At 65.8% G+C, this 57671-nt stretch carries 48 protein-coding genes (1 of these 48 running past the window's edge); 22 read left to right on the top strand and 26 right to left on the bottom strand.

The window, feature by feature from the left end; genetic code table 11:
- On the top strand, nt 1–195 hold the 3' portion of the coding sequence (locus HG262_RS12945; protein ID WP_050448114.1) for a hypothetical protein. The gene continues 81 nt to the left of window position 1, outside the view; the window shows 195 of its 276 coding nt (coding positions 82–276); its start codon lies beyond the left edge, outside the window; it ends in the stop codon at nt 193–195.
- Nucleotides 196–452: 257 nt separating this feature from the next.
- The gene (gene metG / locus HG262_RS12940) at nt 453–2519 is read left to right on the top strand and encodes a methionine--tRNA ligase (RefSeq protein WP_169271416.1); all 2067 of its coding nucleotides are present in this window, start codon (nt 453–455) and stop codon (nt 2517–2519) included.
- A gap of 323 nt (nt 2520–2842) precedes the next feature.
- Here metG and HG262_RS12935 read toward each other — a convergent pair whose 3' ends face one another.
- The 3 genes from HG262_RS12935 to HG262_RS12925 form a co-directional block, all read right to left on the bottom strand.
- Nucleotides 2843–3577: a sulfurtransferase gene (locus HG262_RS12935; protein ID WP_169271415.1), complete on the bottom strand. Its 735-nt coding sequence runs from the start codon at nt 3575–3577 to the stop codon at nt 2843–2845.
- Nucleotides 3578–3662: 85 nt separating this feature from the next.
- Nucleotides 3663–4460 carry an META and DUF4377 domain-containing protein gene (locus tag HG262_RS12930; protein ID WP_169271414.1) on the bottom strand — a complete coding sequence of 266 codons (798 nt, stop codon included), beginning with the start codon at nt 4458–4460 and terminating at the stop codon, nt 3663–3665.
- 139 nt (nt 4461–4599) lie between these two features.
- A complete protein-coding gene (locus HG262_RS12925) occupies nt 4600–5130 on the bottom strand; it encodes an META domain-containing protein (RefSeq protein WP_169271413.1) in 531 nt (176 codons plus the stop codon).
- A gap of 302 nt (nt 5131–5432) precedes the next feature.
- Between HG262_RS12925 and HG262_RS12920 the strand changes: the two genes are divergently transcribed.
- The gene (locus HG262_RS12920; RefSeq protein WP_169271412.1) at nt 5433–6581 is read left to right on the top strand and encodes an acyltransferase; all 1149 of its coding nucleotides are present in this window, start codon (nt 5433–5435) and stop codon (nt 6579–6581) included.
- On the opposite strand, the gene HG262_RS12915 is transcribed toward HG262_RS12920, so the two are convergent.
- Complete coding sequence (locus HG262_RS12915; protein WP_169271411.1) at nt 6562–6957, bottom strand: helix-turn-helix domain-containing protein; 396 nt, start codon at nt 6955–6957, stop codon at nt 6562–6564. The two genes, HG262_RS12920 and HG262_RS12915, sit on opposite strands and share 20 nt — an antisense overlap.
- A gap of 725 nt (nt 6958–7682) precedes the next feature.
- On the opposite strand from HG262_RS12915, the gene HG262_RS12910 reads away from it, so the two are divergent.
- Entirely contained in the window at nt 7683–8495 is an 813-nt protein-coding gene (locus HG262_RS12910) for a winged helix-turn-helix domain-containing protein (protein ID WP_169271410.1), read from the top strand.
- 461 nt (nt 8496–8956) lie between these two features.
- Nucleotides 8957–10168, top strand: a complete 1212-nt coding sequence (gene kch, locus HG262_RS12905; protein WP_169271409.1) for a voltage-gated potassium channel protein — start codon at nt 8957–8959, stop codon at nt 10166–10168.
- A 5-nt stretch (nt 10169–10173) separates the two neighbouring features.
- On the opposite strand, the gene HG262_RS12900 is transcribed toward kch, so the two are convergent.
- Nucleotides 10174–11742: a cyclic diguanylate phosphodiesterase gene (locus tag HG262_RS12900; RefSeq protein ID WP_169271408.1), complete on the bottom strand. Its 1569-nt coding sequence runs from the start codon at nt 11740–11742 to the stop codon at nt 10174–10176.
- Between the two features lie 160 nt (nt 11743–11902).
- Nucleotides 11903–12523 carry a TetR/AcrR family transcriptional regulator gene (locus HG262_RS12895; protein ID WP_169271407.1) on the bottom strand — a complete coding sequence of 207 codons (621 nt, stop codon included), beginning with the start codon at nt 12521–12523 and terminating at the stop codon, nt 11903–11905.
- 191 nt (nt 12524–12714) lie between these two features.
- On the opposite strand from HG262_RS12895, the gene HG262_RS12890 reads away from it, so the two are divergent.
- Genes HG262_RS12890 through phbB form a run of 6 tightly spaced genes read left to right on the top strand, consistent with a single transcriptional unit; the run spans nt 12715 to nt 20364 of the window.
- Nucleotides 12715–14172 (top strand): efflux transporter outer membrane subunit, encoded by a 1458-nt coding sequence (locus tag HG262_RS12890; RefSeq protein ID WP_169271406.1) that lies wholly within the window; start codon nt 12715–12717, stop codon nt 14170–14172.
- 17 nt (nt 14173–14189) lie between these two features.
- Complete coding sequence (locus HG262_RS12885; RefSeq protein WP_169271405.1) at nt 14190–15257, top strand: HlyD family efflux transporter periplasmic adaptor subunit; 1068 nt, start codon at nt 14190–14192, stop codon at nt 15255–15257.
- Complete coding sequence (rbbA, locus tag HG262_RS12880; protein WP_169271404.1) at nt 15257–17995, top strand: ribosome-associated ATPase/putative transporter RbbA; 2739 nt, start codon at nt 15257–15259, stop codon at nt 17993–17995. Before HG262_RS12885 ends, rbbA begins: the two co-directional genes overlap by 1 nt.
- Nucleotides 17996–19120 carry an ABC transporter permease gene (locus HG262_RS12875; protein ID WP_169271403.1) on the top strand — a complete coding sequence of 375 codons (1125 nt, stop codon included), beginning with the start codon at nt 17996–17998 and terminating at the stop codon, nt 19118–19120. It begins immediately after the preceding gene.
- A gap of 43 nt (nt 19121–19163) precedes the next feature.
- Entirely contained in the window at nt 19164–19631 is a 468-nt protein-coding gene (locus tag HG262_RS12870; protein WP_348984387.1) for a hypothetical protein, read from the top strand.
- Nucleotides 19621–20364 (top strand): acetoacetyl-CoA reductase, encoded by a 744-nt coding sequence (gene phbB / locus HG262_RS12865; RefSeq protein WP_169271401.1) that lies wholly within the window; start codon nt 19621–19623, stop codon nt 20362–20364. The genes HG262_RS12870 and phbB overlap by 11 nt, the downstream gene beginning before the upstream one ends.
- A gap of 47 nt (nt 20365–20411) precedes the next feature.
- On the opposite strand, the gene HG262_RS12860 is transcribed toward phbB, so the two are convergent.
- On the bottom strand, nt 20412–21086 hold the full coding sequence (locus HG262_RS12860) for a GntR family transcriptional regulator (RefSeq protein WP_169271400.1): 675 nt from the start codon (nt 21084–21086) through the stop codon (nt 20412–20414).
- Between the two features lie 426 nt (nt 21087–21512).
- On the opposite strand from HG262_RS12860, the gene HG262_RS12855 reads away from it, so the two are divergent.
- The 6 genes from HG262_RS12855 to HG262_RS12830 all read left to right on the top strand — a co-directional run bounded on the left by HG262_RS12855 (nt 21513) and on the right by HG262_RS12830 (nt 27147).
- Nucleotides 21513–22949 carry a cytochrome ubiquinol oxidase subunit I gene (locus tag HG262_RS12855; RefSeq protein WP_169271399.1) on the top strand — a complete coding sequence of 479 codons (1437 nt, stop codon included), beginning with the start codon at nt 21513–21515 and terminating at the stop codon, nt 22947–22949.
- Between the two features lie 4 nt (nt 22950–22953).
- Nucleotides 22954–23961: a cytochrome d ubiquinol oxidase subunit II gene (gene cydB, locus HG262_RS12850; protein WP_169271398.1), complete on the top strand. Its 1008-nt coding sequence runs from the start codon at nt 22954–22956 to the stop codon at nt 23959–23961.
- A gap of 8 nt (nt 23962–23969) precedes the next feature.
- Entirely contained in the window at nt 23970–24113 is a 144-nt protein-coding gene (locus HG262_RS12845) for a DUF2474 domain-containing protein (protein WP_248293348.1), read from the top strand.
- Nucleotides 24114–24339: 226 nt separating this feature from the next.
- A complete protein-coding gene (locus tag HG262_RS12840; RefSeq protein ID WP_169271396.1) occupies nt 24340–25752 on the top strand; it encodes a PLP-dependent aminotransferase family protein in 1413 nt (470 codons plus the stop codon).
- 134 nt (nt 25753–25886) lie between these two features.
- A complete protein-coding gene (locus HG262_RS12835) occupies nt 25887–26609 on the top strand; it encodes a hypothetical protein (RefSeq protein WP_169271395.1) in 723 nt (240 codons plus the stop codon).
- A 61-nt stretch (nt 26610–26670) separates the two neighbouring features.
- The gene (locus HG262_RS12830) at nt 26671–27147 is read left to right on the top strand and encodes a hypothetical protein (RefSeq protein WP_169271394.1); all 477 of its coding nucleotides are present in this window, start codon (nt 26671–26673) and stop codon (nt 27145–27147) included.
- A 64-nt stretch (nt 27148–27211) separates the two neighbouring features.
- On the opposite strand, the gene HG262_RS12825 is transcribed toward HG262_RS12830, so the two are convergent.
- The 7 genes from HG262_RS12825 to HG262_RS12795 all read right to left on the bottom strand — a co-directional run bounded on the left by HG262_RS12825 (nt 27212) and on the right by HG262_RS12795 (nt 33863).
- Complete coding sequence (locus tag HG262_RS12825; RefSeq protein WP_169271393.1) at nt 27212–27805, bottom strand: hypothetical protein; 594 nt, start codon at nt 27803–27805, stop codon at nt 27212–27214.
- Nucleotides 27806–27885: 80 nt separating this feature from the next.
- Nucleotides 27886–28863 (bottom strand): tripartite tricarboxylate transporter substrate binding protein, encoded by a 978-nt coding sequence (locus tag HG262_RS12820; protein ID WP_169271392.1) that lies wholly within the window; start codon nt 28861–28863, stop codon nt 27886–27888.
- A 73-nt stretch (nt 28864–28936) separates the two neighbouring features.
- Entirely contained in the window at nt 28937–30166 is a 1230-nt protein-coding gene (gene tcuB, locus HG262_RS12815; protein WP_169271391.1) for a tricarballylate utilization 4Fe-4S protein TcuB, read from the bottom strand.
- Nucleotides 30163–31569 carry an FAD-dependent tricarballylate dehydrogenase TcuA gene (tcuA, locus tag HG262_RS12810; protein ID WP_169271390.1) on the bottom strand — a complete coding sequence of 469 codons (1407 nt, stop codon included), beginning with the start codon at nt 31567–31569 and terminating at the stop codon, nt 30163–30165. Before tcuA ends, tcuB begins: the two co-directional genes overlap by 4 nt.
- Nucleotides 31570–31646: 77 nt before the next feature.
- Nucleotides 31647–32573 (bottom strand): LysR family transcriptional regulator, encoded by a 927-nt coding sequence (locus HG262_RS12805; protein WP_169271389.1) that lies wholly within the window; start codon nt 32571–32573, stop codon nt 31647–31649.
- A 21-nt stretch (nt 32574–32594) separates the two neighbouring features.
- The gene (locus HG262_RS12800) at nt 32595–33296 is read right to left on the bottom strand and encodes a glutathione S-transferase N-terminal domain-containing protein (RefSeq protein ID WP_169271388.1); all 702 of its coding nucleotides are present in this window, start codon (nt 33294–33296) and stop codon (nt 32595–32597) included.
- A gap of 123 nt (nt 33297–33419) precedes the next feature.
- A complete protein-coding gene (locus HG262_RS12795) occupies nt 33420–33863 on the bottom strand; it encodes a hypothetical protein (protein WP_169271387.1) in 444 nt (147 codons plus the stop codon).
- Nucleotides 33864–33996: 133 nt separating this feature from the next.
- Between HG262_RS12795 and HG262_RS12790 the strand changes: the two genes are divergently transcribed.
- A complete protein-coding gene (locus HG262_RS12790; protein WP_169271386.1) occupies nt 33997–34824 on the top strand; it encodes an alpha/beta hydrolase in 828 nt (275 codons plus the stop codon).
- 20 nt (nt 34825–34844) lie between these two features.
- Here HG262_RS12790 and HG262_RS12785 read toward each other — a convergent pair whose 3' ends face one another.
- The 12 genes from HG262_RS12785 to HG262_RS12730 all read right to left on the bottom strand — a co-directional run bounded on the left by HG262_RS12785 (nt 34845) and on the right by HG262_RS12730 (nt 51434).
- The gene (locus HG262_RS12785; RefSeq protein ID WP_169271385.1) at nt 34845–35774 is read right to left on the bottom strand and encodes a DUF6708 domain-containing protein; all 930 of its coding nucleotides are present in this window, start codon (nt 35772–35774) and stop codon (nt 34845–34847) included.
- Entirely contained in the window at nt 35774–38398 is a 2625-nt protein-coding gene (locus tag HG262_RS12780) for a T6SS effector BTH_I2691 family protein (protein WP_169271384.1), read from the bottom strand. Before HG262_RS12780 ends, HG262_RS12785 begins: the two co-directional genes overlap by 1 nt.
- On the bottom strand, nt 38388–39230 hold the full coding sequence (locus HG262_RS12775; RefSeq protein WP_169271383.1) for a DUF4123 domain-containing protein: 843 nt from the start codon (nt 39228–39230) through the stop codon (nt 38388–38390). Before HG262_RS12775 ends, HG262_RS12780 begins: the two co-directional genes overlap by 11 nt.
- A gap of 7 nt (nt 39231–39237) precedes the next feature.
- Complete coding sequence (locus tag HG262_RS12770) at nt 39238–41925, bottom strand: type VI secretion system Vgr family protein (RefSeq protein WP_169271382.1); 2688 nt, start codon at nt 41923–41925, stop codon at nt 39238–39240.
- 16 nt (nt 41926–41941) lie between these two features.
- Nucleotides 41942–44632 carry a type VI secretion system ATPase TssH gene (tssH, locus tag HG262_RS12765; protein ID WP_169271381.1) on the bottom strand — a complete coding sequence of 897 codons (2691 nt, stop codon included), beginning with the start codon at nt 44630–44632 and terminating at the stop codon, nt 41942–41944.
- A gap of 19 nt (nt 44633–44651) precedes the next feature.
- Nucleotides 44652–45746, bottom strand: a complete 1095-nt coding sequence (tssG, locus tag HG262_RS12760) for a type VI secretion system baseplate subunit TssG (protein WP_348984386.1) — start codon at nt 45744–45746, stop codon at nt 44652–44654.
- Complete coding sequence (tssF, locus tag HG262_RS12755) at nt 45710–47548, bottom strand: type VI secretion system baseplate subunit TssF (RefSeq protein WP_169271379.1); 1839 nt, start codon at nt 47546–47548, stop codon at nt 45710–45712. Before tssF ends, tssG begins: the two co-directional genes overlap by 37 nt.
- 54 nt (nt 47549–47602) lie before the next feature.
- Nucleotides 47603–48088, bottom strand: a complete 486-nt coding sequence (gene tssE / locus HG262_RS12750) for a type VI secretion system baseplate subunit TssE (RefSeq protein WP_169271378.1) — start codon at nt 48086–48088, stop codon at nt 47603–47605.
- Nucleotides 48089–48159: 71 nt separating this feature from the next.
- Complete coding sequence (locus HG262_RS12745) at nt 48160–48663, bottom strand: type VI secretion system tube protein Hcp (RefSeq protein ID WP_006395404.1); 504 nt, start codon at nt 48661–48663, stop codon at nt 48160–48162.
- 41 nt (nt 48664–48704) lie between these two features.
- Nucleotides 48705–50198 (bottom strand): type VI secretion system contractile sheath large subunit, encoded by a 1494-nt coding sequence (gene tssC, locus HG262_RS12740; protein ID WP_169271377.1) that lies wholly within the window; start codon nt 50196–50198, stop codon nt 48705–48707.
- Nucleotides 50191–50715, bottom strand: coding sequence for a type VI secretion system contractile sheath small subunit (tssB, locus tag HG262_RS12735; RefSeq protein WP_105557015.1), 525 nt, complete (start codon nt 50713–50715; stop codon nt 50191–50193). The genes tssC and tssB overlap by 8 nt, the downstream gene beginning before the upstream one ends.
- A 68-nt stretch (nt 50716–50783) precedes the next feature.
- On the bottom strand, nt 50784–51434 hold the full coding sequence (locus HG262_RS12730; protein ID WP_211187249.1) for a hypothetical protein: 651 nt from the start codon (nt 51432–51434) through the stop codon (nt 50784–50786).
- 199 nt (nt 51435–51633) lie between these two features.
- On the opposite strand from HG262_RS12730, the gene tssJ reads away from it, so the two are divergent.
- The 4 genes from tssJ to HG262_RS12710 form a co-directional block, all read left to right on the top strand.
- Complete coding sequence (gene tssJ, locus HG262_RS12725) at nt 51634–52251, top strand: type VI secretion system lipoprotein TssJ (RefSeq protein WP_169271375.1); 618 nt, start codon at nt 51634–51636, stop codon at nt 52249–52251.
- A gap of 65 nt (nt 52252–52316) precedes the next feature.
- The gene (gene tssK, locus HG262_RS12720) at nt 52317–53663 is read left to right on the top strand and encodes a type VI secretion system baseplate subunit TssK (protein ID WP_169271374.1); all 1347 of its coding nucleotides are present in this window, start codon (nt 52317–52319) and stop codon (nt 53661–53663) included.
- Nucleotides 53664–53712: 49 nt separating this feature from the next.
- Entirely contained in the window at nt 53713–54468 is a 756-nt protein-coding gene (gene icmH / locus HG262_RS12715; protein ID WP_248293347.1) for a type IVB secretion system protein IcmH/DotU, read from the top strand.
- Nucleotides 54469–54494: 26 nt separating this feature from the next.
- A partial coding sequence (locus HG262_RS12710) for a type VI secretion system Vgr family protein (protein WP_169271372.1) occupies nt 54495–57671 on the top strand: 3177 nt, incomplete at its 3' end.

The following is a 57671-nucleotide window of genomic DNA, read 5'->3' as shown; positions in this document are numbered from 1 at the left end:
TTCATGCTGTCCACGGCGCTTGCCGTGGCGATCCTGTACGTGGTCGCCAAGGTGCGCGGCAAACCTTTCGGCGTTCGCGCTTATTGGAGCCAACGCCAAGGCGCCCGACCGGGACCATTCCAGTCCGCCACCGCCCCGTTCGCCACGCAACCGCGCGGCGACGTGATCGACGTCGAAGCCCGCGAAATCCGCTGACGGCGGCTTTTTCGTAAGCGCTTGCGCCGCCCTGCGGTGCAAGCGGGCCAGTGTGCGGCCAGCCCCCCGGGCGCCAGCGCCCAGACGGCCGGTATCCGGCCTGTGGCCGCATTCCTTCAACCCGCCTCCTTCGCCGTGTTGCGATAGGCGGGTTGCGTCGTTTTCGGGCTGCGGCGCGCCCCGCCCGGGCAAGTCTTCGCCGTTGCCCTAAAATGGCCGGCCAACTCCCCTTTTCCCCTCAACCTCTACCGACAACCATGTCTCGCACCCTATTTGTCACCACTGCGCTGCCTTACGCCAACGGATCTTTCCACATCGGCCACATCATGGAGTACATCCAGGCCGATATCTGGGTTCGTTCGATGCGAATGGCGGGCCACACGGTGCATTTCGTAGGGGCGGATGACGCGCACGGCGCGCCCATCATGTTGAAGGCCGAAAAGGAAGGCATCACGCCGCAGGCGCTGGTCGCCCGCTACGCGGCCGAACGTCCGCAATACCTGAACGGCTTCCACATCCGTTTCGACCACTGGCATTCCACGGACTCCGCCGAGAACGTCGCGCTGTCGCATGACATCTATCGCGCCTTGAAGGCACAAGGCCTGATTGAAACGCGCTCGATCGAACAGTTCTACGATCCGGTCAAGGGTATGTTCCTGGCTGACCGCTACATCAAGGGCGAATGCCCCAAGTGCCACGCCAAGGACCAATACGGCGATTCCTGCGAGGTCTGTGGCGCCGTCTACGCCCCCACCGAACTGATCAACCCGTACTCGGCACTGACCGGTGCCACGCCCGTGCTGAAGTCGTCGGACCACTTCTTCTTCAAGCTGTCCGACCCCCGCTGCGTGGAATTCCTGCAGCAGTGGACCACGGGCTCGAACGCCAATGGCGGCAAGCACCTGCAACCGGAAATGCTGGCCAAGACCCGCGAATGGCTGGGCGCCGAAGACGGCGAAGCCAAACTGGGCGACTGGGACATTTCGCGCGACGCGCCCTACTTCGGCATCGAAATCCCCGATGCGCCGGGCAAGTACTTCTACGTGTGGCTGGACGCGCCGGTGGGTTACCTGGCGTCGCTGAAATCGTATTGCGAAGTCAAGGGCCTGGATTTCGACGCCCTGCTCGACCCCAACGGCACCACTGAACAAGTCCACTTCATCGGCAAGGACATCGTGTACTTCCACGCGCTGTTCTGGCCCGCGATGCTGAAGTTCGCCGGTCGCAAGACGCCGGACGCGGTGAACGTGCACGGCTTCATCACCGTCAGCGGCGAAAAGATGTCCAAGAGCCGCGGCACCGGCATCTCGCCGCTGCGCTACCTGGAAATCGGCATGAACGCCGAATGGATGCGCTATTACATCGCCGCCAAGCTGAACGCCCGGGTCGAAGACATGGACTTCAACCCCGAAGACTTCATCGCCCGCGTCAACAGCGATCTGGTCGGCAAGTACGTGAACATCGCCAGCCGCGCCGCCAGCTTCATCACCAAGCACTTTGACGGCGCGCTGGGCTATTCGGGCGACACCGCCGCGTTGTCCGCGGAATACGCCCAGCAGGCGGAATCCATCCGCGCCGCGTTCGAAGCGCGCGAATACAACCGCGCCATCCGCGAAATCATGGCCTACGCCGACGGCATCAACCAGGCGTTCGACACGGCCCAGCCGTGGGTGCTGGCCAAGGGCATCGCCACCGCCGACGACGCGCAAAAAGCCGCGCTGCAAGACATCTGCTCGCGTTCGCTGGCAGGCTTCAAGGCCCTGTCCGTGATGCTGGCCCCCGTGCTGCCGTCGCTGGCCGAGCGCGTGGCGCTGGAACTCTTCGGCGCCCAGGCGCCGTTCACCTGGGCCGATGCTGCCGTGCTGCCGCAGCGCGTCGCGCCGTTCAAGCACCTGATGCAGCGCGTCGAGCCGCAAATGCTGGAAGACCTGTTCGAGCCGCCCGCCGCCCCGGTGGTGGTGCCTGGCGGCGAGCCGCTGGCTGAGACGATCTCGATCGACGACTTCGCCCGCGTCGACCTGCGCATCGCGCAGATCGTCAATTGCGAACACGTCGAAGGCTCGACCAAGCTGCTGCGCCTGACGCTCGACGTGGGCGAAGGCCGCCACCGCAACGTGTTCTCGGGCATCAAGTCGGCCTACAAGCCCGAAGACCTGATCGGCAAGCTGACCGTCATGGTGGCCAACCTGGCCCCGCGCAAGATGAAGTTCGGCGTATCCGAAGGCATGGTGCTTGCCGCCAGCCACGCGGACGAGGCCGTGGACGCCGGCATCTACGTGCTGGAACCGTTCCCCGGCGCCAAGCCTGGCATGCGCGTGCGCTGATCGAGCAGCGCCCATCAGGCCAAGCGGCCAACTCGCGCAAGATCAGCGAGTTGGCCGCTTTTTCATCTGCTGACCGGAAGCGAAACCGCCGCATTGCCATGGTTTTAGCAACCACGACCTAAGTACCGCCCCTTGCGACGGGTCGCCTGCGCCGTTCCGGGAGTTCGAGTTCGATGTCGGCAGCGCCTGGCCTCGCAAGCAGGTCCACGATACTCCGGCGTTGTCCCATGCCGAAGCGTTGCGCCGCCGCGTATGCCAACGTTCGCACCTGCGCGGCGCCGTCCCTCGTGACAGAGGATGCCTTGGACGAAATGAGGAAAGCCCTACTGGCTAGGCGCCAACCCCGGATCCAGCGAATGCCGCTCGTCGAACACGAAGCATTTGCCTTCGTAGCCCGGGCCGCCAGTCTCTTCGAAGTACTTGAGGATGCCGCCGTCCAGCTGGTACACGTTCTGGATACCGGCCTCGTTCATGTAGATGGCGGCCTTCTCGCAGCGGATGCCGCCCGTGCAGAAGCTGACGACGGTCTTGCCTTCGAGTTCGGCGCGGTGCGCCTTTACAGCGGCGGGAAATTGCGTGAAGCGGTCGATGCGCCAGTCGATGGCGTCCTTGAACGTGCCTTCGTCCACTTCGAACGCGTTGCGGGTGTCCAGCATCACGACGGGGCGGCCGGCATCGTCCATGCCCTGGGCCAGCCAACGGGCCAGCGTCTGCGCGTCCACGCCCGGCGCGCGGCCGGCCTCGGGGCGGATCGTGGGGTGATCCATGCGGATGATCTCGCGCTTGATCTTTACCAGCAGCTTGCGGAACGGCACGCCTTTACTGTGGCTGAACTTGACTTCCAGGTCGGCAAAACGGGCGTCCGCGCGCAGCGTCTGCAGGAAGGCGTCGATGCCTTCGGCGGAGCCGGCCAGGAACAGGTTGATGCCCTCTTCGGCCAGCAGGATGGTGCCCTTGAGCGCCGCGTCGCTGGCCCGGGCCAGCAGATGGGCGCGCAGGTCGGGCAGGGCATCCAGCGAAACGAATTTATAGGCAGCGATATTGACGACGGAAGTCATGGCAAAGCGAAGGAAAACGGACGGCGAAGCCCGTAATAGTAATCGCTGGGCGGGTTGCCCCGCCTCCCGCCCACCTTGATACGGCTCAACGATTGACGATTTCCTGCTCGACCACGGCGTCCAGCACCCAGCGCATGGACGAGCCGTCAGCCGGCGGGTTCGGGTCGGGAACTTCCACCACGCGCAGGCGGTAGCGGATGCCCGGCTGGAAATTGAAGCCGGTGATCTCCCCATACCAGAACTGCCAAGGTTGGGATGCGCTATCGCGCACCTGATAGCACAGGGTACGGCCCGCGCCGGCGTTGCAGGGCACGCGCTCGGCATTCACGTAGACCAGCTTGGTCGGCCCCGCCTGGCCGCCCGCCACCGGGTCGATGCGTCGGCCGAAGTCCAGCGTGTCCCCCGTGCTCAACACCCACGTCATGCGCTGCGGGTTGTTGGTGTTGTCCAGCGACGTGGCGGTGATGCGGGTCAGGCCCGCAAGGAAGGCCTGCTCCAGCGCCATGTTCTGCGGGGCGCAGGCCATCATCGTCGCCACCGGGTTCGCCTGCACGATCAGTTGGCCGTTGGCCACGGTGTAGGGCGCGTTGTATTGGTTGCAGCCCGAAAAACCGGACATGCGGGGCGAGCCTCGGTCATGGATGAAAGTGACCGTCAGGGGCCGGGAATTCGAGGACGGATGCGGGATGGTACGCAAGCCGCCGCCCGGCTGGGTCCACCGCGCCAGATCCCAACTGGTCTGCGCCAGGATGTCCGACGCCGAGGCCGGCTGGTAACGGGGATCCTGCCCGTCTGCGGCCCGTTGGGGGGACGACGCGCAAGCGGCAAGGCCGACGGACAGGATGCACGGCGCCAACCAGCGCAAGGAAGCGGTAAAGGACATGTGGGGGTCTCCCGGAATCGGCAAGGAACGCCCGGACCCCGCGCGAGGCTGCCAGGATCGGGCTGCGCCATTGTAGGCGTGCCCCGACCCTGTTTTCAGCGCGAAAACATCCTGAAACGGATATCCGCTGCGCCGGGCGTTACGGCGTGGGAGGGTCCTGGCGCCGTTCGAACTCCAGGACGTCGCCGCCGCGCAGATTGAACGTCAGATGGCGCGGTGCGCCGCCGTTGTCCAGCGTGAAGGTATCGATGGCCGTCAGGCCGCGCAGATAGTCCGCTTCCAGCTTGGCGCGTTCAGGCGCCGGGCAAGCCATGCGGGTGGACGCAGGCGCGTTGATGAAGAGCTTGCCGCGTTCCAGCTTGTACGAACCCATATAGCGATTGCAGCCCGAAAAGCCGTTCACCTGGTATTGCTTGCCTTGCGCCAGGAACGTCAGGCGCACAGGTTCGCCGTTGTCGCCATGCGGAATGTCGCGCAACGCGCCGCCCGCTTGCGTCCAGCGCACCAGTTCCCAACTGGTCTGGGCCAGCGAATCCGCGCTGCTGGCGGCATTGGCCGCCGCGGCGCCTTGCGGGCGCGCGCCCCCGGTGGACCCCGCGCAACCCGCCAATGCCACGGTCAGAAGGCTGAGGCATACCGCCCGGCCACGCGAAGACAATTGGGTAAGCATGGATGCGACTCCTAGAAAATTCACACCCCCGACTGTAACCGGCACGGGGCCGTGGCGTCTTTTCCTCCCCCCTACAGCCGTATCCAAAAGCAGCAAGCGCCGGCCCGGCGCTCACGCCGATGATGAGGCGGGCTGCATCGAATGCCGCATGGCGGCGCTTTCGGGCGACGCGCAGAATCATTGCAGACCATCTTTCCGGCCCGCCTTGCTAGCACGGGGAAACGCCGCCGGTCACACACGTATCGCAGACGCAGGTGTCCGGCCCAAGGGGCCAACAATAAGACAACCGGGGAGACACGGCGATGGGCTTTTTAAGAACCTTACTGGCGCTGTCAGTGGTGCTGGACCATCTGGGCGGCGGCTATGCCGACCACTTGGTCGGCGGCCGGCTGGCGGTGCAGCTGTTTTATGTGATTTCCGGCTTTTTGATTTCCTATGTGCTGACCGCGACGGACAACTACCAGGGCGCCACCGGCAAGTTCTACGCCAACCGCTTCCTGCGGCTGTTCCCCATCTACCTGGCGGTGGCCGGCCTGACGCTGATGGCGCACGTGCTGAGCGGCGGCGCGTTCTTCCGCATCTACGACGCCCTGCCCTTTTCCGCTGAACTGTTCCTGGTGATGGCGAACCTGCTCATCCTGGGCCAGGACTGGCTGATGTTCTTCGGCATCGAACACGGCGCCCTGGCTTTCACCGGCAGCTTCGCCCATAGCGACGTGCCCTTGTACCAAGGGCTGCTGGTGCCGCAGGCGTGGACGCTGGGCGTGGAGATGAGCTTCTACCTGGTGGCGCCCTTCGTGCTGCATTCCCCGCGCCGGCTGATGGCACTGCTGGTCGCGTCCCTGGCGTTGCGCGCCGTGCTTGTGGCGACCGGCATCGGAATGGCCGACCCCTGGACCTACCGCTTCTTCCCGACGGAACTGGCGCTGTTCCTCGTCGGGTCGCTGTCCCACCAGGTGCTGCTGCCGCGCTGCAAGGCGTGGACCCGCCGGTTCCATCGGCTGCCGGAACTGGGCGCCGCCGTGCTGTTCGTCTATTGCCTGCTGCACTTTTCGATCGGCCTGAACCACAACGTGCGCGATGCGCTGGCGGTGCTGCTGTTTGCCACCCTGCTGCCGTTGGCATTCCTGTTCCAGTCGCGCCACCGGCTGGACAAGGCGATCGGGGAATTGAGCTACCCCATCTATATCTGCCATTCGCTGGTGATCATGTTCTTCAGCTGGCTGCTCAACGACGTCGAGACGCACCAACCCATGCTCTTCGCGGCGCTGGTGATCACGGGCTGTATCGGGTTTTCGGCACTGCTTAACGGCTTGATCGCGGATCCCGTGGAGCGCCTGCGCAGCCGGTTGCGCAGCGAACCGCCGGGCCGCGAAAAGACGCCGGCGACGGACGCGCGGCGGCCCGCACAACCGGGACAGGCGTTGGGCTCTATTCGCCGCGCGCCTTGATGTAGGCGGCAAGCACCAGTTCGATCTGCCGCTTTTCCTGCAAGCTCAAGCGCGAATAGGTCGCGTACGACACCGATTCGAACGGCCAGGCGGGCGGCTGGGCGACATCGCCGACATTGACCGGCGGGTCGGCGTAACCGGAATTCAGCATCGGCCCCTCTCCAGTGCTGAGCCACATCGGGCTGACCCGCAGCGCGCGGGTCAACTTGATGAGGGCATCGCTGGAGGGCTGCAGGCGTTGCCCGCTTTCGTAGTTGCCGATGGCGCTTTGCGACAGGTTGCTTGCGACCGCCAAGTCCTTTTGAGTCCATCCCTGAAGCATTCTGGCGTTGCGCAGACGATGGCTAAACGTGTCCAATCGATCAACCTGAGACATTAATATGAATTTATTTATTTGATTAAAACATCTCAATACTGGCGCCAAATAAACGGATTGCACCCCAATTCCCGGGCTAATCCATAAATCGCAACATTCGCCTGCTTGCCCGGCCTGCCCGTGGACCCTCGCTGGCAAAGCGTCTTTGGCGGGATCCAGAAAAATCCATATCCGCCATTGACTTACAGCGTCTCTCCAGAGTGCCCCAGGCGCCCGCAAGCTTCAAGCATGGCAGACGCCAGCCCGCTCAAAAGCCGCACAAGTTTATGGGCTTTCCGGCGTCAAAAATAGAAAATAATGTATCGGTAATACTTAATAATCTATTGTCAAAAAGACCGAAACGAACAGCGTTTCAAGCGCTTCCCCGGGGTTTTATCCGCAGACACCGTTACCATCAGAAACTACAGAAACGTATCTTCACAAAGAAACACGCCCGTGTTTAAATGAAACACGGGCGTGACTTCCATGCAGGATCGGGTCATCGGCGGCTGGCGGCTACAACGCTGCGGCACGCGCCAGACAGGATCCCGGGGCCAGACTGGCCGCTAGCGCATAGAACTTGGGCAATAGTCCAGACCTCTCGCCCCCATTCAAACAACACCGCCAGACGGTCCCGTCATGGCGCGTCGCTTACTTAGAGAGGGGGGTATGCCAGGACTGCCGAGGCCCACGCCCTTCCCCTTCAAGCGCCGCCCCCATGCCGCGCCACCTCATTGGAAGCATCAATGAACAACACGCTGGATGTCATTTTCCTTGGGCAGGACGATGCCAGGCACGCCATGCTAGTGGACGCCCTGTCCCACCTGGGCTTCAGCGTCCGCCGCTGCTACGACCTGGTGGATGTCTATGACCGCTACTCCCGCCGGCCCAGCCCGCTGGTGGTGCTGGAGGCGCCGCTGCCCGACATCCATAACGCCGCGGTAAGGCTGCGCGCCGTGGACCGCGGGCTGGGCATCGTGGCGATCGCCACCTTCACGGATACCGAAAGCCGCATCCGCACGCTGCTCTGCGGCGCGGACGCGTGCCTGCCGCCCGAAGTCAGCGGGCTGGAACTCGCTGCGGTGCTGCAGGCGCTGGTACGCCGCGCGGTGGGGCTGGACGGCATGGACGCGGCGCCCGACGCGCACGCCGAAGAGCCCGCCCAGGAAACCTGGCGGCTGGCGAACAAAGGCTGGACGCTCGTCAACCCCGGGGGCCGCATATTGGGCCTGACGACGGGCGAGCGCGACTTCCTGTCGCGCCTGGTGACTGCGCCCGACCGCAAGGTCAGCCGCGACGCCTTCTACGCCGACGGCGCGGAAGATGCCGACAGCGGCATCACCCGCCGCCGCTTCGTGGACGTGATGATCAGCCGCCTGCGGCGCAAAGCGGCCGCCAATCAGATGACGTTGCCGATCCGCGCCGTGCATGGCTGGGGCTACATGTTCGCCGCGGACATCACGCTGGACCTGGACTATCGGGATGTTGGGGATGACAGCCGCGCGGACGGGCAGGAAGACTGGCGCCGCGAAACGGCGGACGCAAGCGCGTCAACGTGAATGTGAAGGCCGCCGGGCCGCGATGGCCGGGCTGGCGTGCCGGGCGCGCAATGCGACAGACAAAAAAACGCGGCGCTGCCCCCGAGAGGTAAGACGCCGCGCTAAAACAACACGTGAACCCGGAGTCATCAGCCGGCACTGATGCCTTCTACCTGGATCACGCGATTCCAACATTCGTGCCTCATACTACTCACGCACGGTCCGACCGTGAACCTGAGCGGGGTCTCTAGTCCCCGCACAAGCTGCAACGTGATCAACGCCCGGGGTCTGGGTCCGCCCTGACAACTGGCGGGCTTATCGCCCGTATCAACGGATTTCCTCTTGGATAGCCGCGTGATGGAGGAAGTTTAGGACTTCGGGCCTGAATCCAGTAATTCTTTGTTGATAGCCTTCTATACCTATTAGATATAGCAGAGCGTCGCGCCCGCCCCCCTAAAATGGCGGAAAAGGACACGCCCCCCATGCCTCTCATCCACCCATCCCTGCGGCAGCGTTTCAGAAAAGTGCTGGCCTTCTTTCCGCCCAACTGGTGCCTGGCCATCCTGGTGGCGCTGGACGGATATGCCTTCATGCATCCCGTGCTGCGCGAAGTGCGCGCCCGCGAATATTCCTTCTGGCTGGCGCTGGACAACTGGCATGAAGTGATGCGCGTAGTGGGCCTGCTCGAGATTCCCCGGCTGGTGCTGGGCGTCGGCTTGCAGGTGATTGCGCTGGGCCTGATCTTGAAGGCCCGCATCGCATGGGCGTTCTCGCTGGTGCTGCTGATCGGCATCGGCACCTTCGGCATCCTGGGCCAAGGCGGGCGCGCGGGACTGGGCATCTACACGTTGGTGCTGGTGATCGCGCTGATCGCCTATTGGCGGCGCTTCGACCGCGCCAGCGTCACCGCGGGTTCCCTGTTCGCGCTGGTCAGCGTGCTCTCGCTGCTGATCTACGCGGTGTTCGGCACGCTGTACCTGGGCAACGAATTCAATCCGCCCATCCTCGATGCGGGCACCGCGTTCTATTTCTCGATCGTCTCCATGTCCACGGTGGGCTATGGCGACATTACGCCCCACACCATCACCGCCAGGCTGTTCACCGCGTCGATTATCATTCTTGGCATCACCGTCTTCGCCACTTCCATCAGCGCGATCGCCGGCCCGGTGATCGGCGGAAATCTGAAGCGGCTGGTCAAAGGCAGGTTCTCCACGGCCATGCGTAAAAATCACATAATCATTGCAGGCGAGACACCGCTGGCGCTGAGCGTCTATGACGGCCTGCGCCGCCGCGGCGAAGAAGTCACGGTCATCGTGCCCACGGGATCGCCCCAGGAATATCCCGCCGCGGCGGACCTGATCGAAGGCGATCCCTCAAGCGTGGAGGTATTGCGCGCCGCGGGCGTCACGCGCGCGCGCTACGTGCTGGCGCTGCGCGCCGACGACGCCGAGAACGCGTTCATCGTGCTGGCGGCCAAAGAAGCCACCGGCGACAGCGGCGCCAAGACGGTCGCGCTGGTCAACACCAGCAAGCACCTGGAGAAGATCCGGCGCGTGCAACCGGACATGGTGTTCTCGGTGCAGTTGCTGGGTGCCGAACTGCTGACGCGCGCCATCAACGGCGAGCCCATGGACAGCCAGGCCATCACGGACCTGTTCTTCGCCAAAGCCGCGACGCCGGCCAAGCCTGCCTGAACGATTCAGGCGGGCTGGGAGCCGGGCGGCGAATGCCCCGCATACCAGGGCACGAATTCCGCCGAGGGCATGGGGCGCGCGAACAGGTAGCCTTGGATGAACGCCACCCCGCGAGAGGTCAGGTAGTCAAACTGCACCTGCGTTTCCACGCCCTCGGCCACAACCGCCAGGTTCAACCGGTGCGACAGCGTGATGATCACGTCCAGCACCGGCGCCTCTTCGCCCGTGGGCTGGATGGCATGCACGAAGCCTTTGTCGATCTTCAGGTAATCCACGGGAAACTTTTGCAGGTACGACAGCGAGCAGTGGCCGGTGCCGAAATCGTCGATGGCCACCCGCACTCCCTCTGCACGCAACGCATCGATATTGCGGCGGGCCTGCCCGTTATCCGAGATCAGGCTGCGTTCGGTGATCTCCAGCACGATCAACGGACGACGCGCTGCGACGTTCGCCCGGAAGGTCTGGATTTCGGGCACGAGCCCAGGGCTGGACAGGTGCTCGGGCGCGATGTTCACGCCGATGTGGAAGTCCGGCGGCGTCTGCCAGGTTTGCAGGTCGCGTTCGATCAAGCGCAGCAGGTGTTGCGTCAGCGGAATGATCATGTCTTCGGCCTCGGCCGCAGCGATGAAAATGTCCGGCCGCACGAAGCCCACCCCGGGCCGGTTCCAACGCATCAGCGCCTCGACGCCTTCACATTGCCCCGTCAACTGGCCATACACCGGCTGGTAGTACACCTGGAATTCATCGGCCTGCATGGCGCGGCGCAATTGTTCTTTGAACGACAGCCGGTTCACCTGAAGGCGGTAGGCTGCGAACGCCAGCCCGGCGCCGATCAGCATGGCCACCGGCAAATAACTCAGCATCAGTTGCTGCCAGGCGCTCACCACGCTTTCCGACGGCGCCATGACCTTGATGGACAGCGCCACACGGCCATTGTCGCGCGTGACCTCCTCGTACACGAGTTCAGCGGGGCCCTGTCGCGCGTTCCAGGAGTCGCTGCGGATAGGCGCCCCTTTGCCCACCGTGAGCTCGAACCGGTAATCGCCCAGCGTCGCCACGGCGTTCAGCAAGTCCAGCACGTAACGGCCGTCCACCGCCACCGCGCCGCTATACCCCGGCGCGCCCGGCTTGCCCAGCAGGATCGCGGGACGTTCTGGCGCCAACGGTGTACCCGCCACCGAAAACAGCCAGCGCTCGGGCGGGATGCCGTCAAGCCAAGGGCGGAAATTGCCAAGGGTGAAGTCCACGTCCCCCACGACAGACGAACAGTAGATATGTTCGTTGTTCGCCAGGATCAGTGACCGGAAATACGGATTCAGGGAGCTCCAGCGCTGCAACGAGGACAGCACGTCGGCGCAGGGCTTGGGCGTCAGTTCCGCCACCCGGTCCAGCAGGCTCCAGGCCTGGGAGAGCATGTTGTCGACCTGGACGCGGACGATCTTCGCTGCGGCTTCGGCTGCGCTGCGCTGCTCGTTCTTGGCGTGCAGCCAAGTCCAGCCCACGCACAGCAGGACGGGAACGACCAGGGCGAACGCCACCGGCAAATAGCGCCAAGATGGCACACGAACCGTCATCCCTGATGTCGACAAAAGTGCCTCGCTGGAAATTCCGCCAAGGTGCAATGACCCCCGTGAATGGATAGGACACCAAGCGGCACTCAGCGTCAAGAAACTTGGGGTGGGTACGCCACTACGCGTCCGCCGGGCGCAATTCTGCCCGAAGGCCGGCTGCGCGTCAGGCCGCGGCTTCCGGCTCCAGCAGCCGCCGGATCAGCGCCACGTGCCCCCGCCGTCGCGCCGCCAGGTTCACGCGTTCTTGCGGCCCCATCAGCGCCGACATCACGATCGTGTGGATGACCGGCGCCAACAGCAGCCAAGGGTGCTCCAGCGCCAGGCAATCGCCACACAACCCGCGCGCCCGGGCGCGCTGCAACACCCGGCCGATATCCGCCTGGCGCGCGCCGGCGGTCTCTCGGCGCCAGCGCACGGCCAGATGCGGCACGCGGCCGCTTTCGGCCAGCAGCAGCCGCATCATGCTGACCGTGGCCGGGTCGGTGAGGCTCGCATAGAGATGGTTCACGATGCGTTCGGCCAGATCGCGCGGCGACGCGGCGCCGTCGACCACGGCATCCACATCGAGTGGGGCCGGGTTCAGATGGCGCGCCAGCAAGGCTTCGAACACGGCTTCCTTGCTGGAGAAATGGGCGTAGAGGCCGCCTTTGGACAAGCCGGCCCGCAGCGCGATGTCGTCCATCCTCGTGCCCGCATAGCCGGCTTGCGAGAAGGCCTGCAATGCCGCGTCCAGAATCTGCCCGACGCGCACGGCAGGAGGTAAACGGCGGCGTTGCACGCTCATGGCGGATCCCTCGAAGAATTTCCCTCATTAAAAACCGACTGGTCAGTCGCTAACTTGACGCGCGTCAAGGAGTGCGCGCCGCATCCCCGGCACAATGGTTGCATGACCTGGGTGGCGGGTCCGTCCAGGCGCCGGGCCACAAGCCTGTCGGCCACGGACGCGTCCGCCCCCCCTGCGCTGGAGACCCATGCATGACCCGTTGCCCGCTTCCAGTCAAAACCGCCCTGCGCATCGCCCCCGCCATGCTGGCCCTGCTGATGGCGGCCGGATGCGTTTCCATGGCGCCGCCCTACAACCGGCCCGCCCTGCCCGTGCCCGCCGCCTACGACGCGCCGGCGGCCGGCCCCGCCGAGCTGGCCGCGTCGCACATCAGTTGGCGGACGTACTTCTCCGATCCCGCGCTGCAGGCATTGATCGATACCGCGCTGGCCAACAACCGCGATCTACGCACGGCGTTGGCGCGTGTGCAGGAAGCGCGCGCCCTGTACGGCATCCAGCGCGCCGATCAATTTCCCACCGTGGGCGTGCAGGCCGACGGCAGCCGTGCCCGCGTGCCGCACGACCTGAACCTGACGGGCCAGCCGCAAATCAGCAGCCAGTATCAGGTCGGCTTGGGGCTGGCCAGTTGGGAGCTGGACTTCTGGGGCCGCGTGCGCAGCCTGAAGGACGCTGCGCTGCAGAACTACCTGGCTACTGACGCCGCGGCGCAGGCCACCACGCTTAGCCTCATCACACAAGTGGCCGACAGTTACCTGACGCTGCGCGAACTGGACGAACGGCTGGAACTGACCCGCGAGACCATCGCCTCGCGCGCCGAATCGCTGCGCATCTTCCGCCGCCGGTTCGAAGTGGGCGCGATATCCAAACTGGACCTGACCCAGGTGGAAACGTTGTGGCAGCAAGCGCGCGCATTGGGTGCGGACCTGGAGCGCATCCGTGCCGAACAGGCCCATGCGCTGGCGCTGCTGGTCGGCGCCCCGCTGACCTTGCCCGTGCAAGCCGCGCCTCTGGACGATACGGCCGTCATGCGTGAACTGCCGGCCGGGCTGCCTTCGGACCTGCTTGTCAACCGCCCCGACATCGTGGCGGCGGAGCACCAGTTGCAAGCGGCCAACGCCAACATCGGCGCGGCCCGCGCGGCCTTCCTGCCCAGCATCACCCTGACGGGCGCGTTCGGCACGGCCAGCGCCGAACTCGACGGACTGTTCTCGGGCGCAAGCCGCGCCTGGAACTTCGCACCCAGCATCAGCCTGCCGATCTTCGACGCCGGCCGCCGCCAGTCCGCGCTGGACCTGGCCGAGGCAAGGCGCGACCAGGCCGTGGCCGGCTACGAGAAAACCATCCAGACCGCTTTCCGCGACGTGTCCGACGCGTTGTCGGCGCAACACTGGCTGGCCGAGCAAGTGGAGGTATTGCACGCAACAGTCGCCGCCCAGGCCGAACGCGCCCGCCTGGCGCAACTGCGCTATGACCACGGCGCGTCGCCCTATCTGGAAGTGCTGGATGCCCAGCGCGACCTCCTGGCCGCGCAACAAACGCTGGTGCAGACGCGCCGCGCCCTGCTGTCCAGCCGGGTCGGCCTGTACGCCGCGCTGGGCGGCGGCACGCAAGCGTCGGCCGCGGCCTCGGCCGACGCTGCCCTCCAATAATCCAAGGAATCGACACCATGCGCCTGCCTTCCCGAAAACTGATTCCCGTCCTGATCGTTCTGGCGGTGGCCGCCGCGGGTTACGCCGGCTGGCGTCTGCTGGCCGACACCGGACCGGGCGACGGTTTCATCAGCGGCAACGGCCGCGTCGAGGCCACCGAGATCGACGTGGCCACCAAGCTGGCCGGTCGCGTGCAGGAGGTGCTGGCCATTGAAGGCGATTTCGTCGCGGCGGGACAGCCTTTGGCGCGCATGCAGATCGATACGCTGAATGCGCAGCGCGAAGAGGCCCGCGCGCAGCATCAGCAGGCCATCAACAGCGCTGCCAGCGCCGCCGCGCAAGTGGCCCAGCGCGAAAGCGACAAGCTGGCCGCCGAGGCCGTGGTGGCGCAACGCGAAAGCGAAGCGGACGCCGCGCGTCGCCGGCTGGCGCGTTCCGAAACCCTGTCCAAGGAAGGCGCGTCGTCGATCCAGGAACTGGATGACGACCGTGCGCGCGTGCGCAGCGCGCAAGCCGCCGTGAACGCCGCGCGCGCGCAGGTGACGGCTGCCGCGGCCGCCATTGACGCGGCGCGCGCCGCACAAGTGGGCGCCCAGTCGGCCGTCACCGCGGCACAGGCCACCATCGCCCGCATCGACGCCGATATCGCCGACAGCGAACTGCGCGCCCCGCGCGACGGCCGCGTGCAGTACCGCGTGGCGCAACCGGGCGAAGTGCTGGGCGCTGGCGGAAAAGTGCTGAACATGGTGGACCTGTCCGACGTCTACATGACCTTCTTCCTGCCCGAGCAGGCGGCCGGCCGCGTAGCGCTGGGCCAGGACGTGCGCATCATCCTGGACGCCGCTCCGCAATACGTCATTCCGGCCAAGGTGTCGTTCGTGGCCAGCACCGCGCAGTTCACGCCAAAAACGGTAGAGACCGCCAGCGAACGCCAAAAGCTGATGTTCCGCGTCAAGGCGCAGATCAGCCCGGAGTTGCTCGCGCAGCATCTGAAGCAGGTCAAGACCGGCCTGCCGGGCGTGGCCTGGCTGAAGCTGGATGCCGACGCGGCATGGCCCGCCAACCTTGAAGTCCGCCTGCCCTGATGGACACGTCCGCCCCTCCCGTCGTCACGCTGGCAGGTGTCAGCCTGCGCTACGGCAAGACCGTTGCGCTGGACGGCATCACGCTGGACATCCCGGCCGGGCGCATGGTGGGCCTGATCGGCCCCGACGGCGTGGGCAAGTCCAGCCTGCTGGCGCTGGTGGCGGGCGCCCGCGCCGTGCAGGAAGGGCGCATCGGCGTGCTGGGCGGCGACATGGCCAGCAGCCGCCACCGCGACGCGGTCTGCCCGCGTATCGCCTACATGCCGCAGGGGCTGGGCAAGAACCTGTACCCCACCCTTTCGGTGGAAGAGAACCTGCAATTCTTCGGCCGCCTCTTCGGCCACGATGAGACCGAGCGTCGGCGTCGCATCGACAGCCTGACGCGCAGCACCGGCATGTCCGCATTCCTGTCGCGCCCCGCAGGCAAGCTGTCGGGGGGCATGAAGCAGAAGCTGGGCCTGTGCTGCGCCCTGATCCATGACCCTGACCTGCTGATCCTGGACGAGCCGACGACCGGCGTGGATCCGCTGGCGCGCGCGCAATTCTGGGACCTGATCAACGAGATACGGGGCCAACGCCCGGGCATGAGCGTGATCGTCGCCACGGCCTACATGGACGAGGCGCAGCGCTTCGACTGGCTGATCGCCATGGACGAGGGCCGGGTGCTGGCCACCGGCACCCCGCTAGCGCTGACACAGCGCACCGGCGCAGACGGCTTGGAAGCCGCCTTCATCGCGCTGCTGCCCGAGGCCAAGCGCCGCGGCCACAAGCCGGTGGAAATCGTGCCGCTGGCCGTCGACGAGCAGGCTGAAATCGCCATCGAGGCCCGCGACTTGACCATGCGCTTCGGTGACTTCGTGGCCGTGGACCACGTCAACTTTCGCATCCGTCGCGGCGAGATCTTCGGCTTCCTGGGGTCGAACGGCTGCGGCAAATCCACGACGATGAAGATGCTGACAGGCCTGTTGCCCGCCAGCGAAGGCCAGGCGTGGCTGTTCGGCCAGGAAGTCGACCCGAAGAACATCGACACACGCCGGCGCGTCGGCTACATGTCGCAGGCCTTCTCGCTGTATGGCGAATTGACGGTGCGGCAAAACCTGGTGCTGCACGCGCGCCTGTTCCATGTGCCGGAAGCCGAGATTCCCGGACGCGTGGACGAGATGGTGGCGCGCTTTGACCTCGCCGACGCGCTGGACAGCTTGCCCGAGAGCCTGCCGATGGGCGTGCGCCAGCGTCTGTCGCTGGCGGTCGCCATGGTGCATAAACCCGAACTGCTGATCCTGGACGAACCAACCTCGGGCGTGGACCCGGTTGCGCGCGACAACTTCTGGCGCTTGCTGATTGCGCTGGCCAGGCAGGACCAGGTCACCATCTTCATCTCGACGCACTTCATGAACGAGGCGCAGCGCTGCGACCGGATGTCACTGATGCATGCGGGCAAGGTGCTGGTTAGCGCATCGCCTGCCGAGATCACGCGGTTGCGCGGCGCGAAGACGCTGGAAGAGGCGTTCATCGCGTATCTGATCGACGCCGGCGCCGGCACGCCTCCCGAAGACGGCGTCGAAGCGGCCGATGCCGCGGCCGCCGACGCGCCCGCTCCGGCGCCGCATCGCGGCTTCAGCTTCCAGCGCGCGCTCAGCTACATGTGGCGCGAATCGCTGGAGCTGCGGCGCGATCCGGTGCGCGCCACGCTGGCCCTGGTCGGGTCCCTGCTGCTGATGTTCGTGATGGGGTATGGCATCAGCCTGGACGTCGAAGACCTGCGCTACGCCGTCATGGACCGCGACCAGACCACGCTTAGCCAGAACTACAGCCTGAACCTGTCCGGATCCCGCTACTTCATCGAACAGCCCCCCATCAAGGACTACCAGGACATGGATGCGCGCATGCGCAGCGGCGAGCTGTCGCTGGCGATCGAGATCCCGCAGGGTTTCGCCCGAGATGTGGCGCGCGGCAAGCAGGCGCAGATCGGCGTCTGGATTGACGGCGCCATGCCGCAGCGCGCCGAAACCATCCGTGGTTATGTGCTGGGCATGCATCAGGGGTGGTTGATGCAGCAGGCGCGCGAACGGCTGGGAGCCAACGCCACGCAACCGGTCAGCATCGAAACGCGATTCCGCTACAACCCCGACGTGCGCAGCCTGCCGGCGATGGTGCCGGCGGTGATTCCGCTGCTGCTGCTCATGATGCCCGCGATGCTGACGGCCCTGGCCGTCGTGCGCGAAAAGGAACTGGGATCCATCATCAACCTGTACGTCACGCCGGTCACCCGCCTGGAATTCCTGCTGGGCAAGCAGGCGCCCTACGTGGCGCTGGCGATGCTGAATTTCCTGCTGATGACCTTGCTGGCGGTCACCCTGTTCGGCGTGCCCATCACCGGCAGCTTTGCGACGTTGCTGGCGGCCGCGCTGATCTACAACGTAGTAGCCACCGCCATCGGCCTGTTGGCTTCAACGTTTACGCGTAGCCAGATCGCGGCGCTGTTCTTCACCATGATCGGCACGCTGGTGCCCGCCGTGCAGTTCGCCGGCCTGCTCAATCCGGTGTCGTCGCTGGAAGGCGGCGGGCGCTTGATCGGCCAAATCTATCCGGCCACGTACATGCTGACGATCAGCCGCGGCGTGTTCAGCAAAGCGCTGGATTTCACGGCGTTGCAGGGGTCGTTCTGGCCGCTGTTGGCCGCCATCCCGATCATCCTGGGCGCCTCGGTGCTCCTGCTGAAGAAACAGGAGGCATGAATGAGGCACCTGGCCAATATCTTCCGCCTGGGCGTCAAGGAACTGTGGAGCCTGGCGCGCGATCCGATGATGCTGATCCTGATCGCCGTATCGTTCACGCTGATGATCTATACGGCCGCCACGGCGATGCCCGAAACCCTGCACAAGGCGCCCATTGCCGTGGTGGACGAGGATGCCTCCCCGTTATCCGCGCGCATCGCGTCGGCCTTCTATCCGCCGCACTTCACGCCCCCCGCATTCATCACTGCGGCGCAGGCCGATGCCGGCATGGATGCGGGCAAGTACACGTTCTCGGTAAACATCCCGCCGAACTTCCAGCGCGACGTGCTGGCAGGCCGCCCGACAGAGATCCAGCTGAACGTAGACGCCACCCGCATGAGCCAGGCGTTCACCGGCAGCAGCTACATCCAGCAGATCGTCACCGACGAGATCAACGAATTCGTCAAACGCTACCGCGCGCCCACCGAACTGCCGGTGGAGCTGGCCGTGCGCATGCGGTTTAACCCCAACCTGACGCAGGCGTGGTTCGGCGCGATGATGGAAATCATCAACAACGTCACCATGCTGTCCATCATCCTCACCGGCGCCGCGCTCATCCGCGAACGCGAGCACGGCACCATCGAGCACCTGCTGGTGATGCCAGTCACCCCCACCGAAATCATGGTGGCGAAAGTCTGGTCGATGGGGCTGGTCGTACTGGCCTCCGCTGGGCTATCGTTGACGTTCATCGTGCGCGGCCTGTTACACGTGCCGATCGAAGGGTCCGTGGCGCTGTTCCTGGCCGGAGCGGCGCTGCACCTCTTCGCGACCACCTCCATGGGCATCTTCATGGCCACGCTGGCGCGCAGCATGCCGCAATTCGGCATGCTGCTGGTACTGGTCCTGTTGCCGCTTCAAATGCTGTCCGGCGGCACCACGCCGCGTGAAAGCATGCCGGACTTTGTGCAGCACATCATGCTGGCCGCCCCCACCACGCACTTCGTGGAACTCGGCCAGGCAATCCTCTACCGCGGCGCGGGCTTAAGCGTCGTGTGGCAGCCGTTCCTGGCGCTGGCGCTGATCGGCACAATCCTGTTCGCGTTTTCTCTGGCGCGTTTTCGCAAGACCTTGAGCCAGATGGCTTGAGGCTGATTCGTTACCCCTTACCACTCTCTTAAAAGGACGGATGATGAAGAAGACTACTGCCCCCACGACCCAAGGCATCGCCGACGCCAATGTCGCCTACTGCCAACGGCTGGCCCAGCTTGCGCAAGAAAGCCAGCAACGCTGGATGGAACTTGGCCGCCGACTGGCCGACGACAACGCCGCCCGGTACCTGGACACTCTCGGCCCGCTGAAGCATGGCGGAGATTGGCAACAGATCGCCCCCGCCCTGGGCGAGATCACGCGCAAGCAATGGCAATGCCAGCTGGAAGCCAGCCAGGCCATCACCCACGCCGCGCTGGAAGAGCAGGCGGCGCTGGCGGCAGGACTGGGCGAGGCCATGACCGGCTGGTTCAAGAGCGCCACCGGCGCCGGCATGGCCGCCGGCACGTCGCCCATGACGCAGATGTGGTCCACGATGTCGAACCAGATGGCCGCGGCGTGCTCGGCCATGCGCGACGCCAGCCAGCCGGGTGGGCGCCATGACGACTAAGCGCACGGCGCTGGTCACCGGCGGCGGCGGGCTGGGGCGGGCCATCGCCCTGGCGCTTTCCGAGGCCGGCCATGACGTCATCGTCACCTACCACGCCAGTGAAGACGCCACGCGCGCCTGGGCCGACGAAGAAGCGGCCAAGGGACGGCGCTTTGCCATCTATCAGGTGGACGTGGGCGACTATGCCTCGTGCCAGGCGCTGATGCGGCGGCTGGAACACGACGGCCGCCAGATCGACATCCTGGTCAACAACGCCGGCATCACCCGCGACGCGCGGCTGCGCAAAATGAGCTTCGAAAACTGGTCCGAAGTGATGCACAGCAACCTGGATTCGATGTTCAACATGACGCAGCCATTGTGCGGCGGCATGGCGGACCGCGGATGGGGCCGCATCGTGAACATCTCGTCCGTGAACGGCAGCAAAGGCGCGTTCGGACAGACCAACTACGCCGCGTCGAAAGCCGGGATACACGGCTTCACCAAATCGCTGGCGCTGGAGCTGGCCAGCAAGGGCGTCACGGTCAACACCGTGTCGCCCGGTTACCTGGACACCCGCATGGTGCAGGCGGTGCCCGAGGAGGTATTGAAGGAAAAGATATTGCCGCAGATCCCCGTGGGCCGATTAGGCCAGCCCGAAGAGATCGCGGCGCTGGTCGCGTTCATCTGCAGCGACCTGGCGGGCTTCATGACCGGTAGCAATGTGGCCATGAACGGCGGCCAGCATATGTATTGACGCCTGGCGGGCGCGCGGCAGACGCGTTGACCGGCAGCGCGTGCCCGTCAACCTTCTTGCCGCATGCGGTGCATGGCGACGAGGTTCTTCTTCGTCTCAAGAATGTGCGCTTGAACCAGGCTTGCCGCCAACTCGCCGTCCTGCTTGCGGCAGGCCTCCAGGATGCGGTGGTGATCCGCCTGCGGGCTGTCCATGCCCGCCGCCTGCGACATCACCTCGTAGGTGTAGCGGGCGGTGTTCAGGCCGTACTCCGCGATCAGCCGGCGCAGGCGCGTGTTGTTCGCCGGGGCGCACAGGGCCAGGTGGAAACGGCGTATCGCATCGACCCGATCCGGCACGGAATCCGCTTCATCGCAGGCGCGTAACAGGGCTTCCAAGGCTTCCAGGTCGGCCCGCGCCATGTTCGGCACGGCAGCGCGCACCGCATAGCCTTCCAGCGCGATCCGGATGTCCAGCAACTCGCAGATCTGATCCACGTCCATGCGGATGACGACCGCGCCGCGGTTCAGGGGATACGCCACCAGGCCTTCCGTTTCCAGTTGGCGCAGCGCCTCGCGCACCGGGATGCGGCTGGCCTGGAAACGGGCGGCCAGTTCATCTTGCTTGAGCGGCGTGCCCGCAGGCAAGGCGCCGGTCAAGATATCGAAACGCAACTGATCGCGGATCCGGTGCGGCAAGGCCTGGGCGGGATGGGACGCGCCCTGCTTCTGGGTAATGCTCATGACGATCGGGTGTCTCTGCGGCGAAGGACGACGGCCTGCGCCAAATGTGGGGGGTGGCTCCGACGGGCGGGCCCCCATCGTAGCCCAGCGGGCAAGGATGATCGCCCGCGAAAACCAGACGCAGATGACCGCCGGATGCAAGGCTTGCCTTCCCTGTCCGACCGGATCAGGGGACGCACCCCGCTATCTGTACTGTCTTTTTTGTAACGTCGACGAATCTAAAAAATCTGAACTGCTGGCCTTTCCCCTATGAGGGATCGAGCTATCGGTTGATTTTGCTAAATCTGATCCGCTTTTTTTTGCATATTCTGAATCTGTACCAATCAGCGCGCATATCCTAACTTCGTGGTGCAGGTTCAACACCCGCCCGCGCATGCCGTCTTGTGACGGAACCCTCGCGCCGGCGACGAAGTCAGGAAGACCGCTATGGATAGCGACGCGCTATTGCTTGCCCGAATACAGTTCGGCTTCACCATTTCTTTTCACATCGTTTTCCCCGCGATCACCATCGGGCTGGCCAGCTATCTGGCCGTGCTGGAAGGCTTGTGGCTGAAAACGCAAAAAACCGTCTACCGCGACCTCTACCATTTCTGGACCAAGATCTTCGCCGTCAACTTTGGCATGGGCGTCGTGTCCGGCCTGGTGATGGCGTATCAGTTCGGCACCAACTGGAGCTTCTTCTCCGATTTCGCCGGCAGTGTCACTGGGCCCCTCTTGGCCTATGAAGTGCTGACGGCCTTCTTCCTGGAAGCCGGATTCCTGGGCGTGATGTTGTTCGGGTGGTCGCGCGTGGGCCCGGGCCTGCACTTTTTCTCGACCATCATGGTGGCGCTGGGCACGCTGGTGTCGGCCACCTGGATCCTGGCGTCCAACAGCTGGATGCAGACGCCCGCCGGTTACGAGATCCTGGACGGCCGCGTGGTGCCCACTGATTGGCTGGCGGTGATCTTCAACCCGTCGTTCCCCTACCGCCTGGCGCACATGGGCATCGCCGCCTTCCTGGCCACCGCGCTGATGGTGGGCGCGTCCGGCGCTTGGCACCTGCTGCGCGGCGACCGCAGCCCGGCCGTGAAGAAAATGTTCGCGATGGCGATGGGCATGCTGCTGCTGGTGGCGCCGCTGCAAGCGGTCGTGGGCGACATCCACGGTTTGAACACGCTCAAGCACCAGCCCGCCAAGATCGCCGCCATCGAAGGCCATTGGGAAAACGAGCCGGGCGCGGGCGTGCCGCTGACGCTCTTCGGCATTCCCGACATGGAGCGCGAAGAAACGCGCTTTGCGCTGAACGTACCGCGCCTGGGCAGCCTGATCCTCACGCATAGCTGGGACGGCCAATTCCCCGGGCTGAAGTCGTACCCGCCCGAAGACCGGCCCAACGCGACCGTGGTGTTCTGGTCGTTTCGCATCATGGCCGGGCTGGGCACGCTGATGATCCTGCTGGCCGGCTGGGCGCTGTGGACCCGCTGGCGCGGCCGCTTGTACGAGTCGCGCGCGCTGCAGCGGTTTGCGCTGTGGATGGGGCCGTCGGGCATCATCGCGATGCTGGCCGGCTGGTATGTCACCGAGATCGGCCGCCAGCCCTGGATCGTCTATGGCGTGATGCGCACGGCGGATGCGGCCACGCCCCACGGGGTGGGTGAACTGACGCTGACGCTTGCCCTGTTCGTGGTCGTCTACCTGCTGGTGTTCGGCGCCGGCGTGTCGTACATGCTGCGCCTGATCCGCATGGGCCCCAGCCCCGCACCCGGCCACGCCCCGCTGTCTGGCGGCCCGGGCGAACCGCGCCAGCCCTCGCGCCCGCTGTCCGCCGCGTCCACCCTGGCGGGCACTGAGCCCGCGCAACGCAAGCATTCAGGAGTCTGAGGCCATGGGCATCGATCTTGCACTGATATGGGCCGTCATCATCCTGTTCGGCGTGATGATGTATGTGGTGATGGATGGTTTCGACCTGGGCATCGGCATCCTCTTTCCGCTGATCCGCGACCGCGATGAACGCGACGTCATGGTCAACACCGTGGCGCCCGTCTGGGATGGCAACGAGACCTGGCTGGTGCTGGGCGGCGCGGGCCTGATGGCGGCGTTTCCGTTGGCCTACTCCGTCATCCTCAGCGCGTTGCACCTGCCGCTGGTCTTCATGCTGCTGGGCCTGATCTTCCGCGGCGTGGCGTTCGAATTCCGCTTCAAGGCAGACGAACACCACCGCCCGCTGTGGGACCGCGCCTTCGTGTTCGGGTCCGTATGCGCCACCTTTTTCCAGGGCGTGACGCTGGGCGCCTACATCGAAGGCATCCCGGTCGTCGACCGCGCGTATCAGGGCGGCGCCTGGGACTGGATCAGCCCATTCTCGATCTTCACGGGCCTGGGTTTGCTGGCGGGCTATGCGCTGCTGGGCTGCACGTGGCTGATCATGAAGACCGAGGGCCGGTTGCACCGTCACATGTGCGACATCGCCCGGCCGCTGACACTGGCGCTGCTGGCCGTCATCGCCGTGCTCAGCATCTGGACGCCGCTGACGCAGCCGCAGATTGCGCAGCGCTGGTTCAGCCTGCCCAACATGTTCTGGTTCTTCCCGGTGCCGGTGCTGGTGGCGGCCGCCGGTTTCGACCTGATCCGGCGCGTGCGCGGCATGCCCGCCGCCGGGCCCTTCCTGCTGTCGCTGTGCCTGGTGTTCCTGGCCTACAGCGGCCTGGGCATCAGCATCTGGCCGGCGATCATCCCGCCTGACGTGTCGATCTGGACCGCAGCTGCGCCACCGCAAAGCCTGGGCTTCGCATTGGTGGGAGCCTTGCTGATCATTCCGATTATCCTGATGTACACCGCCTGGTCGTACTACGTCTTCCGCGGCAAGGTCCGCACCGGCGAGGAGTTCCACTGATGAATGCGATGAACCGCCCCCCTCACCCGCTGCCATCGTGGCGCAGCCGCCTGTTGTGGCTGGCGCTGATCTGGGCAGGCAGCGTCGCCGCGCTGGGCGTGACCGCCTACGCGCTGCGACTAGTCATGCGCACCATTGGTATGTCGCTATGAATGCCCCCACGCTGCGCACGCTGCGCGTGCTTGCTGCCCCCCGAGGGGGCGCTTTTTGCCTTGGGGCGGCCCGGCGGCAAAAAGGGCCCCCCACGCTGCACACGCTGCGCGTGCTTGCTGCCCCCCGAGGGGGCGCTTTTTGCCTTGGGGCGGCCCGGCGGCAAAAAATGGCCCCCCCGCTGCGCACGCTTCGCGTGCTCTTTGACCCGCGCAAATAGGACCTGCCATGAAGCGCTATGAACGGCTGACCGAAGACATCACCGCCTCGATCCGATCGGGTCTGCTGCAAGTGGGCGACCGCTTGCCCTCGGTGCGGCAGACCAGCACCAGCCGCGGCGTCAGCCCGTCTACGGTGTTCAAGGCTTATTACCTGCTGGAAGCGCGCGGGCTGATCCGCGCGCGCGACCGCTCCGGGTACTACGTGCTACGCGCCCCCCAGGCCGCCCTGCCCGAACCCGACGCGCTGTCGACCGCCAGCGCGGGCCGCCATCCCGTGGACGTCAGCGACAACGTGCTGCAGGTGCTGAACGCCACCTTGCGCCGCGACATGATCCCCTTCGGCTCGGCCTTTCCCAGCCCGTCGCTGCTGCCGTACGGGCGGTTGGCCAAGTTCATGGCGTCCACCGTGCAGCAGCTGGATCCGTGGGGCTCGATCGATGATCTCAGCCCGGGCGATCCGGCGCTGCGCCGCGCCATCGCGCTGCGCTACCTGGCCGACGGCGTGTCCGTGCCGGTGGACGACATCATCATCACCAATGGCGCGCTGGACGCGCTGAACCTGAGCCTGGCCGCAGTCACGAATCCCGGCGACGCCGTGATCGTGGAATCCCCTACGTTCTACGCCGCACTGCAATCGCTGGAACGCAATCAGCTGCATGCCATCGAAGTGGCGACGCATCCGCGCGAAGGCATCGACCTGCAGGCGCTGGAGCAGGCCATCCTGCAACACCGCCCGCGCGCCTGCTGGCTGATGACGACCTTCCAGAACCCCTTGGGCAGCCTGATGCCCGACAGCAAGAAGGAAGCGCTGGTCAAACTGTTGACCAAGCATGGCGTGGCCCTGATCGAAGACGACGTCTACGGTGAACTCTACTTCGGCGAAACGCGGCCGCGACCGGCCAAGGCGTTCGACAAGGAAGGCATCGTGATGCACTGCTCGTCGTTTTCGAAAACGCTGGCGCCGGGCTATCGCGTGGGCTGGGTGGCGGCCGGGCGCTACACGCGCAAGATCATGCGCAACAAGCTGACCACCAGCCTGGCCACCGCCGCGCCGACCCAGGCCGCCATCGCGGCCTATCTGGATAAAGGCGGCTTCGACCGCCATCTGCGCCAGTTCCGCCAGACGCTGGCCTTGCAGCAAGGCGAACTGCTGCAAGCCGTGGCCCGCTACTTTCCCAAAGGCACGCGCGCGACCCGGCCGGCGGGGGGCTACTTCGTGTGGGTGGAACTGCCCGCGCATATCGACACGCTGAAGGTGCACCGCGCCGCGCTGGACCATGGCATCAGCATCGCGCCAGGGCCGCTGTTCTCGTCGTCGGGCGCGTTCGGTAATTTCCTGCGCCTGAATCACGGCCACCCGTGGAGCGTGGACCTGGAACAAGGAATGGCGACACTCGGCAAGCTGCTGGACAGTGCGTGAAGGGCAAGTGATTAACACGTTCAAGACACGAAATTCCGATTCTTGATACAGATCGACACCGGGGTTGCCACGGCCATCCTTTAGAGTTCGAGGCCTTTCATTTTCCTGCGGTGCCGCGTCGCGGCCCCATGCCTATGACCGCCTCATTTCCCCGTGTTCTGCCGCGTTATGCGTTGGGCTGCTACGCCGGCGCCTTCGCCCTGCTTTACCTGTTCAGCGCCCAGTTGCTGGCCACGTTGGACATCTGGCTGCTGCCGCGCAGCCTGCTGATCGAAATGCTGCGTTATCGCGCAATGTGGCTGGTGTTCTTCCTGACCTTGCCGACCGTCGGCTATCTGCTCTGGCGCGGGTCCGACCTGGTCGCCTGGTGGCGCGCGCCAGCCGAGCTGACGCTGGACAGCCACGCCCTGCATATCGGCCCCCGCACGCTGGCCTATACCGATGTGGCGTCGATCCGGCATCAACACAACCGCGACCATCTGGTGCTGACCCTGCGAGACGGCGAACGCCTGCGCATCCGTCTGGCCATCTGGGAAGACGGCTATGCGCTTGCCGACCAGCTGGAAGAATCGGTCGGCGGCAATCTGGAGGCCACCACGCTACGCCGGCTACAGGCCCAAGACACGGTCAGCTTCGGCCCGCTGTCCATGAATGCGTCGGGCCTGACCTACAAAGGACAGATGATCCCCTGGGCCGCCATCGATTCCATCCGCACGCAATCAGACAGCGAGGGCATGGAAACCGACGAGACCCTGATCATCGTCGCGCGCGGCAAGACCCACAAGATCGACCGCTCCAAGATCGTCAACGAACCGGTCATGCTGGCCTGTCTGCGCCAGTACCTGCCCGGCGCCTGAGCGCGACACCCGTCCGGCGCCTTGCGCCCACTTCCCCTTCCCTCTTTGTGCAGCCCCAATCATGGAAATCTACAGCTCCACCGCCCAGCAATCCCAGACGCTCGCCGATCGTCCGGTGTACTTCTCGCGCAACCGCCTGATCGCTGGCGCCGTCGTCTGGACCCTTGCCACCTTGGCCTTTGGCGCTCTGACACTGAACGCACGCGGCAACACCGGTGGTATGGCCTTCTTCGGCGCCATCACCGCGATCTCCATCTGGCTGGTCGTCAAGTGTCTCAAGCGTGCGTTCGGCCCCGCCACGCCCGTCATCACCTTCACGCGCGGCGGTCTCAAGCTGACGGACGGCACCGTCATCCCCTGGCACGCCATCAACGAGAACACCTACGTCAACCAGACCTATGTCGGCATCCCGGCCGCCAGGCAGATCCAGCTGAAGACCTCGTTGCCGGACAGAAAGCGCGTGCTGATTTCAGCGATGGCGCTGGAGATCAACGGCGACGAATATCTGGCGCTATGCGATGCGTATCAGGCGCGATAACGCTGACTGAAGTGACTTCTGCGACGTGTTCGCGCAGGTGCGGTACAAGTTCTAGGCCAGACGCCTATCGCGAAATCATCGGGGCAGCGGCACGCGCCGCCTCGACCTCGCGCAGCAAGGACGACGCGTCCGGCCGCAGCGGCAGGATCAGCCTGCCCTGCCGGTCGATCGCGCCCCACTCGCCGCCCGACATGAAGCTGTGTTCGCCGTCTGGCGTGAAGGTCTTGCGGCAGCCTTCGCACACGACGGCCAGGCCCGCGCTGTAACGGTCGACCCATTCGTAAGGGGTGGCCAGCACGCGGTTGAGCTGCGTGTCGTAATAGGCCATGCCGCCGGACCAGGGACCGCGCGTCAGGCCGTCTTCGAAATCGTCGGCCATGTTGTCGTAGGTTACGACGGCGGCCGACTTGCCATCGGGCCGCACCCAATACCAGGACCGATTCGTAAAGACCGGCGACAAGCCATCGGCGTTGAAATCCATCTGGCCCAACAGGCCGGAGCGGAACACCAACGTGTCGCCATCCACGCGCGCGCAGTGTTCGGCGGAATTCAACATTCCGCCTTCGTCTTTTTCCGCGATCATGCAGTTCAGGTCGAACGTGACGGCGGCATCCGCCGGCGTCACAGTCAGCAGAGAAAACAACAAAGTCGTCAACATGGCGGGCATCCTAGCATGCGCATGCGCTCGGCCGGGAGAGGCCCGCCATGTTGACGAAAAGCGGCTTTCGCCCCCCCGCGTCAGTTCGCCGTCGCGCCCGAGTCCTTGACGGCTTGCGCCCACGTCGCGATTTCCGACTGGATGAACGTGCCGAATGCAGCGGTGTTCACGCGGGACGCCTGCGCCCCCTCTTCCATCAGGCGTTGCTTGACCGCAGGCGCGGCCAAGGCGCCGCCCAGCGCGCCGTTCAGCGTGGCGATTACCGCGTCCGGCGTGCCGGCCGGCGCGACGATGCCATGCCACGACACCGCCTGGAAGCCGGGCAGACCGGACTCGGCCATGGTCGGCACGTCGGGCAAGGCCGGCGACCGCTGGGGCGACGTCACGGCGAGCGCGCGCAAGGTGCCCGCCTTCACGTGCGGCAACACGCCGGGAATGGTGGTGAACATGAAATCGATCTGGCCGCCGATCAGGTCGGTGATGGCCGGGCTGCCGCCCTTGTACGGCACGTGCGTGAACTGCAGCTTGGCCGCGCTCTTGAACATCTCGCCGGCCAGATGGCCCGGTGTGCCGGCGCCCGCTGACCCCATGTTGGTCTTGTCGCCCTGCGAGCGGATGTACGCGATCAGCTCCTGCACATTGGCGGCCTTGACGTTGGGGCCGATGACCAGCACGTTCGGGACCGTCGCCAAGAGCGTGACCGGTTTGAAGTCCTTCACCGCATCGTAAGAGATGCGTGAGTACAGCGACGGATTGATGCCGTGCGTGCTGGCGGTGGCCAGCAACAGGGTGTAGCCGTCCGGCGCCGAGGACGCCACCTGCTTGGCGGCGATGGTGCCATTGGCCCCGCCCTTGTTATCGATGACGATGGTCTGCCCCAGCGTCTTGGCCGCTTCGGCCGCGACCGTTCTTGCCAGGATGTCGGACGTGCCGCCGGCCGAATGCGGCACCACGAGCGTGATCGGTTTGGTGGGGAAGGATTGCGCGTGCGCCGACGGCAATGCCGGCGACAGACAGGCGGCCAGCGCAACGCGCGCCAGCAGTCGGGAACGGAACATGGAAGTCTCCTGGGTTGTTGTTGAATGCGGCGCCTTCAAAGGACGCCGTCATGCCCGCGCGGGACGGGTCCGGTCAATCGGACCCCAGTTGCAGCTTGTTGGGCTGGCGCTTTTCAATGGACCACTTGAGCAACGCGGCAGACCGGTAGATGCCATGCGCGAACTTGCCGTAGGGCAGTGTCAGGAACAGCGCCATCACCACGCCCAGATGTATCGCCAGCAGCAAGGCCATCGCACTGCCGTCGCGCCCCGCCAGCAACGCCAGACCCGTGGCGCTGGTCAGGAACAGCAGCAGGATGAAGCCGCGGTCCATCGGCTTTTGCGCCGCGTCGCCTTGTTGCGGATGCCGTTTGACGTTCAGCCACAGCAGCCCCGCCGGCCCGATCAGAAGGCCGATGCCGCCTGCCGTGCCCAACAGCACCGGCGCGCTCAAGAGCGGATAAGGCGCCTGCTGGCCCAGCAGGTAGTGGTAGAGCGTTGCCACGCAGGTGGCCGCGAAACACAGCATGAAGCCGTAGAACGTGAAGTGGTGGAAGCGTCGGCGCCACAGGGTGAAGGCGTCGTCCGCGTTGTTGCAGCCCTTGCCGTGCCCGCCATCCAGATAGCGCAGGCGCAACGCGTCGTGCGCCGCCTCCGCTACTGCGGCGCCGGACGCGGCACCCGGGCTGACGTTGCGCCAGAAGCGCGTGACGCCCACGCCCAGCGCCAGCATCGAAAACCCGAACACCACGCCGAACATCAGCGCCAGCGTGTTGTGCGGGAACACGGCGTAGAAGTTGCCGGCCATCGGCGCGTGGAACAGGCTGCCTGCCATCAGCACCGCCAACACCAGGAACAGCGCCAGGCCGCCTGCCGTGGCCAAGGACAAGGCCAGGCCGTTGCGCTTGTACAGCGAGCCCAGCGCGGCGGGCCACGCGTAATCGGTGTAGGTCTGCATGCGTACCTTGGCCATCGCCTGCGGCACGTTCACCGCGAATTCATGCGGCGGCGCGTACTGACAGGCGTGCAGACAGGCGCCGCAGTTGTGGCACAGATTGGCCAGGTAGTTCAGGTCCGCCTTGCCGAATTCCAGACGACGGGTCATCGCCGGAAACACGGCGCAGAACCCCTCGCAATAGCGGCAGGCGTTGCATATCTGCATGACGCGGGCGACTTCGGTTTCGTCGGCGGTCAGCAAGTCCGCCTGGGGCTTTGCCTGCTTGCCCAGCCAGCGCACCGGCTGCTCGGTCATGGCGGGCGCGGCCTCGGCATGCGGGGTGGAGAAAGACTGCGCCTCGCGGGCCAGGGCTTCAAGCTGCTTCATATCGTGCTCTTCACAAGGATCGAGGCGCGCGCGGCGGCGGCGGCCCGGGTGCCGGCAATACGGCCGAACGCGGTGCCGATGGACATGCCCACCCCCGCCGTGTAGCCCTTGCCCAACACGTTGCCAGCCATCATTTCGCCAGCGACGAACAGGTTGTCGCTGGGCACGTCGTTGAACCGCACCGCGGCGGTGTCATCCACCTTCAGGCCCAGATAGGTAAACGTGATGCCCGGGCGCAGCGCGTAGCCGTAGAACGGCGCGGTGTCGATCGGCCGCGCCCAGTGCGTCTTGGCGGGCGTGACGCCTTCGGTATGGCAGTCGTCCAGCGCGGTGTGGTCGAACGTGCCGACCCGGCAGGCCGCGTTGTAATCGGCCATGGTCTGCGCAAACGTGGCGGGGTCCAGGCCGAGTTTTTCCGCCAGCTCGGGCAACGTATCGGCCTGCACGCCCGGAAATACCGGCGGCATGAAGCGGCCGATGGCCTTGGCGTCGATGATGGAATAGGCGATCTGGCCGGGCTGCATGGCGGTCAGCCGGCCCCAGATGGCGTAACGCTTAGGCCAGAAATCCTCGCCTTCGTCGTAGAAGCGCACCGCGTCGCGGTTGACCACGACACCCAACGACACGCAGTCGATGCGCGTGCAGATGCCGCCGTCGTACAGCGGTGCGCGCGCGTCGATCGCCACGCAGTGCGATTGGGACGGGTCGCCAATACTGTCCGCGCCCGCGTCCAACATGAATTTCAGCAGCACGCCCATGTTGAAGCGCGTGCCGCGGATCAGGAAATTGTCGGCCGGCCATTCGCCGCGCTCGTTCTGGCCCCACGCTTCGCGCAGCCATTCCCGGTTGGATTCAAAGCCGCCCGCCGCCAACACACAGGCGCGCGCCTCGATGCGTTCCTCGCCAATGCGCGCGGCCTTGAACCGGCCGTCTTCCAGTTCCAGCGCATCGACCGGCGCGTGATAGCGGATCTGCACGCCCAGCGCCTCGGCGCTGCGGTAATACGCATTCACCAGCGCCTTGCCGCCACCCATGAAGAACGCATTGGTACGCGCCACGTGCAGCGCGCCCGACAGCGGCGGCTGGAAGTTCACGCCGTGGCGGCGCATCCAGTCGCGACAGGTCGAGGATTCGCGGATGACCAGCCGCGCCAGATGTTCGTTGGTCAGTCCGCCCGTGACTTTCAACAGGTCCTGCCAGTATTCCTCTTCGGGATAGGCCTCGGTCAGCACGTCCTGCGGCGCATCGTGCATGCAGCGCAAATTGCGGGTGTGCTGCGAATTGCCGCCGCGCCATTCACGCGGCGCGGCCTCCAGCAGCATCACGCTTGCACCAGCCTCGCGCGCCATCAGGGCCGCGCACAGCGCCGCGTTGCCCCCTCCCACCACCAAGACGTCCACCATGCCATCGTCCCCAAATCAATGGAGCGACTGTACTCAGTGGCCGACGGTTGCGATATCAGGCGGGCGTCAACGGGTGTTCACGATCCGTGAAGGGCCACGACCGCCCATTTTCCGTCTCGCGCCAGCGTGCGCGACACGTCCGCCAGCACCAGCCGGGCCGCCAGCCCGGCGGGCGAGAGTTCGTCGTCGGACAGGCTGGCCAGCAGATTGGGGCGGAACAGATGCGCGTCGTCGATGCGCGCCATGTGTAACTGGCCGGGCGCGATCCGCGCGGTGGCGGAGCTGGGCTGGATGGTGGCGGCGTTGCCCAGCTGCACGACGTCCATCAGCAACGACAGTCCGTCGACTTCGGCCACCACGCGGGGCGCCTGCCCCACTTGCTGGAACGCGTTGTTGACCAGCGCGCGCAGGCCGTGACGGCCGCTGGGAAGCACCAGCGGCAGATGCGCGATGGCCTCCAGCCGCGTCGTGCCGCCGTCGGGCAGGCCTGGCATGTCGCGCCGGGCACAGAGATACAGTGGTTCGTCCAGGAGCGGCATGATGCTCCAGCGCCGCGCGGACTCGGCGTGGAACACGATGGCCAGGTCCAGCAAGCGGCCGTTCAGCATGTCGGCCAAGTGGCCCGACAGCGCCTCCACCAGATGCAGGCGGATGTCGGGATAGCGCTCGTTCATGGCTTGCAGGAAGGGCGCCCCCAGAATGGCCGCCGTCGTCGATGGCAGCCCCACGCTGACGTGGCCGGCCAGCCGGGCCTGCTGGGCGGCCGTCACCGCATCGTCGGCGTGCCGCAGGGCAAGCTGCGCCTGCCGGAAGAAAGCCAGCCCGGCGTCCGTCGGCACGACGCCACTGGCGCTGCGCTGCAGCAAGCGGGTCGAGAGTTCGCCTTCAAGCCGGCTGATCTGCTGGCTGAGGGCAGACGTGACCATGCCCAGGGACATGGCCGCGCGGCCGATGCTGCCGGCTTCGACGACGCGGACGAAGTAACGCAACTGGCGCAGTTCCATGGCGGCTGCCTGGCCGCGCCGTCAGGCGGCAGGGATCGTCAGGCCCTTGGCCACTGCCGGGCGGGCGACGAAGGCCTCGAGCACGCGGGCCACGTTCTTGAACTGCGAGAACTCGACCAGGTCGCCGGCGCCATAAAAGCCGACCAGGTTGCGCACCCAGGGCAGGATGGCGATGTCGGCAATGGTGTATTCATCGCCCATCACCCAATCGCGGCCTTGCAGGCGCTGGTCCAGCACGCCCAACAGGCGCTTGGACTCCGCCACGTAGCGGTCGCGCGGACGCTTGTCTTCGTATTCCTTGCCGGCGAACGTATGGAAGAAACCCAACTGGCCGAACATGGGCCCGATACCGCCCATCTGGAACATGATCCATTGCAGCGTCTCGTAGCGCCCGGCGGTGTCCGCCGGAATGAACCGGCCCGTCTTGCTGGCCAGGTAGATCAGGATGGCGCCGGATTCAAACAGCGCCAGCGGTTTGCCGTCCGGGCCATTGGGGTCCAGGATGGCCGGGATCTTGTTGTTCGGGCTGATCGAGAGGAATTCGGGCGTGAACTGGTCCTTCGTGTCGAAACTGACGCGGTGCGGCTCGTAAGGCAGGCCCAGTTCCTCTAGCAGGATCGACACCTTTACGCCGTTGGGCGTGGGCAAGGAATACAGCTGGATGCGGTCGGGATGGACGGCGGGCCACTTCTTGGTGACGGCAAACGAATCAAGGGAGGTCATGCGGGGGTTCTCCAGGCGGGGCGGAAATCTTGCGGCGGGATTTGCGCGGTAATCCTAGCGCAAATCCCGGGAATTCCGCGAGATTCCCCGGTTGCCGGCGCGGCTGAACGCCTGCGGCGGGCCCTAGCCCGGACGCCGGCTGGCCAGCCGCCAAAGCGCCGCCCGAAGCACCGCCACTGCCAGCGCGATCGGCAACACCAGCTGCCATTGCGCCAGGAAGAGCTCCCGCGTCGCCTCGCCAGGCGCCCAGGTGTTACCGAAGACTTGCGGCGAGGGCGGGGCCAGGTACAAGGCGATCAGCGCCGCAGCCATTCCCGCCCCTGCCTGCCACCCGGCCGACCGGGGCGCCTTCAGCCCCCGTTCGGCCACGACCAAGGTCAGCAGGCCCCCCAGGCCGGCCAGCACGGCCTCGGCATAGAAGTCCCGCGGCCCGTACAGGTACGGCGCGTCGGGGATCACCCAGCCGTAGGTGTCCGTCGTCAGCACCGACGTCAGGCAGGCGCCAAAGAGCGCTGCGGCAGCGGCCAGCAGCAAGAAGTCGCAAACTCGGAGCAGGAAAGTGGGCATTGCGAAAAGGCGTCGCCGCGCGGGGAAAGGGATCGGCCGCAGCATGCCACAGGTCGCGGTCCCGCGCAGGCCTGCGCCACGGACGCCCGTCACGGGCTACAGTAACCAGCCCTTGCCCCTTGCCCGGATGTCCATGCGCGCCCCCCGCCTGCTTGCTGCCCTGTTCCTGAGCGCCGCCCTGCATGGGCCGGCGTCCGCCGCGCCGCTGCTGGACCAGCGCTACGGGCCGGACGCCGCCCAGGCGGCCGACGTATACCTGCCGGCCGTCCGCGCCACTGGCGCTGCCCCCATCCTGGTCATCGTCCACGGGGGATCCTGGAAGAACGGAGACAAGGCGGCGCCGGAAGTCGTCCAGAACAAGCTGGCCTACTGGCTGCCGAAGGGCTTTGTGGTGGTGTCGGTCAACACGCGATTGCTGCCGCAGGCGCGTCCCGACGCGCAGGCCGAGGACCTGGGCCGCGCGCTGGCCTGGATCCGCCATCGCGCCGGGCAATGGAATGCCGACCCGGACCGTCTCATCGTCATGGGGCATTCATCGGGCGCCCACCTGCTGGCGCTGCTGGCCGCCGACGCGGCCATGCGGCAACGCACCGGCGCGCAAGCCTGGCAGGCCAGCGTGATTCTGGACGGCGCAGGCTTCGACCTGCTGGACGTCATGCCCCGCCCGCATGCCCCCTTCTACGACGAGGCCTTTGGCAACGATCCCGCGCAATGGGCGGCGGCATCGCCGGCGGCGCAACTGCGCGGCCCGCAGCCGCCCGCGCTATTCGTGTGTTCGACGCTGCGGCCCGACCCGTGCCGTCGATCGCAACACTACGCCGACCAGCTGAAAGCGCAAGGCGGCCAAGCGGAACTCGTAGGCGTTGCGCGCAATCATGCGCAGATCAATGCCGACGTGGGCGCGGACAACGACGAAACCCGCGCGATCAGCGCATTCATCGATGCGCGGCTTGGGCGCTAGCAGGGCAAGCGCGCCTCCGCCTACCGCAAGTCCTCGGGGTTGATGGATGCGTCGCGCACGTACATGTCGTTGGGGTCCGGCGTAAGCGACGCCTCGATGTCGGCGGGAAACGCCGGAATCCGGCTGGTCCGCATCACCGCCCACCGCATGAGGGTGTGCAGATAGTTGAAAGGGATCATCGTGATGTACATCAGCCCCGGGCTTTGCGCGTCGTTGGCGAAGACCCGTTCCTTGCTGAAGGCGAAGCTCTCGCGCCTGCCGTCCACCAGCATGCAGAATTTGACCTCCTGGATTACGGCCTGGGGCCCTTCCTCCATGTACCGGCGTAGAAACTCCCAATGGGAGTAGGCGTTCTCCTGGCGGCTGGTGGCGATGCAGAAGGCGAAGGTCTCGCGGACGGTCTGGCCGTCATCGTCCAGGATCAGCCCGCGGATGTCCCAGTTGGACGAACCGAACAGCCCCTTGCCTCTGCCCAGGGTGAAATAGATCTTGTCCCAGGGCGCCGACAACACCGTGCCGTCCAGGCGGAACACGTGCACCTGACGGTGCTTGCGGTCCAGGATGATGGGATAGTGGGTCCAGCGGAACAGCTCCTTGCCGGCCAGCCACGCCCCGAACGCGCCCAGGGCGACGAACATGGCGATGCAGGCATAGACGGCTTCCCACAAGCCGTTCTCGTCGGGAAGCCCGCCGAACGCGAGCAACCAGGAGAAATAGGCCACGCCCCAGATCGCGAAGGCGACGGGGATGGCGCCCATCAGCGCCACGAAGCCGCGCCAGCCATACCAGCGGTCCACCGACACCAGGCGTTGCGAATCCATCTTGACCACGCACAGCTGGGCCAGCAACGGCACGTCCAGGCGCTTCTTCTGCGACAGGTGGTGTTGCCGTTCGGCGTCCGACAGCGGCCGGTTGTTCTGAAACTTCGGGATCAACCCCGTGAAATCCATCAATCCCCTCCCAGGGCCAAGCGCAGATTGTTCATTTCGTCTTGCAGACCATAGTAGTAGTCCGTGCCCGACTGTCCCTGGAACTTGCCCCACAGGCAACGCTTGAGCCACTCCTTGATCTTGTCATCCTTAAAATACTCGATCAGGATGGCCACGATGATCAAGGCCACCGCGAAGATGATGCCGAAGACCGTGGACGCCATTGCAAACGCGGCGATCAGCGCCAGGCTGAGGATGCCCGACGCGATGTACAGACCGCCCATCAGGCCATTGCGTTCGACGTTGATCTGCTGCGCGCCGCTCTTGAAATCGAAAATCGCCATGATGACGCCGGTGACGACGCCGATCCGCCCGCCCCAGCGCGCCAGCAGCGTGCCGGTGGCTTCCACCCCGATGCCCGCGCCCAGCCGCATGCCGGCCGCGCCCTGCGCCTTCAGCGCCACGCCCAGCACCTCGGCGAACGAGCCTCCCGCCCCCGCGATGCCCACGACGAACTTCCAGCTGGCGTCCTTGCGCTCGTGCAGCATCGCCGTGTCCAGGTCGCTCCACAGCTTGTAGAGCGTCACGGCCTGGAACAGGCAACTGACCGCCCCCACCCGCACGTCGGTGTTGATGACGGTCCGCCAACGGGACATTTCCCGCGCTTCGTATTCCTCGATGGTCATGGTGGACTGGGCCAGGCGGCGCGCCTGCTCATTTCCATTCAGGTCGGTCGGCACGCTGGACGCCGCCTCTCGGTCCACCACCATGAACCACTGCTTCTTGTCGGTCCCCTCCAACTGCTCGCCCTTGATCTCCAGGCGCCGCAGTTCGTCCGAGACGGCCCGCTCCATCTGGCGCACGTTGACCTGCGAACCATGCTGGCGCAGGACCTCGCGGATCAGCGCGGCGCGAAACGCCTTCTTGCTGCCCACCACATCGACGATCACAACGGGTTTTTCGGTCACCAGCCCCAGCAGCACCGCGATCTTGCGCGCGATCCGATGGTCGACACCCAAACGCAGCAGGCCCACGATCGGGCCCATCAATTGCTCCATCAGCCGCGCCGACTTGTCCAGCCGCCCCTTGCTCAGCGACTGCAGCGCGGTCTTGTAGGTCTCGTGCAGATTGCCCCACGGGATGGCCTTCCAATCGACGATGGCGTCATGCGCCTCCACCACTTTTTCAGCGATCAGGTCCTGGTTGTGGACCATGGCGCGCAACAGCAGGTTGCTGGTGTCCGTCGGTTCGCCCTGCAACCACCGCGTATACAGATCGAAGCAGGCCTTCTTGTCCTGGGTGCCGTCCACGCATAGCGAGAACACCGTCTGGAAAACCTCGCCGCTGTCCACGTTCTTGACGTCGTAATTGCAGCCGAACGACGAAATGGTGTGGTCGCAGGTCATCCAGGCGACGTGCGCCTTCGCCAGCGGCACGATGACTTCCGCATCAAACTTCCCCAGCCGGCCGTCAAAGTCCTTTTGCCAATCGGCGCGCGCCTTCTCGTCGTAGGCGTCCAGGTAGTCCTTCCATTCGTTCCATTTGACCGTCCAGCGCTCTTGCTCCGTCGGATACCGGTAGCGGTCGGCTTCCGCCTCGCGCTGCTCGCGATGGCCGTCGATCAATGCGTCGGCCAGGATCTGGCCCAGGGCCGAGCCTCCGCCGCCCGTCCCCATCATGTTCGGGGTGGTCGTTCCGTACACGGACTGGTTGGTCGCGTCGGTGGCGCGCTGGTTGAGGAACCGCGTCTCGGCGGTCTGCATGACGATCTCGCGCAGCGACTCGATGGACTTGGATATCGTCAGTTGACGAATGTCTTCGCGGTTCGAGACAAATTCGTCAAAGCGGTAACGCATCAGGCGCGCCACGTCCTGCAGCACGCCGGTGCCGTCGGGCAGGGCCAGCATCAGTCCGTTACCGGGCGAAAACGCTTCCGCCGCGTCTTCGATCATGCCGCCCATCCAGCCCTTGACGTCCATGTAGCCGACCGTGCTCCATCCCAGCACCCGGGTCTTCTCGCTATGGGTGAGGTTCTGCTTGCGATGCACCACATAGTCCGCCGCCGTATCCTTCAGCGTATTGATGCGCTTGGCGTTCGGATGCTGCTTGCTGCTCAGCCACGCCTGCACGTCGAACTTGAACATGTGCCGCTCGCGCATCTGCGCGCCGGCTCTGCCCTTGTGCGCCTTGCAGACGTCCTTGGTCCACTGCACGTCCGAAAACGCCAGCCAGACAAACGTGGCCCGGCGCGCGTTCGGGATGGTCAGCAGCGAAGCCCGCGCCTCGTGGTCCATCGTGCACGTGAACGCGCGGTCGCAGGCTTCGACCGGCTTATCCAGGTCGAAGTTGTACAGCGTGGCGTTCTCGTTGACGTAATACCCCTTCAACTCCCGCTGCGCCTCGTCGTACACGTACAGGTAGCCCGTGCGCAACAGGCGCACCCCGTAACGCGCGCCTTGTCCCAACGGCTTGTCCGCGAGTTCGATGCCTTCGAATTCGCCCGTCAGCGGCGCAAACATGTCGTCGGCGGGCAGCACCGCGTAACGCAGCGGCATGATGGGCAGGCCGACGCGATGGAATGGGCAGTCTTCCTCACAATTCAACGAGGACCGCTTCTTGCCGCAATTCTTGGGATCATCGGCCATGCTGCTCTCCAGTTCGGCTCATATCGGTGTGAATCCGCGACCAATCTTCGTCGTCCAGCGCTTGCGTGGCAGCGACATAAGGATGGTCGTCTTGGTCGTCCATTGCGCGCAGGCACGCCTGCACCTGATCGTGGCGGTAGAAGTCGGCATGCACCGCCAAGGCGTGGCGCGCGAACGCCTTGCGGTCGGGCAGCGTGCGCAGGCCCAGATCCCGCGCGGTGCGGAAATGGCCCATGACGGCGCGGCCCAGCCGGATGCGTCCGTCGATGTCCAGCCCTTCCAATCCGGCCAGCACTTCATTCATTGGTTGCACGTGGACAAGCGCGAACGATTGTTCGGGCGTTAGCGCCAGGTGCGGCGCCGCCTCCACCGCCGGGCGTTCGATCGTATGCCAGGCCTGGTGCAGGCACACATGGAAGGCCTGCACGGGACCGAACAGCCAGGCTAATTGCGCAGGCGCCAGCATCCACGGCAATTGCACCAGCACGCGCGGATCGAAGAAGCGGAAGAAGCACGGGCCGGTCCCCGCCATGTCGATCACCAGCCGGGACCGCAGGTGCCTCGCCACCCGCTCTGGCCGGTCGGAACGCAGCAGCGCCGCCAGCCAGGGGACCTCGCCCGCCTGCACCTGCTGGTTCAAACTGGCCAGCACCGCCACGGTCTGCCGGGCATCCAGGGCGGCCAGATCCGCCAGCCGGGGCATCAGGGCCGGCATGCCGGCCAACGCCGGCGGCACGATGGGTTCGGGCTCGATGAAGTCGGGCATGCCCCGTGCCTGGTCATCCTGCACCAGACCCAGGTGAAACGCCTTCAGGATTCGATAGTCCAGCATGGCGCGCCTAACCCAGCGGCACCACGGCGCCGCCCTGCTGGGCCGCGCCGCGCACCCGGGCTTCGCACAGCGGCGAACCGTCGTTGAACGCCAGCCTGGCATCGCTGGTCTGCGGTCCGACCCAGTTATGCACGCCCGCCTTCAGTTCCACCTTGCCCGGCGCGTGCAGCTGGATGCCGCCGCCTTCGATGCGCAGATAGGCGCCGCCCGCCGTGGCCAGCACGCGTTTGGCCGCCTGGACGGTCACGTTGGCGTCCGCCGACGCGACGGTCACGGCCTTCTCGGCCGCCAGCGTCATCTTGGCGTCCTGGCTATGCACGCGCAGCTTGCCGCCGGCCGCATGCAGGCGCAGTCCGCTTTCCTTGACGGGCCGGCCGCCGGAGGCCGCAAGCCCCATGGTGTACAGCACTGCGCCCGCGGCCACGCCCATCGCCAGGTTGGCGCTGCTGGCCCAGTTCACATCCGGCGCCACCTGGGCGAATGTCTTGCCCGCCACCAGGAAGGCATCGGCGGGCGTGTACTGGCCGATGCCGCTGGGCGCACTGACCTGGATATGCGGTTCGCCATAGGCCGCCACCGCCACGCCGGCCGTGGTCGGGTCGTCCTGCGTGGCCTCCACCACGTCCAGGATGCGAGCCAGCGCCTCTTGTGCAGGCAGCGTCTGCGGATCGTCGTCCAAGACCGCCTTCTGCCTGACCGCGGTGTCAGCCAATTCCTTGGCGGCCGTCATCGCGGTCTTGACCTGTTTGGCGGCTTCGGCGCTGTCCAGCAGCGCGCCGTCGGCGTTTTCACGCAGGTCGGCGCTGATCAGCAGGCCCGAACCGCCGCGCACCGCCACGGCCTCCTTGGTGGACAGTTCGGCGCCATAGCCCAGGTCTTCCAGCCGCTCGTTATCGCGTTGCTGCTTGATATGGCCCAGATTCAAGCGGCTGTCCGCCTGTGTCGTGGAGACGGTCAACCGCGACTGCCCCGGCGTATCGTCCTGGACCAGCTGGTTGTATCCCCCCGTGCCCGTGCCGCTGTCGGACAGCGCCTGCGTCTTGAACCCGGACATCACCACGTTGTGCGCGTGGCCGTCCTGGCCGCCGGCGAACCAGGCGGGCGCATTGCCGGTCGCGTTGGCGCCGCCGGCCTGCACTTGATTGTGCGACGCGTCTTCGGCGCCCTCGCCGTTGTACAGCGCCCCCACCACGACGGGCCGGTCGATGTCGCCGTGCAGGAACTCCACCAGCACCTCCTGCCCCACCCTAGGCACGAAATGGCCGCCCCAGTCGCCGCCAGCCACCGGTTCCGCGACGCGGACCCAGGTGCCCAGCTCATCCTTGGCGGGTGCGTTATCGTCGCCTGAAGGGTGCGCCAGGCGGCTGCTGGAGACTTTGCCCCGCTGCCAGTGGAATTGCACTTTGATGCGATGGTCGCGGTCCGTCAGCACAGGCGCTTCGGCCCCAACCACCAGCGCCGTCTGCGCGCCGAACACCGTGGGACGCGGATGCACGCGCGCGCCGTGGCCGTCCACCGTCATAGGGCGGAACTCGGTGTCGATGCCAATGCACGTGAAGCGGTTGCGGTAGAAATCCTCATCCGCCTCCGCGGCCCCGGATTCGCTGACGGCGCGGCCCATGTCGGCGTCGAAGTTGTTGCGCGCCTGATGCGTCATCGCGATCACGACATACGCCGGCTGCGCATCCTGCTGATAATGGCCGGTCAGTTCAAACCGCTGCCCGGGCGCCAGCGTGCGCACGGTGCCGGCGCCTTCCACGCAATCCTGGCGCGCCCGCAGCGCGGCCAGGGCATTGTGCGCCAACCGTTCGCCCTGCGCGCTGTCTTCGTAGGCGTACTGCCCCGGGTAGTCGTGATGCACCAGTTCCCTGTCATTGGCCAGGTTGCCGGCGGCTGCCTGCGCGGACACGGGACGCGCCTGGGCGCCACGGTAGTCCCAACTGGCCAACCGCACCCCGTTGGTCTGCCAGCGCTGGCGGCGGCTCCATTGCTGGATGCTGTCTTCTGTTTCGGTCACGTCCGCGCGGGCGAAACGCACGCTGGCCTGCGGTCCGGGCTTGAAGGCGCCGTTGTGATCGGCGATGACCAGCGTATGGCTGTCTGCCTCGTGCTCCACCCAGTAGAACAGGCCCTCTTCGGCCAGCAGCCGGTCTACGAAGGCATAGTCCGTCTCGCGATACTGGACCGTCAGGCTGCGCTTGGCGTAGCTGGCGCGGTCCCTCAGGTCCCAGCGCCATTGGGGCGCCAGCACGCCGCTTCCCTTGTAGTCAGCGAAGATGCTTTCGACGATATCGAACACCGTCCGGTCCTGGTACGCGAAGCTATCGTGCCGCTGGCGCAGGAAGGCCAGCCACGGCTCCACCGTCAAGCCGTACCGCGCCATGCCGCCATTGGCTCCTTGATATTCCGCGCCGGTCACGTGGCCGTGCCAGAGGCGGGGCTGGCCCCGGTCAAGCGCGGTTTGCAGCCGCAGCGTCACCGGCTGACCCAGCAGAGCCTTCAGCGGAATATGCGCATCTTCGGACAACGCCGTCACGTCCAGGCGGAATCCGCCGCCCGACAGGCTTTCAACGCCCGCCAGCGTTTCGGCCACCAGCTTGTTCGTGCCCAGCGGCGTGCTCAGATCGAGCAGCCGGTTGGCCTGATCGGTGCCGGCGGCAGACAGACGGGAAAGGGACGCGGAATCAGGAGGCATGGCTTGGGTTCCGGAATCAGGACAGGCGATAGCGGAAGTCGCCGTTCTTGCCCGCCGTCACGCGGATACGCGCGATCGCCTCGCCCTGCGCCATGCGGCCCAGGACTTGTTCGGCAATCTGCGGCAGCAACGTGCCGTTGAGGATGTGGTCGACGTTGCGCGCGCCGGTGTCGACCTCGGTGCAACGCGCCAGCACCGCCTCGACCAGCGCGTCGTCCCAATCGAACACCGCGCGGTGGTTCGCCTGCACGCGCGCGGCGATGCGGCCGAGCTTCAGGCCGATGATGCGCACCAGCGCGTCGTCGTCGACCGGGTAGTACGCAACGGTTTTCATGCGGCCCAGGAATGCGGGCTTGAACGCCTTGTACAACTGCGGTGCAAGCAGGGCCTGCAACGCCTCGGCATCCGGCCGTTCCGCCGCGCTTTTGTTCAGGCAGGCCTGCATGATCGCCGACGAGCCCACGTTGGACGTCAGGATGATGAGCGTATTGCGGAAGTCGATCTCGCGGCCTTCGGCGTCGTCCATCACGCCCTTGTCGAACACCTGGAAGAACAGCTCCAGCACGTCGGGATGCGCCTTCTCGATCTCGTCCAGCAGCACCACGCTGTAGGGCTGCCGGCGCACGGCTTCGGTCAGCACGCCGCCTTCGCCGTACCCCACGTAACCCGGCGGCGAACCCTTCAGGCCCGACACGCTGTGCGCCTCCTGGTATTCGCTCATGTTGATGGTGACCAGCTTGCGTTCGCCGCCATACAGCACGTCCGCCACGGCCAACGCGGTTTCGGTCTTCCCCACGCCCGACGGTCCGACGAAGAGGAACACGCCCTTGGGCTTGTTCGGATCTTCCAACCCGGCCCGCGCCGTCCGCACGCGCTGCGCGATCGCGTGCAGCGCGTGGTCTTGCCCGATGACGCGTTCCGCCAACAACGGCTGCAGTTCCAGCACGGTGCGGATTTCATCATTCACCATGCGGCCCAGCGGAATGCCGGTCCAGGCCGAAACGATCTCGGCGATGACCTGGGCGTCGACAAAAGCAGGCACCAGCGGCGCATCGCCTTGCAGCGCGCGCAGTTGTTGTTGCAGTTCGGCCAGTTGCGCCTGGCCCGGCGAAGGTTCCGCCGCCTTGGCCGGGCGTCGCTTGCCGGCGGGCTCGGGCGTCGCAGGCAGGCCAGCGGCTTCCAATTCCTCGCGCAACGCGTGGATCTGGCGGACCAGCTCGCTCTCTTGGGCCAACCGTGTTTCGGCCTCGGCCAGCGCCAGGCGCACGGCTGCCATCTCGTCGTCCAGTTCGCGCAGGCGCACGGCGGGGCCGCCGCCCGCGGCCGCTTCGCGATGCAGCGCCGCGCGCTCGGTGTCCAGCCGCCCCAGCCGATGGCGAGCATCGTCGATCAGCGCCGGCGTGGCGCTGCGGCCCAACGCCACCCTGGCGCACGCCGTATCCAGCACGCTGACCGCCTTGTCCGGCAGTTGCCGGCCGCTGATGTAGCGGTGCGACAGGCGCGCCGCGGCCACGATGGCCTCGTCCAGCACGCGCACGCCGAAGTGGCTTTCCATCAACGGCGCCATGCCGCGCAGCATGCTGGCGGCCAGCGCTTCGCTGGGCTCTTCCACTTTGACGACCTGGAAGCGGCGCGCCAGCGCCGCGTCCTTTTCGAAGTACTTCTTGTATTCGCTCCAGGTGGTGGCGGCGATCGTGCGCAATTCGCCGCGCGCCAAGGCCGGCTTGAGCAGGTTGGCGGCGTCGTTCTGGCCCGCCTGCCCTCCCGCGCCGATCATCGTGTGCGCTTCGTCGATGAACAGAATCACAGGCGTCGGACTTTGCTTGACCTCGTCGATCACGTGCTTCAGGCGGTTCTCGAATTCGCCCTTGACGCTGGCGCCGGCCTGCAACAGGCCCAGGTCCAGCGTGCGCAACGCCACGCCCGCAAGCGCTGGCGGCACGTCGCCCGCCACGATGCGCAGCGCCAGCCCTTCGACCACCGCCGTCTTGCCCACGCCGGCCTCGCCGGTCAGGATGGGGTTGTTCTGGCGGCGCCGCGTCAGGATGTCGATCATCTGGCGGATTTCGGCGTCGCGCCCGATCACGGGATCGATCTTGCCCTCGCGCGCGCGCTCGGTCAGGTTGGTGGTGTACTGATCCAGCGCTGGCGTCTTGGTCAGGGCGGCCGCGGGCGCGGCGGCATCCTGGCCGGCGGCATCAGCGTCGTCGCCCAGCGCGACGGATTGGCCCGCCTCTTCGGAACCCGCCGTCAACGCCGCGAAGTCGTGCTTCAGCGCGTCCAGCCGGAACGACTCGAACAAGCGCGATCCGCGCCGCGCCAGCGCCGCCAGGTCGGGCTCGGTCAACAGCGCCAGCAGCAGGTGACCCGAGCGGATACGCGTCGTCTGCGTATCCAGCGACGCGATCAGCCACGCGTGTTCGAACAGCCGCGGCAAGTGCGGCGAGAAAACCGGCGTGCGCGTATTGCCGTTCTTGAAACCGCGGATCTCGGCATTCAGGTCGGCTTCCAGCACCGACGCTTCGATGCCGCTGCGCCGCGCCACCATGCTGAAGTCGCTGGCGGGCCGTTCAAGCAAGGCCAGGAACAGATGCTCCAGATCGACTTCATAGTGCCCTTGCGCCATGCACAGGCTGGCGGCGCGTTCGGCGGCCTGGCGGCAGGTCTGGTTCAGCTTCGTGATCAGGGTTTTCAGCGGGGTGGCCATGTTCTCGTTCGTCTTGTTCTCAATGGATGGTGTGCAATTCGTAGCTGGCGTCGTCGCGGTCGGCGTCGACCGGGGCGGTGCAGAGGAAGGAATTCCAGCCCAGGCGGGCCCCCTCGCCGGCGCCGCCCAGCACGCTGCCGGCGACATCCGTCCGAGCCATGATCAGCCGCACTTCGTATTCGAAGCTCATGCCGCCGAACATCGTCAGCAGCTTCTCCAACGCCTGGGCGCGCGCGCCGCCAGGCAGGAAGTCCGCGAACGCCGTGCGCGACAAGGGGCCAATCCACAGGCGGATGCGCAGGTCGCGTTGCCAAATGCGGTCGCCGGCCATCGCGGACACGCCCAGCACCGCGCCAGGCGCGCCCAGCTGAGTCCGGTGCTCCGGCGGCACGTGGTACCAGCGCCCGACGAACTGTTCGACGCGCATATCCACCTGGAAGTAATCGCACAGCACCCGCTGCAGGAACGTCGCCGACACCGGCCGTTGCCGCGCGGCGGCGGCGTAGTGCGCCAGCGATTCGTCGAACACCTGCCCGTCGCCCTGGTGCAGGCGGTCGCGCAGCGCGGGATGGCCGATACCGCCCAGCGCCAGCAGCAGCGGCAGATAGTGGTGATCCTGCTCGGTCTCGTGGCGCATCGGCATGCGGTACTTCTTCCATGCCGCGTAGAAGAGCGCCGCCGCCCGGTTCGAGAAAATGTCGAAAAAAGCCCGCGCGCCGCGATCGCGCCGGGCACTCTCGCGATGGCTCAGTATTTCGGAGTAGTGCAGCGGCAGCGCGCCTTGCGCGCCCAGCAAGCCGAAAAACGCGGGCTCGATCTCTACCCGTCCCAGCTTGCCTTCGGCCAGCGCCGCCAGGCGCGACGCCGTGTCCTCCAACGGCAGCCCATCCTTGTCGTAAGCCGTCAGCGCCGCGATTTCACTCGCCGGAAAGCCCAGCGAGGACGAGTTCAGGAAACGCAGGTGAGCGGGCACCGCGTTTTTCGCACGCGCCCCCTCCTGTCGGGCGAACCACAGCTCCAGCACCCGGACGGCCTGGAAAAACTTGAAGCGCTGCGGCTCGGCCAGCAGCGATTCGATTACGCTAGGATCGCGTCGCCGTTGCATGGGGGGCACCGTAGGATTTCTTCTGCGCCGCGGCGCGACAACACGACCAGCTGCACAAAGCTGTTGGCGTGCACATACAGGCCGAAGAAGCGGTTGATCACCGCCACGAAGGCATGCAGGCTGGTGCCGACGAAGTTGTCTTCATTGATCGTCAGCCGGATCTCGATACCGCGTACAAACGTCGCGAACGGTTCGCCCGGCATCCAGTGGGTGGCGGGCTTGTAGTCCAGCCCCACCAGGCCCTCGATCTGGCGCGCGGCTACCGCCGCGTGCGACAAGTCATAAAGCCGCAGCGTCTCCTTCAAGGCGGGCAAGCCGCTTTGCACCAGCGACAGGTGGTTTAGCGCCAGGTGCGAAATCAAGCGCCAATGCGCGGCGCGGCCCTGCTGGAATCGATGGGTATGGGTGGGCCGGCGCAGCATGCGGATTTCGCGGGCGACGGATCCGCCTTCCAGGAACAGATCACCGCCGGTCTGGCCCACGGCCAGATGCGCAGGCAGGTCCCGGTTGGTGCAGGTCAGGTCCAGGCTCAGGGTCTCGGTCTGCGGCACCGACGGATCGAAATCGATATCGACGATGGACATCTCCATCTCGTAGCCGGGGCTGCGCTCGGCCACCATGGAATCGCGCCGCGCCGTCCAGTAGTGGCTCGCGCGTTCAGGCGTTTCACCATGATGCAGGGAGTAGAACGGGCGGAATTCCACCACCGAATCGCCTTGCGCGTTCTGCCGCACCTGCCGCACGCGGTCGATCGAGTAGACCTCGTAGCCGTAGGCGCGCCGGGCGTCCGCCACTACGGGATAGGACGCCGCCGCATGCGTCACGCGGATGGGGTCGGCGCGCTGCGGGAACAGATTGACGACCGGCGTGCAGCCCAGCCGGAAATGGTCGGGCGACGCCGACTCCAGCAGCCGCGCCGTATTGGAATCGGCGCGCAGACCCTTGACGGGCAGATGCAACGTGAATTCGCGCGCCGTGCCCACTGATCGCCGCAACGCGGCCAGGTCGATGTCGACGAAGTTGAACTTCTCGGCGAAGACGAAGTACTCGGCCAGCAGCCGGTAGGCGGGGTGCGAGCTGGCCGGAAAATCAATCAGCGCGTCGGCTTCCGCCAACCCCACTTGCGCCAACGGCACCTGGTCCAGCCGATGCCACCGGCCGGGCTGCGTTTCGACATAGGCGGCGGCCGTCCGCAGGAACAGGCAATCCCGCAGCGCAGCGACAAACGAGGGCTCGCCATGCAGGTAAACGCGCAGGGTGTCCACGGCAAGATTGGAGAAATTCTGCGTCTCGGCCAGGCACGCCAGCGTCAACGACAGCCTCCCCGTCACCCCGGGCGGCAACGACGTGGACGACGGCGCATTGGCCGTGGACGCGAAACTGGCGCGGCGAATCGTCACCGGCGCCAGCGTCACGTCGTACGCAGTGCGGAAGCGGCAGGCCACGCCGCGCACCGGATGGGATTTCAATTCGGTGCCGCGCGGCATCCGTACCGGCGCGGTCAATTGCGCCGCCACGCCGCCCATGTCGAACTGCGCCACCGAACACGACGGGAACGGCCGCAGGTAGTGCGGGTACATCACCTCGAAAAGCGCTTCGGTGAATTCCGGATAGTCGTCGTCCAGCTTCTTGTTGATGCGTGCGCCCAGCAAGGCGAACGACTCGATCATCCGTTCCACGTGCGGGTCTTCGCACGTTTCGCCCGACAAGCCCAGGCGCGCCGCGATCTTGGGATAGCGTTGCGCGAAATCGCGCGACGATCCGCGCAGGAAACCCAGCTCGCGTTCGTAATAGGGCAGCAGTTCTTCCATCTTTCCCTTCCTCGCCGGCGGCGTGCCGCCCGCGCCCGCGTGCGTTGTTTTCTATCAGGCGACCGCAGCCGTCTTGGCCCATCCCTTGCTGACGGAATACTGCAAGGTGGACGGCTGCAACGTCGCGTCGAACGTCACCGGTTCGTGCGCCGGACCTACGTCCAGCATGGCGGTGATCGCAAAATACAGGACCGATGTCGCGCGGCTGTCCACCTGCAGCACGACCCTCACGTGCGTCAGCCGCGGCTCATGCCGCGCAATCGCCTGCTCCAGCGATCGGCAGATGAATTCGCGGTCGTAATGGCTGGCCAGGCTCAGCCCCGAGAAATCCGACAGCCCATAGGTCAGGATCGACCGCTGGCAATTGGGGTAGCGCTTAAGCGATTCTTCCGTGAAGACCATGCGCGTGTTCAGCAGGGCCTCGATGTCGCGCGCGACCGTTTCCTTGATTTCTTCCACCGACAAGCGCCGCAAGGCATGCGGTGCCTGCCCGTCGCCGTCGAACAATTTGTCGAACAGGCTGGGCTCGAATCCTTTCATCACGGACCTCCGTTCAGCACGGGCCGCGCCCCCGGAAAGGGGCGCAGCCTGTCCTGCCTACGCGGTCGCGTTCAGACCGAATACGTCTTGTCGTTCTTGGTTAGGCTCCAGGCGCCCTGGGCGTTGCCGCCCTGGTTGCCGCCCACCTTCTGCTGCGTGTACTTCCACTGGACGGCGGCATACTTCAGCGAGAACGATTCGTGCGGCAGGCCTTCGCTGACGACTTCCGGCGCCACGCGCGAAATGATCACGTACTTGAGCTTGATCTCCAGGTACTTGACGCGGTTGCCTTCGCCGTCGGCGCGCAGGAAATCGATGGTCACTTCGTCGAACGTCGTACCGCCGGATGCGTGCTGATACAGCAGCGGGCTGACGACATCCAGATCCTTGGTGAAGACCATCTCGCCGTGCTCGGTGCGCTCGGCGGTGTGACCGCCCGAGGTCGAGGCCGTGGCCGAACGCGGCTGGATGATCTCGTGGCGCCACGAACCGACTTCGATCCAGTCCGGGTGGTCCTTGTCCTGGGACTCGCCCTTAAGCGCAGGATTGCCAAATTTGACGTAAATGTCCTTCATTCATAGCCTCTCAAGTTGAAAAACCGCTTATCGGACGGGCATCAGGACTTCTGGGCCTGGGCGGGAAGCTCCGCGACCAGACGCAACGAAATCGAAAGCTCGTCGAGCTGAAAGTGGGGCCGCAAGAACGCCACGGCCCGGAACACGCCGGGGCGACCCGGCACTTCGGCGACTTGCACCGAGGCTTCCCGCAACGGGAATTGCGCTTTCTGTTCCTGGCTGGCGTTGTCGTCCAGCAGGACGTACTGCGAGACCCAGCGGTTCAGGAAACTTTCGACCGACTGCGCGGATGCGAAGCTGCCGATCTTGTCGCGCATCATGGCCTTCAGGTAGTGGGCCACGCGCGACACCGAAAAGATGTATTGCAACTGCGCCGACAGCACCGCATTGGCGTTGGCGCTGTCGGTGTTGTATTTCTTCGCCTTCTGCACGGACTGCGCGCCAAAAAAGGCCGCATAGTCGGAGTTCTTGCAGTGAACCAGCGGGATCAGGCCCAGGTCGCTCAGTTCCTTCTCGCGCCGGTCCGTAATGGCAATCTCGGTCGGGCACTTGAGCGCGATCTCGCCGTCGTCGGTCTTGAAGGTGTGGGTCGGCAGGTTCTCCACCAGGCCGCCGCCTTCCACGCCGCGAATGGCCGCGCACCAGCCGAAATCGGCGAATGCAGCCGTCAGGCGCGCGCCGAAGGCCCAGGCGGCGTTGCACCACAGGTACTTTGCGTGGTCCGTGCCATCCACGTCCTCGACGAAGTTGAAGCCCTCCACCGAGGTGCCTTCTTTCGGGTCGTACGGCAGGCGGCCCAGGAAGCGGGGCATGGTCAGGCCGACATAGCGCGAGTCTTCCGAATCCCGGAAGCTGCGCCATTTGGTGTATTCGACGGTGTCGAACACCTTAGCCAGGTCGCGTGGGCGCCCCAGGTCCGCAAAACTGTCCAGCCCCAGCAGTTCAGGCGACGCCGACGCGATGAACGGCGCGTGCGAAGCGGCGGCCACGTGCGACATCTGCTCGATGAAATACATGTCTTCGGGCTGGCGCGTGATCTCGAAATTGCCCAGCAGCGCGCCGAACGGCGAGCCCCCGAACGTGCCGAATTCTTCTTCGTAGACCTTCTTGAACATCAGGCTCTGGTCGAAGTCGATGGCGGTCTGGAAGTCGCGCACCAGATCGCGCTTGGTGACGTTGAGCACCTTGATCTTCAGCATCGGGCCGGTGTTGCTCTCCTGGCACAAGTAGTGCAGGCCGCGCCAGGTGCTTTCCAGCTTCTGGAATTCGGCGCCGTGCATCACTTCACTGAGCTGCGCGGAGATCAGGCGGTCCAGTTCGGCAACGCGGGCGTCCAGCATGGCCGACAGGTTGTCCGACACCACGACGGTGCCCTTCATGACTTCACGGGCCAGTTCGCCGATCAGGTCTTTGGCGCGATCGTGTTCGGCGGTGGATTTGGCGACCCGGCTTTGTTCGACGATCTGGTCGAGCAGGCCCGAATCGGCCTCGGCGGCCGGAGCGGCCGAGTTCTGCGCGGCGGCGGAATTACTCATGGCTGCCTCCCTTGCCGTTCTTGCCGGCTTCGCTGGTCAGTTGCTGCAATTTTTCCGTGCTGCTGAGCACCTCGCCCAGCAGGTCTTCCAGCCGGTCGTTGCCGGCGAGCTTGTTGCGCAGGTCGGCCAGTTTGGTGCGGATGTCCAACAGTTCTTTAAGCGGTTCGATCTGCTGCACCACGGCTTCCGGCCTGAAATCTTCCACCGAGCGGAATTTCAGGTCGACGCCGAAGGTGCCGCCCTCGTCCGTCAGGCGGTTCTTGACGCGGTAAGCCGCGCGCGGCTCCAGCCCGCTCATCACGTCATCGAAGTTATCCACATCGATATTGACGAACTTGCGGTCCTTCAGGCGCGGCAGCTCGGCCTCGGATTGGGCACTGAAGTCGCCCACCACGCCCACGACGAAGGGAAGCTCTTTCTGTTCGATCGCGTCGCCCTTCTCGACGTCATAAGTCAGTTGGACGCGCGGCGGGCGCACTTTCTGGAGTCGTTTCTGAACGCTTTCTTTCTTAGCCATGAGGGCTCCCAGCGAGGTGCGTGTTGGTAAGGCTGACAAGGCCGGCGACGCCGGCGCCCGCGAGCCGATCAGGGTTTGAGAAGATTGCCGAACGGATCCGGCGCACGTCCGCCGGAAGCGGCGGGCGTGGCAGGCGGCGTCGCAGTCGGTGCGGCAGGTGCCGGGTTCGACGAGGTTGCAGCGGGTGTCGCGGTTCTAGCGGGTGCCGCCGTAGCCGGGGCGGCGGTTGCCGGGGCGCCGGCATCCGCTGCGGGCGGCTCGACGCGTTTGGGGGGTTGACGCGGCCGCACGGGCGGCTTGCGTCCTTCCGGAAACAGGACGTCCTGGCCCAGCGTTTCGCGCATCGCGGCGGCCAGCGCCACGGCGTCCGTGCGCGCATTGCCCGCCAGGAGCGCATCGGCGCGCAGATCCGCCAGGGACTGCATCGCCACACGCAAGCCTCCCACGGCGCGCACGGTCTTGGCGGTGAAATCCTCGGGGTCCCGGTTCAGCGCTTCATCCGCCGCCACGATCGCTTCGCCGTACTTCTGTTCGTCGAAACGGATCTTCGCAATGTACGACCAGGGCTCGCCTCGCGAGGGATTGCGCTGCGCGATCTCCTGGAACTCGGCCACGGCCTGATCGCCTCCCTTGGAGGCAAGGCTCTGCGAGGCCTGCGTAATCGACTGCTTGAATTCGGCATCGGTCTGCGGCTTGACAGTGGCTGCACAGCCAGTCATCAAAGCCACGATTGCGCCGCTCAGGAGGAGACGAGAAAGTTGCATTTTTTGGGCACGTGGGGTTGTAACCAAGGCCGCGTATTTCAACAACTTTTTGTTAGTACACCACTACAGTGATTAACTCGATGTAACGCTGCACGAAACGTCGCCTAACGTGCCGCGATCTTCATGCCGCAGCAATGTTCCGGTATAAAGAGCCATGTCAAAACATCTCAATTTATCGCGATGCTTGGCGGCCTTTTCCCTGGTTGCGGCAAGCTCGGTAATTAGCGGTTGTGCGGCCGTTTCGGCGATCGGCGCGGTGGCCGGAATGACGGGCAGCGCGCTCGACATCACCGGCCTGAAAAAGGACCCGAATGCGCCCATCGACGTGAAATTGGCGATCCATGCCGGAGAAAATTTGAACGCGAGCAGTGGCCAGCCCATGGCCATCGTTACGAAAACATACTATTTGAAGAATGCCGAGGCATTCCTGCGCGCACCGCTCACGCAATTGGTTGATACTGCGCAGGAAAAGGCGGCACTGGGCGATAGCGTCATCGCTTCACGCGAGGTCATCCTGACGCCCGGGCAGCGCTATGAGAACGTAGAGAAAGTGCCTAAGGGCGCGACGTATATCGCAGTAGCGGCCTTGTTCTACGCGCCCGCGCCGCAGCGTTGGAAGTATGTGTTTGAAGTGAAGTCCGCCGAGGACTCCGGCATTGTCTTGGGCGCCCATGCCTGCGCGATGACCGTCGCTACCGGCAAGATCGTGCTGCCCCCGGGCGTGCCTGAATTCGATCCGTCCCGCCTCGCTTCGGTGCAGTGTCCGAACTGAAGGCAGTTGCAACCCACGTCATTACGAAACGCCCGCTACCTAGATATCAATAAGAGCCAGCCAACGTGAGTTATTCAGCGAAAGTCCTATGGGGTGAGGGCCTGTTCCTGCGGCCCCAGCATTTTCAGCGGCAAGACGCCTACCACGAGGCTCGCCTCGCAGAGATGAGCCGCGCGCTGCATCCCTATTCATGGGGATTGCGCACCGTCCGCTTCGACGCCGCCGCGCTGGCCAACGGCATGCTGCGCGCCACCGAGCTGTCGGCCATCTTCCCCGACGGCGAAATCTACAACGCGCCCCACAACGATGACCTGCCGCCCGCCGTGGCGCTGGACGGCCTGGATGGCGCGAGCGAAGCGGTGTTCTATCTGGCGCTGCATCCCATGAAGGACATCGGCGGCAACTACCGTGACGGCGCGCAAAGCCAGGGCTTCGACGCCCGCTATGCGCATCAGGACAGCCCGGCGCCCGACCTCTACACCAACGCCAGCACCGCCGACCTGGCATTCCTGCGCAAGAACGTGCGGCTGCTGTCCGAGCACGAGCCCCGCGACGCGCTGCTGACCATTCCCGTTGCGCGCGTGCGCCGCACCGCCAGCGCGGGCTATGAACTGGACACCAGCTATATCGCCCCCAGCCTGACCGTGCAGGCCTGCAGCGCGCTATTCGAGCAGCTGCGCCGACTGCTGGACGCGCTGCAAGCCAAAGTGAATGCGCTATACGGCTTTCACCGCGAGCCCAGCAAGAACATCATCGAGTTCCGCTCGGGCGACGTCGCGTCATTCTGGCTGCTGCACACGGCCAATGAGGCCTATTCGGCGCTGTCGCACTTGTTCCACAACCCGCAGCTGCACCCCGAGCGCCTGTTCCAGGAAATGCTGCGGCTGGCCGGCGCGCTGATGACGTTCTCGAAGGTGCATACCCTGGCCGACCTGCCCGTGTACCGCCACGATCAGCCCGGCACCGCGTTCGCGCAATTGGACGAGATCCTGCGCGACCTGCTCGACACCGTCATTTCGACCCGCTATTTCTCCATCGTGCTCGACGAGGTGCGCCCGTCGTTCCACGTCGGCCGCCTGGACTCCGACAAGCTCGACGAAACCACCGCGCTCTACCTGTCGGTGTCCGCGGCCACCCCGGCCAGCGAACTGGCCGAGACCGTGCCGCTGCGCTTCAAGGTCGGCGCGCCCGACGATGTGGAAAAGCTGGTTCTATCAGCCATGCCCGGCGTGCAGCTGGTCTACACGCCGCAAGTGCCGCCGGCCGTACCCGTCAAGCCGGGCGCCTGCTATTTCACACTGCAGACGCGAGGATCGCTCTACGACCGCATGCTGCAGGCCAGAAGCATCGCCATCTATGCCCCCTCCGGCATACCCGAACTGAAGCTGGACCTGATCGCCGTCACCCGCTAACCGCTGCCCACCGAAAGAGCCCGCCATGACCGCCGACGCGCCCTCTTTGATGCCCGGAGCCACGCTCCCTCCCCGTGCCGCCGACTTCTACGGTTCACGGCCCGCGAAATCGTTGCTGGACTTGCTGTACGACGGATTCCTGATGCTGTTCCTGCTCAAGAGCGGACAGCAGCCAGCCAGCGCGGCGTCTTTCTCGGCGCGCGTGCAGCAGTTCCTGGCCGACTTCGAACGCACCGCGAAGAAGCTCGAGATTCCCGCCGAGGACGTCTACGCCACCAAGTATGCGTTCTGCGCCGCCGTCGACGAGACCGTCCTGAATTCCGGGTTCTCGATCCGTGACGCATGGATGCTGCAACCCCTGCAATTGACGTTGTTTGGCGAACAGCTGGCGGGCGAGAATTTCTTCACCCGCCTGGAAGACCTGCGCGCGCAAGGCGCGCCGCGGCTGCAATCCCTGGAAGTGTTCTACATGTGCCTGCTGCTGGGGTTCCAGGGCAAGTACATGATCGAGGGCCAGGAAAAACTCGGCTACCTGACCGCGCGCCTGGGCGACGAGATCGCGTTGCTGCGCGGCAAGCGGGCCGGCTTCGCGCCGCACTGGCCGCTGCCTGACAAGATCGCGCATACCTTGAAGCGCGATGTTCCGCTGTGGAGCATCGGCGCCATCTTCGCGCTGCTGGGATTGCTGGCGTATCTGGGCATGAGCCATTTCCTGAACGGCGACATGCAGACGGCGATGGCCCCGTATCACGACATCGTCAAGCTCGGCCCGCGCGCCGCCCACCTGACCATCTCGCTTCCCTGACGGTCCACCCCGGACGGCCACGCACTATGACCGATCGCTCTTTCTCGCCTGCGGGCTACAGCAGCCTGGACGCTGCCGCCTTGTCCCAGAACGCGCGCCTGATCCAGGTGACCACGCCCTTGGGCGACGCGCTGACGGCCGAACGCATGCGCCTGCAAGAAGGCGTCTCCGAACTCTTCGCATTGACCCTGGACTGCCTGGCGCCTTCCGCCGAGCTGGACGTGGAACCGCTGCTGGGCAAGGAGATCAGCGTCGACCTGCTGTTGGCCGACGGCAGCCGCCGCCGCTGGCATGCCGTCGTGGAAGGCGTGGACGCATTGGGTGCGGACGGCGGCCTGGCGCGTTACCGGCTGCACGCCGCGCCCTGGTTGGCAACCTTGCGCCTGCGCCGCGACAGCTTTCTTTATCAGGACAAATCGGCCACCGATATCCTGAGCGAGATCTTCGCGGACTATCCCTTGGCGTCGTTTTCCTTCGACATCACCGAGCCGCTGGCGCCCCGCCCGATCCGCACGCAGTATCGCGAAACCGATCTGGCTTTCGTGCTGCGCCTGATGGCGGAGTCGGGGCTGAGTTTCCGCTTCGACCACCAGCAAGGTGATGGGCAGGATAACGGCGGTACAGGCGGCGCGCAGCATCGCCTTGTCGTGTTCGACGCCGGCGCAGCGCGCCCGGAGAATCCTGCGTCGCCCCTGCGTTTTCATCGCGCCGATGCCACCGAATCCGAGGACAGCATTTTGCGTTTCGGCGCGGCGCGCATCGTCCAGCCGAACCGCGTCACGCGTGTCGCCTGGAACGAGCGCGCCCTGCTTGCGCATGGGGCCGAAGTCAGGTCGGACCTGGACGTGGGCGCCGTGCCGCCGTTGGAAGACTATGATTTCGACGGCCACGGCCGCTACACAGACGACGCCGGCGCCGAAGCCCTCGCGGCACGCAGCCTGCAAGCGCATGAATCGCGCACGGTGCGGTTCGAAGGCGGCGGCACCGCGCGGCAGATGATGCCGGGCCACACGTTCGCCCTGACGCAGCACGACCGCTATGCGGAAGGCTCGGGCCAGGCGTTGGACGAAATGGGAGGTAACCGCTATACGCTGCTGCGCGTGACGCACGAAGCCGCCAACAACCTGGGCGCCCAGGCCGCGCAGGTACTGGAAGCGCCGGACCTGGAACGCGGCGCCTACCGCAACACGTTCAGCGCCGTGCCCGCGGCGGCCGCGCTGTTGCCGGGCTGGCGCGCCAAGCCCACCGCGCCGGAAGGCGTGACGGCCGTTGTCGTGACGGCGCAGGACGCCCCCATCACCTCGGGCCGCGACCTGCGGGTCAAAGTCCAATTCCCCTGGCAGCGCGGCAAGCGCCCGCTGTCCGGCGGCCTGCCCCACCGCAGCCATGGCGACGATGCCGGCAATGCGCCGGGCGACGACAGCTCGGGCACGTGGCTGCGCGTAACCGGCGCGCAGGCGGGTCCCAACTGGGGCGCGCACCATTTGCCGCGCCAAGGCACCGAAGTGGTGGTCGAATTCCTGGACGGCGACATCGACCAGCCGGTCGTGGTCGCCCAGTTGTATAACGACGCCGATTTGCCCCCGTGGTCGGCCGGCGTGAACGCCGAGGCCAATCACCCCGGCACGCTGAGCGGCTGGCACAGCCAGGGCCTGGACGGCCAAGGCCACAGCCAGTGGCTGTTCGATGACACGGCGGGCCAGGTCCGCACCCGGCTGTCCAGCTCGATCGCCGCCTCGCAACTGGGCCTGGGCTATCTGGTCAAGCAGGCGCCAGACGAATCCAATCGCGGCGAATGGCGCGGCACCGGCTTCGAACTGCGCTCGGACGCGTGGACCGTGGTCCGGTCAGGCCAAGGCATGCTGCTATCGGCCACCGCGCAGGAGGACGCCCGGTCCACCCAGGCGGACGCCTCGCAGGCATTGGCGCTTATGCGCGGCGCGCAGCTTTCCGCCCAACGCATCAACGCGGCCGCCACGCAGCGCCAAGCGCGGCCGCTGGCCGCGACAGACCAGTTCGACACGCTGACCGAAGCCGTCGACCCCAAGGCCCGAGGCCGCTATCCAGCCAGCGTGGGTGGCCAACAGGCGGTCAAGGCCAGCGACGGCGAACGCAGCGGTACGGAACCCGTTGAACGCATCGACGGCGCGCGCATGTTGATCGACGCGCCTGCGTCGCTGAACCTGGCCACCCCGGCATCCGCCATCCTGCACGCGAGCGAAAACCTGCACGTCACCGCGCAAGCCGACGGCCATGTCGCCGCGCGCCAGACGTTCGCCAGCGCATCGGGGCGCGCCACCAGCCTGTTCGTCCAGGACGGCGGCATCCGCGCCATCGCGGCCAATGCGCCGGTGTCGATACACGCGCATACCGACATGCTGGAACTGCTGGCCGGGCAAGACGTCACCATCACGTCGACCACCGACAGCATCGAGATCCTGGCGAACCAGCGCATCACCCTGCAGGCGGCCGGCGGCAGCATCGTCATGGACGGCGCCGATATCGTGTTCAAGGGGCCGGGCATGTTCTCGGTCAAAGGCGCGTCGCACAATCTGATCGGTCCGGCCAGCGACGCCGCGGCCTTGCCCGCGCTGCCGTCCACGCAGGTGGGCGACGTGATGCTGGTGAAGGCTGAACTGGTGCACCGGCCCGAGCAAATGCTGCAAGCCCTGGCGGGGTCGGGCCAGGCCGTCAACGCTGCCGGGGCCTCCGACGCGCTGGCAGGCACCGCCGCGGCCACCACAGCCTCCACAGGCGCTTCGAGCGCTGCGGCGGCAGGTGGGATAGGGGCGACGCTGGCCAAGGGCGCCAGCGCCGTATCCAGCGGCCTGGCGTCACTGCAGGACAGCGCGTCAGGCATGCTCGACCGCGCCAAGTCGATGGCCAGCGATGCGCTCAAGCCCGTCCAGGACATTGCTGCCCGCGCGAATGATGCCGTGGCCTCGGTGCGGCAGACCGGTGCGGGCATGATGTCCGCCGCAGCCGGCAAGGCGGGCGACATGGCTGGCACCGCCATCGGCAGCACCGGCGCCGGCCAGATGGCCGGCAGCGCCCTCGCCAACGCGACGCCTTCCCTGATGGCGGGTGCGACCCCGTCGCTGATGGGTGGCGCAACGCCGTCGCTGATGGGGGGAGCCCCCACGTCACTCATGGGCGGTGCGACGCCGTCGCTGATGGCTGGCGCCGCGCCGTCGTTGACGGAA

Source organism: Achromobacter sp. Bel (genome assembly GCF_012928505.1).
In the GTDB taxonomy this organism is placed as follows: Bacteria; Pseudomonadota; Gammaproteobacteria; order Burkholderiales; family Burkholderiaceae_B; genus Achromobacter.
This window is presented reverse-complemented; position numbering and strand designations above follow the sequence as displayed.

Coding starts and splice junctions, on each gene's coding strand:
- tcuB (WP_169271391.1), bottom strand. CDS start 30,166: ATGAAGCAGCTTGAAGCCCTGGCCCGCGAGGCGCAGTCTTTCTCCACC.
- HG262_RS12775 (WP_169271383.1), bottom strand. CDS start 39,230: ATGCTGGACTATCGAATCCTGAAGGCGTTTCACCTGGGTCTGGTGCAG.
- HG262_RS12860 (WP_169271400.1), bottom strand. CDS start 21,086: ATGAGCATTACCCAGAAGCAGGGCGCGTCCCATCCCGCCCAGGCCTTG.
- HG262_RS12805 (WP_169271389.1), bottom strand. CDS start 32,573: ATGGAACTGCGCCAGTTGCGTTACTTCGTCCGCGTCGTCGAAGCCGGC.
- tssJ (WP_169271375.1), top strand. CDS start 51,634: ATGTCAAAACATCTCAATTTATCGCGATGCTTGGCGGCCTTTTCCCTG.
- HG262_RS12795 (WP_169271387.1), bottom strand. CDS start 33,863: ATGCCCACTTTCCTGCTCCGAGTTTGCGACTTCTTGCTGCTGGCCGCT.
- HG262_RS12920 (WP_169271412.1), top strand. CDS start 5,433: ATGGGCTTTTTAAGAACCTTACTGGCGCTGTCAGTGGTGCTGGACCAT.
- HG262_RS12870 (WP_348984387.1), top strand. CDS start 19,164: ATGAAGAAGACTACTGCCCCCACGACCCAAGGCATCGCCGACGCCAAT.
- icmH (WP_248293347.1), top strand. CDS start 53,713: ATGCCCGGAGCCACGCTCCCTCCCCGTGCCGCCGACTTCTACGGTTCA.
- metG (WP_169271416.1), top strand. CDS start 453: ATGTCTCGCACCCTATTTGTCACCACTGCGCTGCCTTACGCCAACGGA.
- tssH (WP_169271381.1), bottom strand. CDS start 44,632: ATGGCCACCCCGCTGAAAACCCTGATCACGAAGCTGAACCAGACCTGC.
- HG262_RS12770 (WP_169271382.1), bottom strand. CDS start 41,925: ATGCCTCCTGATTCCGCGTCCCTTTCCCGTCTGTCTGCCGCCGGCACC.
- HG262_RS12890 (WP_169271406.1), top strand. CDS start 12,715: ATGACCCGTTGCCCGCTTCCAGTCAAAACCGCCCTGCGCATCGCCCCC.
- HG262_RS12730 (WP_211187249.1), bottom strand. CDS start 51,434: ATGACTGGCTGTGCAGCCACTGTCAAGCCGCAGACCGATGCCGAATTC.
- tssE (WP_169271378.1), bottom strand. CDS start 48,088: ATGAAAGGATTCGAGCCCAGCCTGTTCGACAAATTGTTCGACGGCGAC.
- HG262_RS12825 (WP_169271393.1), bottom strand. CDS start 27,805: ATGTTGACGACTTTGTTGTTTTCTCTGCTGACTGTGACGCCGGCGGAT.
- HG262_RS12895 (WP_169271407.1), bottom strand. CDS start 12,523: ATGAGCGTGCAACGCCGCCGTTTACCTCCTGCCGTGCGCGTCGGGCAG.
- tssB (WP_105557015.1), bottom strand. CDS start 50,715: ATGGCTAAGAAAGAAAGCGTTCAGAAACGACTCCAGAAAGTGCGCCCG.
- HG262_RS12830 (WP_169271394.1), top strand. CDS start 26,671: ATGGAAATCTACAGCTCCACCGCCCAGCAATCCCAGACGCTCGCCGAT.
- tssC (WP_169271377.1), bottom strand. CDS start 50,198: ATGAGTAATTCCGCCGCCGCGCAGAACTCGGCCGCTCCGGCCGCCGAG.
- HG262_RS12790 (WP_169271386.1), top strand. CDS start 33,997: ATGCGCGCCCCCCGCCTGCTTGCTGCCCTGTTCCTGAGCGCCGCCCTG.
- tcuA (WP_169271390.1), bottom strand. CDS start 31,569: ATGGTGGACGTCTTGGTGGTGGGAGGGGGCAACGCGGCGCTGTGCGCG.
- tssF (WP_169271379.1), bottom strand. CDS start 47,548: ATGGAAGAACTGCTGCCCTATTACGAACGCGAGCTGGGTTTCCTGCGC.
- rbbA (WP_169271404.1), top strand. CDS start 15,257: ATGGACACGTCCGCCCCTCCCGTCGTCACGCTGGCAGGTGTCAGCCTG.
- HG262_RS12875 (WP_169271403.1), top strand. CDS start 17,996: ATGAGGCACCTGGCCAATATCTTCCGCCTGGGCGTCAAGGAACTGTGG.
- cydB (WP_169271398.1), top strand. CDS start 22,954: ATGGGCATCGATCTTGCACTGATATGGGCCGTCATCATCCTGTTCGGC.
- HG262_RS12915 (WP_169271411.1), bottom strand. CDS start 6,957: ATGTCTCAGGTTGATCGATTGGACACGTTTAGCCATCGTCTGCGCAAC.
- HG262_RS12855 (WP_169271399.1), top strand. CDS start 21,513: ATGGATAGCGACGCGCTATTGCTTGCCCGAATACAGTTCGGCTTCACC.
- HG262_RS12820 (WP_169271392.1), bottom strand. CDS start 28,863: ATGTTCCGTTCCCGACTGCTGGCGCGCGTTGCGCTGGCCGCCTGTCTG.
- kch (WP_169271409.1), top strand. CDS start 8,957: ATGCCTCTCATCCACCCATCCCTGCGGCAGCGTTTCAGAAAAGTGCTG.
- HG262_RS12885 (WP_169271405.1), top strand. CDS start 14,190: ATGCGCCTGCCTTCCCGAAAACTGATTCCCGTCCTGATCGTTCTGGCG.
- HG262_RS12800 (WP_169271388.1), bottom strand. CDS start 33,296: ATGACCTCCCTTGATTCGTTTGCCGTCACCAAGAAGTGGCCCGCCGTC.
- HG262_RS12925 (WP_169271413.1), bottom strand. CDS start 5,130: ATGCTTACCCAATTGTCTTCGCGTGGCCGGGCGGTATGCCTCAGCCTT.
- HG262_RS12835 (WP_169271395.1), top strand. CDS start 25,887: ATGACCGCCTCATTTCCCCGTGTTCTGCCGCGTTATGCGTTGGGCTGC.
- HG262_RS12845 (WP_248293348.1), top strand. CDS start 23,970: ATGAACCGCCCCCCTCACCCGCTGCCATCGTGGCGCAGCCGCCTGTTG.
- HG262_RS12900 (WP_169271408.1), bottom strand. CDS start 11,742: ATGACGGTTCGTGTGCCATCTTGGCGCTATTTGCCGGTGGCGTTCGCC.
- HG262_RS12780 (WP_169271384.1), bottom strand. CDS start 38,398: ATGGCCGATGATCCCAAGAATTGCGGCAAGAAGCGGTCCTCGTTGAAT.
- HG262_RS12930 (WP_169271414.1), bottom strand. CDS start 4,460: ATGTCCTTTACCGCTTCCTTGCGCTGGTTGGCGCCGTGCATCCTGTCC.
- HG262_RS12910 (WP_169271410.1), top strand. CDS start 7,683: ATGAACAACACGCTGGATGTCATTTTCCTTGGGCAGGACGATGCCAGG.
- HG262_RS12935 (WP_169271415.1), bottom strand. CDS start 3,577: ATGACTTCCGTCGTCAATATCGCTGCCTATAAATTCGTTTCGCTGGAT.
- phbB (WP_169271401.1), top strand. CDS start 19,621: ATGACGACTAAGCGCACGGCGCTGGTCACCGGCGGCGGCGGGCTGGGG.
- HG262_RS12785 (WP_169271385.1), bottom strand. CDS start 35,774: ATGGATTTCACGGGGTTGATCCCGAAGTTTCAGAACAACCGGCCGCTG.
- HG262_RS12745 (WP_006395404.1), bottom strand. CDS start 48,663: ATGAAGGACATTTACGTCAAATTTGGCAATCCTGCGCTTAAGGGCGAG.
- HG262_RS12840 (WP_169271396.1), top strand. CDS start 24,340: ATGAAGCGCTATGAACGGCTGACCGAAGACATCACCGCCTCGATCCGA.